Source organism: Paenibacillus eucommiae (assembly GCF_017874215.1).
Classification (GTDB): domain Bacteria; phylum Bacillota; class Bacilli; order Paenibacillales; family NBRC-103111; genus Paenibacillus_AI; species Paenibacillus_AI eucommiae.
In genome coordinates, this window is record NZ_JAGGLB010000012.1 from 173,014 (window position 1) to 230,684 (window position 57,671).

Below are 57,671 nucleotides of genomic sequence, written 5' to 3' on the forward strand. Positions count from 1 at the left end.
TGAATATCAATAACGGTCTGGCTCATGATTGTGTCCTCCCAATATTAGGCCGGATAATGGCAAGCTGCATAATGGCCTTGATGTATTTCTTTCAGTTCCGGCTGTTCACTCCGGCACCGATCCGTCGCTGCAGGGCAGCGGGTATGAAAGTGGCAGCCCGCAGGCGGGTTAGCTGGTGATGGAATCTCCCCTTGTATGGCGATAAATTCCCGCTTGCGGGTAGGGTCAGGCCAAGGAATGGAATCGATAAGCGCCCTTGTATAATGATGAGCAGGATAGCTGAACAGCTCTTCGCTGTCGGCAATTTCCACCAGCCTGCCAAGGTACATAACACCGATCCGGTCCGAGATATGACGGACGATGTGCAGGCCATGGGCAATAAACAGATAGGTTAATCCCAAATTCCGCTGCAGATCCTGCATCAAATTCACGATCTGGGCCTGGACAGAAACGTCCAGGGCGGATACCGCTTCGTCAGCTACCACAAACGAAGGACGAAGCGCAATCGCTCTGGCGATACCGATTCTTTGGCGCTGACCGCCGGAGAATTCATGCGGATACCGATCCGCCCATGCGGGATTCAGCCCTACGACTTCCAAGAGCTGCTCAACCCTTGTTTTTTTCTCCTTAATACTAAGCGATTCATGCACCCACAACGGTTCGCCAATAATATCGCCAACCTTCCAACGCGGGTTCATAGAACCATAAGGATCTTGGAATATCATCTGCAGATTCTTCCGTGTTTGGCGCAATCCACCTTCGTTCAAATCCGTCAGATTTTGCCCCTGAAATACAATTTTACCCGATGTTGCCTTCTCCAGCTGAAGAATAACCCGGCCCAAGGTTGACTTGCCGCTGCCGGATTCTCCGACCAAACCAAAGGTTTCTCCTTTGCGAATTTGGAAGGATACATCATGAACAGCACGCACAGAGCCTGAGCTGCGGCCGAACAAACCTTTTTTGAACGGATAAAATTTGCTTATACCTTCGATTTCAAATAGATGAGCATCCCGCGAATGATTTCCTGCATCTTGACCGTGACCAAGACCAAGACCAAGATCAAGATCAAGACCTGCTTCACCCGCGGTGTAGACATCCACTTTCCGGTTATCTTCGGCAGCCGCAGCAGCCAAGCTCCGCTTGCTGGATTCCGTTGCTACCAAATCTCCCGCATACCAGCAAGCGGCTTGACGCCCATTAACCGTAAGCAGCGGCGGACTTTCCTTGACGCATTTGTCTGTCGCATACGGACACCGGGGATGAAACCGGCATCCCGTGGGAAGCTCAGCAAGATTCGGAATGGTCCCTTCGATCGAATACAGCTTCGTGCTGCGGTCACTTTCCATAGTAGTAATCGACTTTAATAAGCCTTGCGTGTAGGGATGATGCGGCTGTTCAAACAGTTGATAAACCGTAGCCTCTTCTACAATCTGACCAGCATACATCACGATAATCCGGTCCGCCATTTCGGCAGCAATGCCCATATCGTGAGTGATCAACAAAATCGACATATTGAACTCTGCTTTAAGCTCCTGCAGGAGTTGAAGGATCTGCGCCTGAATCGTCATATCGAGCGCTGTTGTTGGCTCGTCGGCAATCAGCAGCTCCGGTCCACAGGCCAACGCCATCGCAATCATCGCCCGCTGCAGCATGCCTCCCGACAATTCCCCCGGGTACTGCTTCATACGAAGCTCAGGCTCGGGAATACCGACCCGGTTAAGCAAATGCACAGCCCGATCCCACGCCTGCTTGCTGCTGCCCTGCTTATGTTGAATGATGGTCTCCGTAATTTGGCTGCCAATTGTAAATACCGGATCGAAAGCCGCCATCGGCTCCTGAAACACCATAGCCATTTTTGTACCACGCAAATTTTTCAAGCTGTTTTGAGACAAGGGAACCAGGTCGACACCGTCCAGCACGATGCTTCCATTCGTAATCCTGCCATTCTCATAGTCGATTAGCCGCATAACCGACTTGGATGTGATCGTCTTCCCGCTTCCCGATTCTCCAACAAGGCAGACCGTTTCCCCAGGCCGAATATAAAGAGAAACGTCCGAAATAGCTGTAAGCAGACCTTTCTTTGTGGCAAATTGAACGGTTAGATTGTGAATATCGAGCAGTGTTTTCAAGCTTCCACCTCCTTCTCTCAGCGATCCCATAACGAGTATGAGCCAGCAGCTAAGACCTACTCTTCTTCGGATCAAGATAGTCCCGGAATTTATCTCCCATTAGATTAACCGAGAGCACGAATAAAGTGATTGCAAGTCCAGGGAAAGTAGACATCCACCACGCAACGGTCAAATAGCCCCTCCCCTGCGACAGCAGCGTTCCCCAATCGGGTATTTCCTTGATGACGCCTAATCCCAGAAAACTGAGCCCGGATCCGACCAGAATCGAAGTTCCGAGTCCAATTGTGGCCATCACGAGCAGCGGCGACCAAGAGTTCGGCAGCACATGCCTGAAAAAAATCTGGAGGCTCGGCGTGCCAATCGATCTGGCAGCGGTAATAAACGGACGGCCTTTGATGCTTAATATTTGACCTCTCAGAACCCGTGCATAGCCTGGAATAGCGGATAAAGATACAGCTAGCACAATGTTAGTCAAGCTCGGCCCAAGCGCTGCGGCAACGGCCAAAGCCAGCAAAATACCGGGAATGGTCATCAGAATATCGATAAAACGCATGAATACCGCATCGACTACACCTCCGGCATAACCGGCAAAGGCCCCAATCGAACCCCCGACAATAGCTCCAACGATCACTGACGCAAAACCAATAAACAGGGAGTCACGACTGCCATAGACGACCACACTGAACACATCTCTGCCAAAATAATCCGTACCGAACAAGTGAGCAGCGCTAGGCGGCTGAAGAAGATCGGCCGGCACCATATCGGTCGGAGAATAAGGGGCGATCCACTGTGGAAAGATGGCACAAGCCATAATGAAGACCACAACGAGAGCGGCTGCATAGACGAAAACCTCTGCAGCGGCAAACCGTCCGGGTATGGCTGATATGGAGATACGCGGCGTCTTTCCCCGCCACAAGGGCTTCACGACAACAGCTTGCTTCATGTTCATCCTCCTTATATGCGGCTATTGGGCCCGCCTTACCCGTGGATCAATACTGGAATAAGACACATCCACAAGCCAATTGATACATACATAAACGATAGCGGAGAAAAATACGACTCCCTGCACAACGGGCAGATCCTTGGCCATTAAAGCGTCCGAGATCACCCTGCCAATGCCTTGTCTGGAAAAGACGGTTTCAATGACGACCGTTCCGGCCATCATCTCTCCCATCAGCACGCCAATCATCGTTAAAGCCGGGATTAATGCATTGCGCAGCGCATGCCGGTACATCACCAGCTTCTCGGATATCCCCTTAGCACGCAAGGTGACGATAAACTGCTCGTTGATTACCTCAAGCATGCTGTTGCGAACCATCCGGACGATAAAGCCAGCACCGACAATACCCAGAGTCAGGGCCGGAAGCACAAGCGTTTGCCAGCCATCCGAGCCCATTGCCGGAAACCAGCCCAGATAAATCGAGAAAATAAGAATCAGTAGGATGCCCGACCAGAAGGTAGGCATCGAGATGCCGAATAACCCAACGATTCTTGCTGCAATATCAATCGCCTTGTTGCGGTGAATCGCCGATAGCACACCAAGCAATACACCAATCGTTGCAGAAATAACAGAACTGGCTAGCGTCAACGCCAGCGTTGCCGGAAAGTGCTGCAGAATTTTGGGAAGCACCGGCTCACTGTTAATTAATGACTTCCCGAAATCCCCCTGCAGCATCTGAGTGACATAGGACGCGAACTGAATATGAAACGGCCGGTCCACGCCTAACTGATGGCGTAATTCTGCAATCATTTCCGGGGTAGCAGATGCAGGATCCAGTATGGTCATAGCCGGATCTCCCGGAAGCAAATAAACGATACAGAATACAAGCACTAAAGATCCTAGTATGACAAGCAAGGAAGTAAAAAATCTTACTACCATCATCCTGAGCATAAGCTACCTCCTTAAAGTTTTCCTCGAGGAAAACTTACTTCACAAGCGATACATCGTTAAATAATGGGTATCCAAGCGAATCGAATTTTAATCCTTCAACGGTTTTCGATGCTGCAACTGTGTATGGAAAAATATAAATAGGGATAATGACTGCTTCATTAATGATCCATTGCTGGGCCTCCTTGTAGATTTCCTCCCGTTTTTGCGGATCCTGTTCAACCGTTCCTTGCTCCAGCAGCTTATCCAGTTCAGGACTGGAAAGCCCAGGCAAGCTTGTGTATCCAGTACCGCCAGCAGTAGCAGGCGTATGATAAATAGCTCTTAAAGCATCCGGATCGGAATTCACCTGGCTGTTGCCATGGAGATCATAGTTTCCATTTTTATATACGACAGTTAATAAATCCTTCGTGATTTCAACGTTCACAGCCACGCCAATTTGCTTTAATTGCTGTTGGACGATAACGGCAATATCGTTTCTTTTCTCCCTGTTAGGCGAAGCGTCCACATAATGAAGGGTCAACTGTTTGCCATCCTTCTCACGGACTCCATCAGCACCTCGAACCCAGCCCAACTCATCCAGCAGTTGATTGGCTTTATCCACATCGGGCTGCCAGCTGTTCTCAAGCGACTTGTCATAACCGAGTATACCTGGGCTTAGAGGCGACCAAGCTCGCTCATACGTGCCAAGATACAATGTTTTTACAATCGCATCCACATCAATCGCATATTTCAGAGCTTGCCTTGCCTTCAATTCATTCCAAGGTGCTTTATTCTGATTGAAAAAGAGTGTGTAGGGCAATCCGACTGTATTTACTTTAAACAGTTGAAGCTTAGGATCGTTTTGCAGCGCTAAAATGTTCTGCGGAGGCACCGTTTCAGCTGCCAGTATTTGCCCGCTTTGTACACTTCCAATTCGGGTTGCTTCTTCAGGAACGATTTTGAAAGTAACCTTGTCCAGATAGGCCTGCCCTTTATTGGCAACAAGCTCTGGAGCCCAGTTGTAGTTCGGGTTTCTTTCCACTGTTATATCCGCATTCTCCTGCCAGCTCACAAATTTATAAGGGCCTGTTCCTACTGGATTCTTGCCGAGCTGGTCCCCATATTGCTTAGCTGCTGTAGGCGACACGATACCTAATAAAGCTTGACTTACGTTGCCTAAAAAGGAGCTTGATGGCGTTTCAAGATCCAACTTTACCGTGTATTCATCAATAACCTCTGAAGATTGGTAGGGCCTGACAAGCGCTCTGGCATTGCCAGCTTTCGTCTCCGGATTAATAATACGGTCAAAATTGTATTTCACTGCCTCTGCGTTAAAGGGGGTTCCATCATGAAACTTCACATCTTTGCGCAGCTTGAACGTGTAGCTAAGTCCGTCAGGAGAGATTTCCCACTCTGTTGCCAGCCAAGGCTTAATCGAGCCATCAGGCAGCTGGACAACCAGACTGTCATGAAGCGTCCGAATCACCCGTACTGCAACAGCCCAACCGCTTCTGTGCGGATCCAGAAAATCCGGCGAAGTCGCAAGCGCATAGGTCAATTCACCGCCCTTAACCGGACCCTTCGATGGCGCCGCAGTTGGTGCCGACGATTCTTTAGCTGGGCTCGAGCCTGCTGCGCCTGTCACATTCTTTCCTGTGTTGCCGCCGCAGCCTGTCAGAACCAACATTAAGACTGCGGTAAGTGCCGTGTATTTCTTCCAAGCTATTTTGGCCATTGCAAAAATTCCCCCTCTTATATGTGATTGTGAACATCTAATTAAATAGCTTGCTTCGTCGCCTGAGCAGTAACCTGACCCGTAGTCAGATCAGGCTCCTGCCCTTTAACGTGAACCTGATCAGCAGCATGATCTGTAGCATGATCTGTAGCATGATCTGCAACATGGTCTGCAGCATGATCTGCTGCCTGCTCTGTATACTGCTCTGTATACTGCTCTGAGGCATGCTCCGTAAACGACTCCGTTCCCGTAGCAGCTGCTTTGCGCTGCTCACTATAGCGATTAGCCGGTACTGCTATTCCCAGATTACCGCGAAGAGTGTCCGCCTCATATTCACTGCGGAATATGCCGCGCTCTCTCAGAATCGGAACGACATGATCGATGAAATCATGCAGGCCGCTAGGTACGCCGGCAGCGATGATAAAACCATCTGCAGCCTCTGCCTCAAACCATTCCTGAAGCAAATTCGCCACCTTCTCTGGAGTCCCGATGAAGGGCGTGCGGGGCGTTGCCACTCTAAGTGCAACCTGACGAAGCGTCCTGTTGTGTTCTTTTGCATCCTGCTTGATTTTATTTGTCGTGCTCTGGAAGCTCTCCTGGCCCAGATCGCCAAGCTCAGGAAACGGCTCATCAAGCGGGTACTGCGAGAAATCGTGATGTTCGAAAAACCGGCCCAAGTAATCAAGTGCATTTTTGATACTTACCAAAGCTGCCACTTCTTCATATTTGCGCTCCGCCTCTTCCTCTGTGCTGCCAATAATCGTACCGATACCAGGAAAAATCAGCACATCCTCGGGTGAGCGTCCGTATGCAGCCGTCCTGCTTTTCACATCGTAGTAAAACCGCCTGGCTTCATCTAACGTCTCGTGACCGGTGAACACGGCATCTGCTCCCTTGGCCGCCAAATTTTTGCCATCCTCTGACGAGCCTGCCTGAAAGATAACCGGCTGTCCCTGCCTGGATCTGCCAATGTTAAGCGGCCCCTTGACTGAAAAAAACTCGCCTTTATGATCTAAGGTGTGAAGCTTATCAGGGTCAAAGAATACGCCGGTTTCCTTATCCCGGATAAAAGCATCATCTTCCCAGGAATCCCACAAGCCTTGAGCAACCTGCAAATATTCATCAGCCATGCGATAGCGCTTGTCATGATTCGGATGCTCCTCCAATGTTTTACCGTAGTTTAATGCAGAGCCTTCCAATGGAGAAGTAACAATATTCCAGCCGGCACGACCGCCGGTAATATGATCAATAGAGGCGAACTGCCTGGAGACGGTAAACGGCTGGCTATAAGAGGTGGAAAGCGTGCCTACCACGCCGATTCGCGAAGTAACTGCTCCGAGTGCGGACAAGATCGTAATTGGCTCAAACCGGTTAAGAAAATGAGGAATTGATTTCTCATTAATATATAAACCATCGGCTACGAAGACAAAATCCAATTTGCCCGATTCTGCCTTCTGGGCCAGCTCCGTGTAGTGTGCGAAATTGACGCTGGCATCAGTTACAGCATCCGGATGTCTCCATGCCGCCATATTGCCCCCTACTCCATGAAGGATTGCCCCCAGCTTCAAACTTCTTTGTTTTGCCATTTGAAATCCACCTCTCCCTAACTAATAAATTAAATTATTCCTATATGTTTAGTATGAATTAAAGGATTGAAAAAATCTTATCATCGATGGCTCCTGCCGTCAACCACTATGATAATAGGTTTTTTCTATTCTGAAATAGAATAAATCTATAAGAGCCTGCTTGCATTTCTTCCTTCTGAATCAGCCAGGTTTGCTTCTTTCACCAGCTCCACATGCAGCTTAGCGCCGTGAACCAGCACCTTTTCATCCACATTGAACCGGGGATGATGAATGGAATGAACGCTTCCCTCCTCCTGGCTGCCAGATCCGATGAAGACCAGCGCACCCGGCTTCTGATCGAGGTACCAGCCGAAATCCTCCCCAGCCAGACTTGGAGTATCCAGCACTATCGTGCTTGCCTTCCCCAGCAAGCGGCCTCCTGCCCGAAGCACATGCTCAACGGCTGTCTTCTCGTTAATCAAAGCCATTCCTTCCCGCAGCTGCAGGGCGAAAGCCCCTCCATAGGCATCCGCAATCGCTTGCCCATGGCGATGGATTCCGGCCGTAATCGCTGCGACCGTTTCCTTACTGAAGGCACGGTACGTCCCGGCAAGCTCACTTCGGTCAGCGATGACATTAACCGCCGATCCGGCGTGAACCGTACCAAAGGCTAATACAGCTGGCTCGACAGGGTTCACCTCGCTGGCCATCATTACCTTCGCTTCTGTAATGAACTGCGCCGCCATCAGGATCGCATCCACCGCTTGATGCGGAGTGCTGTGATGGCCTGCTTTTCCCTGAAACTCCACCTTGAAATGGCTGGACGCTGCCATCGCATACTTCGGGTGAACACCCAAAGTACCTACCGGAAGCTCCGGCTTCACATGCTGGGCAAAGCAAATATCAACCCCCTCCAAAATTCCGGCTTCAATCATATCACGCCCGCCTGAAAGCAATCTGCCATCAATCGGGCTTGGCAAGGCACCCTCCTCGGCCGGTTGAAAAACAAATTTCACAATTCCGGTAAGCTCGTCCCTGAAGGTGCTTAAAGCTTTAGCTGCACCAAGCAGCATGGCTGTATGCACATCATGGCCGCAGGCATGCATCTTGCCTGGATACTCTGATCGGTAGTCAACCTCATTCAGCTCAAAAATCGGCAGTGCATCCATATCGGCTCGTAACAAGACGGTCCTTCCAGGACGCCCTCCCCGCAAAGTGGCTGTAACACCCATACCGAAGTGCTTGCCTACATGCCGTTCAACCTCCAATCCCCACGAATCCAACAGCTCAGCGACTTTAGCAGCGGTTCTGCCTACATCGTAAAGAACCTCCGGATATTTGTGGAAATCCCTGCGCAGCTCAACCAATTCTTGCTCCAACGATTCGATATAGCTCAGAATAGGTCCCGTATTCATAATGATGCCGATGCTGCAGCTGTGCACTTTGTTTGAATCACGATGATGACTCCTTTTTACATCAAATTATATAATTCCCATTGGTTTTGTCGGCTTAACCGTAAATCTACTTTATCATTTCTACAGCTATTCGGCTAATAGAGATATTCTATTTGTATATACAAAAGTCCGATAGCAGCACTTAACAGTAAGATCCTAAAGATCCTTTCGAAGAGCTTGACGTTAAAAACGTATCCGACTATCATAGCGGTATACGATAGGCAGTAATTGAAAGGCGTGAGGGGGAAGCATCACAGTGCATATAAGAAAATACGGTACAAATGAGCATACGCTGGATCGGCAGCTGGAATCGGGAGGTATACACCCCTTCTATGAAATCTTGTATATTCTTGACGGAGAGGTGGAGCTGCAATGGATGGGACAAACACTCCAATCATCATCTCCCTGCTTGTTCCTGCTCACGCCAAACACCCCTCATCACCTGAACAAAGTATCCGCAAACTACAGGTATTGGTATATAGAGATCGATATTCCCGATCCGGCAAGCTTTCCTGCTCTGGAGGAAGCCAGCCTGTGGAACCACTCTCAAAACAGCATGAATTGGCAAGCCGAATTACCAGTAATGATTCAACGCACACTTCATTCGATTGAATGTACGCTCGAATCACTTAATGGCTTAAATAAAAAAATTGCCAAAGAGCTTATCGCCCTGGACATGACCAAACTATTCCTCCTTATTAAAAGCTTCGCAGCTGACCATTGCACCCATTCACCAGGCGTACTGCCCGCTGCCTATGATGCACTTGGTGCCAAGGAAGCTCTCGTTCATTCCACCATGCGATGGCTCGAGTCCAATTATATGAGCATGATCACTCTGCAGCAGCTTGCGGATTACGTGCATTTAAATCCATCATATTTGGATCGTATTTTCAAGGAAATTAATGGAACAACGCCCTTCCAATACTTAAAGGAGCTGCGCTTGCATGCAGCAAAGAATTACCTGGAAACGACTACCATGACCGTACAGGCCATTTCGGAAGCGGTAGGCCTGCAAAGCATTTACTACTTCAGCAAGCTGTTTAAAGAAAATTTTGGAAAAAGCCCTACACAGTGGAGAAAAGAGCATACGTGAAGCGAAGGGATGGGATGGGATGAATGTTCGCAGGCAGCCAGATTCCGCCGTACTTATCCAGTACTTTCTTTGCTTTCCATTCCTCGTTTCAGGCCTCTTGCTTCGCATAACGATTTGCAGGAACCGGCAGGCCCAGATTGCCCCGCAGTGTATCACTTTCATATTCGGTGCGGAACAGGCCACGTTCCTGTAAAATAGGAATTACATAGTCCACAAAATCTTCAAGGCTGTTAGGCAGAACCGACGTTATCATAAATCCATCTGCTGCACCCGCTTCAAACCATTGCTGAATGATATCGGCAACCTTTGCCGGTGTGCCAATGAATGGACCTTTAGGTGTTGCGCTTTGCAAAGCTACCTGTCTTAACGTCAAATTCTGTTCCTTCGCTACCCTTTTGATTGTATCCGTTCCACTTTGGAAGCTATTTTTGCCCAAATCACCGAGTTCCGGAAAAGGTTCGTCCAGAGGATACTGCGAGAAATCGTGATGCTCGAAAAAACGTCCTAAGTAAAGGAGCGCATTTTCAATTGTCACCAGGCTGGCAATCTCCTGATATTTACGTTCTGCTGCTTCTTCTGTTTCCCCAACAATCGGAGAGATTTGCGGGAAAATCAAGACCTCATCGGGCGCTCTGCCCAAGCTGGCCGCCTTGCTTTTAATTTCTTGATAATACTTCACCGATTCATCAAGCGTTGCATGGACTGTGAATACAGCGTCTGCTTCCTTAGCCGCATAATTTTTACCAACCTCTGAGGAACCTGCCTGAAAAATGACGGGTTGACCCTGCTTGGAGCGGGAAATATTAAGGGGTCCTTTAACAGAGAAAAACTCACCCTTATGGTTCAGCGTATGCAGCTTATCCGGGTCGAAGAATACGCCGGTTTCTCTATCCCTTACAAAGGCATCATCCTCCCAGGAATCCCATAAGCCTCTTGTGACCTCAAGATATTCCGTGGCAATCCTGTAGCGTAAATCATGGTCGGGGTGCTGCTCTTTGCTATAATTGGAAGCCGTCCCTTCAAGCGGTGAGGTTACGATGTTCCAGCCTGCACGGCCCCCGCTAATCTTGTCTATGGAGGCAAACTGGCGTGCTACTGTGAAAGGTTCACTGTAAGAAGTGGACAATGTACCGACAAGGCCAATGTGGGTGCTGACCGCTGCCAAAGCACTCAGAAGGGCAATAGGTTCGAACCGGTTCAAAAAATGCGGGATCGTTTTTTCATTAATAAATAAACCATCTGCGATAAAGATCAGATCCAGCTTGCCTTCTTCCGCCTTCTTCACCCATTTCTTATACAGCTCGAAATTAACACTTGCGTCCACCACAGCATCGGGATGCCGCCAAGCGGACATGTTCCCTCCGACACCATGCAGCAGCGCACCGAATTTTATTTGTTTATCGCTAGCCATGTTTAATTCCTCCCGGCAATGTAATCATCCTGATTGTTTAAAATAGCTGTTTCACTTAATCTCAGCCAATAGCTTTTCACTAATGTATTGCCATTTTGCAAATCCTTGTCATACGCTCGTTCAAAGCCAAGCCGTTCATACAGCCTTACAGCGGATTCCATCATGTCCGACGTATGCAGATGAAGAGTTGCAGCCCCCCATGCGATGGTGCGTCTAACACTTTCTTTGATCAGCTCGGTCGCAACTCCTTTGCCTCTGGCCTTGGGCGAAACCGCAAGCAAGCGGATTATAGGCGAATCGATACCTGGCTGGCCATATGCAATATCTGATGAGCGAAAAATCAGCACACTGCCTACAATTTCGTCTTTAATAATGGCAATAATTCTTGCTTCCGGACCTTCCCCATATACGGCAGTGCCAATTGATTCCTTATATTTATCCCACAGTTCCGCAGGCAGTACAGCTTCATACTGTTGGTAGGCTTCGAGTATCAATTGATGAACAACATCTTGATCCAAAGCTTGAGCATCCCGAATAAGAATGTCGAACGTGTCGGACGTATTCCCCATAAAGCATCCTCTCCCTTTCCTTCTACTAGGAATCACACATACCTAAATCTTCAGCAATCGCTTGAAATTTAAACCAAATTATGAAATCGTGATAGCGAAAACATACGGATGTCCTGCTCCGTACTCCCTTTTATAATTAAGTCGGAAAGCATCTCTCCTACAACACTGGAAAATTTAAAGCCATGTCCAGAAAAGCCACCCGCTAACAAAACCTGCGGATACTCAGGATGACGGTCAATAATGAAATTATCATCGGGCGAGAACTCATACTTGCATACGGTTCCCTGTACCAGCCTGCCAGCTGCTTGCGGCATGTAAGCCTCCAGGAGATTGCGCAGATCTCCCTCATCCTCCTTATAGTGGCCAAAAGGTGCCACAGCATCTCCTGGCTTCCATTCGACACCCGTGTCATGCCTCCCGATTTTCAAGCCCGCTCCCCCAATGCTGGGAAATCCATAGTAACCTCCCTCTGGACCGCCCAAGGTGAAACCGGGAAAGCGGCCGGCATCGAAAAGCTGGGCTTGGGCTTCAAACCAACCCACCACTTTACGGATAGAACGTATAGGCAGACGGATGAAAGGCTCCAACGTTTTGAACCAGGCGCCTGCGCTTAATATGACTTGATTGGCGTAATAAACCCCACTGCGTGTGTGGACGGCTACGCCCTCAGTTTCAACCTTAATATGTTCCACTGGCGTGTGTGCCAATAATTCTGCACCAGCCTCCAGTGCTTTTCTGCGATAAGCGGCAACGCATTTCTCACTGTATAAATAACCTGCCTCCGGCTCGAACAAACCTGCGAAGGAATCAGGAAGCTTGAGTCCCGGCCAGCGTTGGCGAATTTCTTCCGCACTGAGCATTTCTACTGGACGCTTATAAGTTACGTGATCATTCTGCCCATCACTAAATGGATACGTCTCAAGATGCATCATATTCAAAACACCAGATTGAACTAACAGCTCCGTATCTGTCTCTTGTTCCAGCTCATTCCACAGCTCATGTGCCCGGATTGCCATGGAAATATAGGCAGCACCTCCACGATAAGCATGGCGGATAAGGCGCGGCTCACCGTGATGGCTTCCTTCTTGATGAGGAGGATCGAAAGCATCGATCATCAAAGTCCTGACACCCTGTTTAGCCAAATGATAGCCTGCACTCATCCCCATGGAACCGGCACCCGCAATGATAACATCATACGACTTATGAATCATGAACCCTCCTATTCCTTACTGGACGCTTGAGGCAAATGCAAATGGTTTAATGCTTGCTCTGCCAGCGAGGCAAAAAACTGCGCACTCACAAGCAAAGCCTGTTCGTCCAGATCAAACGCAGGATGATGCCACTCCTGACTGCCTGCAGTTCCCATGAACACAAACAATCCGGGTACTTTGCGCTGATAAAAGGCGAAATCCTCACCCGCAGGAGAAGGAACAGGCGTTATCGCATTTAATCCAAGCTGATGCGCAGTTTGCTGCGCCAACTCAGCTAATTCAGCATCATTGTGTACAGGCGGCGGCCCTTGGATCCAGCGAACTTGGGCCTTCGTACCGTAAGCAGCAGCTACCCCTTCAACGACCTGGCGAAACCGTTCCAGCACACGGATCCGCACCCCTTCATCAAAGGTACGAATTGTGCCGTCCAGAATCGCTTTATCAGGAATAATATTCCATGCGGTTCCACTGTGAATTTTAGTAACACTTATGACAGCACTTTCCTGGGAGCCCACATTGCGGCTAACGACGGACTGAAGTGCAGTCACGATATGGGCTGCAGCAACGATGGGATCAATTCCTGCTTCCGGAACAGCGGCATGTGTTCCTAGACCTTCCACCTCAACGACGAAACCATCTGCCGCCGCCATTAAAGGTCCCGCTTTAATACCCACAGTCCCGACTGCTAAATCAGGCTTATTGTGCATGCCGAATATCGCCCGGACTCCTTCCAGAGCACCACTGTTCAATATCAGCTCGGCCCCGCTCGCCTTTTCTTCTGCCGGCTGGAAGATGAAACGCACGGTGCCTTTCAGCTCTTTTTCTTTTTGTTTGAGTAAATAAGCGGCTCCAATGATCGAAGCTGTATGGAAATCATGGCCACAGGCGTGCATTTTCCCAGGATTTTGAGAAGCATACGGCAATCCCGTTTCTTCCTGGATAGGCAGCGCATCGATATCTGCTCTTATGGCAATCACCGGGCCTTCCTGACTGCCCCCTACTTCCGCAATCAGCCCCGTTCGCAAAGCATAGCCGGCTTTATGAATTCCCGCCTCTGCAAGCCATGCCTCAATGGAGGCCGTCGTCTCAAACTCTTCATGTGACAATTCCGGATTGCGGTGCAGCTGACGCCGGATCTCGATCAGCTTTTGTTCCAATGACTGCAGTGACAGCAGCTCCAGTGTATTGCTTCCCATTTCAGTTCACCTCTTGTTTTCAGCCGACACCTCGGCGAATGCTTCATGAAGGAGCTCGAAGGAGCGCAGCCGCTTGGCAAAATCCTTCACTGTTGTTGTGACTATAAATTCGTCTATCGCATATTTTTGCTGATAGTCCAGAAGTTTCTGACGCACAGTTGCCTTCGATCCTTTGGCGATTTCCGGTTCCTGAACTTCAATGGTATAAGCTTCATTAGACTGTCGTCCATATTCCTCTGCTTGCTCCACACTGCCCAAAGTTAATATTTTTCCGCTTTGCAGATGAATTTTGACGAGCTTGGTCGTCCCCGCCAATTCCTTGGCCTCCTCATCGGTATCCGCCACAATAACGGCCAGCGCCAAAATCAGCTGGGGCGAGCCACCTTTATCCCGGTTAAATTGGTTCCTGTAAGCGTCAAAAGCATTCGCAGCCACATCGGGATCGCTATTGATGAACTGGGAGAATACATAAGGCAGTCCCAGTTGGGCAGCTATTTCAGCACTTCCAACACTGGTGCCGAGGATGTAAATATCAGCGGGCTGCTCGGCTACGGGACTAGCCCGCAAACCTGCCAGCGGATGATCCTCTTCCAGATTGTTATGCACAAACTTTTCAAGCTCGATAATTTTGTCTGTTAATGAAGTTTCATCACGATTCCCCTTCTGCAGCGCTTGGGTAGAGCGTGGCAGACCGCCAGGGGCTCTTCCGACACCCAGATCAATTCTTCCCGGCGCCAGAGACGCCAACAGGTTGAAGTTCTCCGCAACTTTATAAGGACTGTAATGCTGCAGCATGATCCCCCCAGAGCCAACGCGAATCTTCGCAGTTTTGGCCAGCAAATGAGCGATTAATACTTCCGGGGACGATCCGCCAATAAATTCAGAGTCATGATGCTCCGATACCCAGAAACGATGAAATCCCAGCTCCTCAGCCCTCTGCGCAACTTCAATTGTGTGGCGGAGCGCATCTGCTGCGGTATGACCCTCGGGAATAATTGTTTGATCCAGTATGCTTAACTTGACTGCCATTGTCGTTCCCTCCCTATATCGTGTAGCTTAATTCCGGAGTAATCCTGCTCAAAAATTGCTTCGTGCGTTCCTCCTTAGGCGCATAAAAAATCTCGCTTGGCTTTCCTTCTTCAACGATAACGCCACCCTCCATGAATACCACATGATTGGCTACATCACGGGCAAAGCCCATCTCATGCGTGACGACGATCATCGTAATGCCCTCCCTGGCAATTTTGCGAATAACAGAAAGCACCTCGCCTACTAATTCCGGGTCCAGGGAAGAAGTCGGCTCATCAAACAAAATCACCTCGGGATTTAAAGCCAATGCCCGGGCAATGCCAACACGCTGCTGCTGCCCGCCGGAAAGCCGGCTTGGGTAGGCATCCAGCTTGCTGCCGAGACCAACCTTCTCCAGCATTTGCACGCTAATTTCCTTTGCTTTCTCTTTGGACAGCTTCTGGACGATGATTAGACCCTCCATTACATTTTCCAGAGCTGTTTTATGTTTGAACAGATTGTAATGCTGGAACACCATCGCTGTCTTCCGGCGTAAAATATGGATGTCAAGCTTGCTTGGGCGTTTGCAGTTCACGGTGTGATCGCCGATCGTAATTTCGCCGCCATTTGGCTTTTCCAGGAAATTGATGCAGCGCAGCAGTGTTGTTTTGCCAGAGCCGCTCGGACCTAAAATAACGACGACCTCTCCTTTTTCGACGGATAAGTCAATGCTTTGCAGCACCTCATTTTTGCCAAACGCTTTGGAAAGCCGATTCACCTTAATCATGCTACACCACCTCTGTTATACGTATTGAGTCTTTTCTCCAGAAGCGCAGCAGCTTTCTCGATCACAAGTGTTACTCCCCAAAAGATTAGGGCCGCAGCGATAAAGGCCTCAAGAAACTTCCAATTTGTAGATGCTACAATTAGCGCCTTAGCATTAATCTCCACTACGGAAACCGTGTAAGCCAGCGTAGAACCGTGAAGCATACCAATCAACCCATTGGACAGGTTTGGCAAACTAACTGCAAAAGCCTGAGGAAACACAATTCGCCGCAGTGCCTGCCAGGTTGTCATCCCTACCGAATAAGCCGCTTCGATCTGTCCCCGGTTGATGGAAAGTATGGCCGCCCGAATGACCTCCGACAAGTAAGAGCCTGCTGTCAGGGAAAATGCGATCAACACGAAGCCGAGCATGGGGATAGCAGCGGAATGAAAGGACCATCCGAACGCAGCCGCCAAGCTGTCAATCAGCATCGGGAGCCCGAAATAAACAAGCAGCAAATGCATCAGCATCGGAGTTCCCCGAAAAAACATCACATAAAAAGCGGCGATAGGATGAAGCACAGGAACCCTATAAATTCGGATTAGCGCTACCACCGTACCGATCAGAAGACCGCAGAAAACCGAAACTACTGTTATGAACAGTGTAACCGGAAGTGAGGACAGAAGCTGCAGCATCGCTGTAAAAATAAACGCAGGATCAAGCTTCAATGCAATCAGCCTCCTTTTCCGAATCTCGGGACAATCGTTCTCAGTATCGCGCTGCGCTGGCGGCTCCGCCGTTCATGAGCAACAGCTGGAGTGTCATGACGCAGCAGCCGATGCTCCACATAGAGGAATATTCTTTCCAATGTAGTGCTAATAACAAAATAGATGAGCGACAAGGAAATATACGTTTCAATAAAATGTTGGGTCGCAGAGCCCAGCGTCTGTGATTTCCCTGTCATTTCCATAGCCCCCAGCGAAAAAGCAAGCGAGGTATCCTTCAAATTGGCGATAACCAGATTGGCAAAGATCGGTATTGAAATAGCCAAAGCCTGAGGAAGTACGATCCGCGTGAAGGCTTGATAGCCGTTCATACCAATCGAATAAGCAGCCTCTACTTGCCCTCTGTCAACCGCATTGACCGCTGCACGGATGCCCTCGGATATGAACGCTCCACTATGCAAGGAGTAGGCCACAATTACAAATACCAGAACATCCGCTTTGGAAACATCGATTTGCACCAGCTTGAGTATTTCCGGCAGACCATAGTAGATCAGGAACAATTGAATCAATATGGGAGTTCCCCGAAAAAAGGACACATACACCTGCGAGCATCTTTTTAAAAAGGGGACATTATACAGACGGGGCAGGGCAACAAGAAACCCGATAATCAGCCCCAATACGATGGAGCTTGCCACAATAAACAGTGTGATGTGCAGGTACGACAGCAGCTTTGGTATAAATTCAATCACGTAGTGGATATCGAATTTTCTGCCCATTTATGTCCCCCTTTCGTCCTACTGTCTGGCTGGTAATGACTATTTCGCCTTTACTTCATCCAGGCTTTTCGTAAAGTCTTCCCCCAGCCATTGCACACTTAACTTAGACAGCGTGCCATTTTGCTTCAAAGCAGTAATCCCCTCATCCAGTTTGTCAGCCAGCACCTGATTATTTTTGCTGAGAACAAACAGCACATCCGATTGAATCAAGGGCTCTCCAACTGTCTTCAGCGCGGGTTTCCCATCAGCACCTGGATAGAAATTGAGGGCGAAATCGGTAGATAGCGTTGCATCGACTCGTCCTGTTTGGATTTGGCTGACAAGATCATTCGCCGCTCCGCTGGAATATACAATTTTGATCGCGTTATTATGCTCTTTGTTATATTGCTCTAAGAAATAGGCCTGATTGCTGGTTGCGCCGGTTAACACTTTTTTGTCCTTCAAATCATCCACCGATTTTATCGTATCATTGGCTTTATCAACGGCTACTTTCGTCAAAAATATGCTGTAAGGCACTTTATTAAATAAAAATTTCTCTTCCCGCTCCGGATTTTTCTCCATCTGGTGTGCAATAAAATCAATTTTGTTCGTCTCCAGGCTAAGCAGCAAATTGGCAAATTCCATCGTCTGCAGTTCAAACTCGTATTCAGGAAGCAGCTTGTCGAGCTCTCTCACGAGCTCCACATCAAATCCCGTCAGCTTGCCATTCTCATCGATAAAGCAAACATTCGGAAACAAGGTCCCTGTCCCCACGATAATTTTCTTCACTTCCTCCTTGCCTGGCTTGTTGCTTTGTTCCTTCCCATTATTAGAATTATTAGAACCACAACCTGCCACCACCAAAATTACCACTAATACTGCTGCGAACAAAACCAATTTCTTCATCCAGCTTCCTCCATCTCCATATTACAAACCACGTGCCGTAAATACATAATTCCTATGTGTATAATCGGAATTTACATAAAATTACTTTACCACGCTCATCGCAGTTCTGCTAATAGAGATTTTCTATTTACTTATTTAAAATTCCAATGCTGAGGCTCTTACTTTTACTCTTACTCATAATTACGGTTCGGCTTACAGAGTAAGCTTTTCTCTTTCATATAATTGCTGAAATTGTTCCAAAAGTGCACTATGTTCACCATGAAGGGTAATGATATTCGTTTGCAGAGCTGTACCGGTAATTTCAGGGATGTCGATTTCGAACAATTTATTTGTCTGGACCTCATGACGGACAGAGAGTCCGGGTAAAAAACCGATGCCAGCTTTTCTCAAAATCAATTTCCTTGCGGTTTCCGAATTGTCGACCTGGAACTGAATGTTAGGAGGCTGCTCCAGCTTCTCAAATACACGATGAATCTTCATCCAGTCCAGCGCCCCGCACTCGAAGAAAACAAGCGGCTGGTGTGCGATTGCTTCTATAGATACAGAAGGATCGCCGATGAAGGGATGCCCTTCATACACATATAAACGAATCGGGTCTACATAAAACTTGACCGATTCAATATTCGGATGAGAAATATTACGGACAAAGCCAACATCGATTTCTTTATTCAGCAGCTTGCAAACTATATCATCTGTAACACCAGTAGACAGCTTAAAGTTGATATCCGGATATAAAGCTTTTAAACCGGGTAATATTTCAGGAATCATATAGTTCGACACGGAAACTGTACAGCCAATACGCAGTTCATTGGGAAGCGCCTTGTTGGGGTGCATCTGTTGCTTGCTCTTCTGATAAATCTGCAGCATCTGTTGGGCATAGGGCAAATATCGTCTTCCTTGTTCCGTCAAATGAAGCTGCTTGCCCATCCGGTCAAACAGCTTGCAATCGAGCTCCCGTTCCAGAGATTGAATTCTCGCCGTCACCGACGGCTGAGACAGAAACAATACATCTGCCGCCTTATTGAAGCTGCCGTAATGAATAACGTAGACAAATGCTTCAATGTTCTCAATATTCATCTGGGGTCACACCTCGCTATGTTGTGTTTCTTCTTACTATACTTGGAAAAAATCATTTATACAATATACCCATGTGTTTAATCGGAATTATTGGGTGCGAGAGCCCATCCTATCATCACTACTACAGGCTGATGTCCCCAGGATTCGACAGGTTTGTTCGCTTACTTTCATAAATAGACAAAAACAGGCAGCGGACTGCCCCAAATACTGCAAGCCACCGCTAACCTGTTTCAATAGACTGTTTTATATAGACTTTATCATACAAACTTTTTCATAAAACTCTAAACGTTTAACAATAACTTCCTCAAGTAAGAAGTGATTTCGGGTGATTTGCCATGCTTGATCAGGGCCTCGATTTCATGATCGGGTATGCGCTCTATCAGCTTATCAAAGCTTTCCATGGCATTTACACCTTCGCGGACGGCAGCCAGGCTGTCTTCTCTGTATGGATATTGATCGATCGACTTCCAGCCTTGATAGCCGGTTCTTTTCAGCCAATAGAAAAACTCCAGTGTTTCAATCAGGTGAACACTGCCGACGATCATATCGTCATCCCAATGCCGGTAATTGTCGTTCATGTGTACATGGAACAGCTTATCTCCATATTTCTTCAGCAGTGCGACCGTTTCCGCTGGAGTCTCATACGCATTTAATGAATGGCCAAAGTCGATTGTAACTCCACAATTAGCCTCTGCAACCTCTTGGATAATCAATAGCGTGTTGGCCGCTGTGCTTAGATAGCTGTGTGTGCGCGGTTCTTTGATTTTGTACTCCAGACTGATTTTCACATCGGAGCGATAGCGGCAAGACTCTTGGATCCCTTCGGCAAACCAGTCTCTTTCCTGGATATAATCAGCTTGAAACAAGTAATCATAACCATCCTGACCAGGCCATAAGCTGAGCAGGTTTCCGCCCAATTCAACAGCAGCATCAACCATTTCCTTGGTGTGTTGTATGGCTTCCGCCCTGATCGATTTATCTTTAGAGGAAAAGCTGCCGTTCTTCCATTTGGCCTGGCCAAAATGGTCCGGGATGATGGATACAAGCTGCAGCTGGTATTCATCCAGATATTTCTTTATTTCCTGTACATTATGTTCAGTCACATGCCAAGAGCCAATCAATTCCACTCCCTTTACCTGGGGAATCTGCGAAACCCTCCGAAACAGCTCCGGAATTGCAACAGGCTCATCATACCCCGTAGGAAGAAAACGGTCCGCGCAAGACCCTACATTCGACAAAATTACTGAATAATTACTCATAATAGCCTCCATTTCTCTTTAGCCCGTATTTGTAAACCTAGTCGTTAATATTCTTGATTCATCTTTTGATCTATATCACTTTCTCCATTATAAGCTTCAACTCTCTATATAGCGGGCGGAGCTGAATGAAATTCGTTTGTGTCCGTTCAATTTTAAGCTCCGAGCTTCCTTCGATACGAACAGCATAGGAGTGGCCGTTAAAGGTGTAATGTATGCTCGCTTCTGCAGGTTGAAAATCCGGCTGGTTAGGCGCGTCTCCCCAGGCCATACAGAGTCCCCAGTTATCCAGCTCGCTGCGAATGGAAACGGATGTATCCGTGCAATGGAGCGCAATGCTTTCTCCCCCCTCTACATCCAGTACGATCAAAAGCTCCCCCGGCACGGTATCATCGGTTCGCATCGAAAGGACGATAATTGGCACCACATTGCCAACTGGATCGAAGACTACCGGAACTATACCTGTTTGGGTATGAAGATCATTCCAGCGGGCACCGTCCACGACCGGCAGCGTATCATAGCAGCAGTCTTCTGTTTCACATACGTCGCGCAAGTAGCGCTCTTCGTAGGTTTCGTCGAATACATGGATATCACGGATACGGAAATGTTCTTTTTCCCGGAACAGGTTGATCCGATAATTTCGATTGTAGTACCAGACCGATTGACGGTCTTCATCTTTCCAGTCATCGAGTGCACATATGGCCGACGCTGGAGTTAGCGGGTACTGCTCCTTGAACCATTGTCCTGTTTCAGCGAGGGTTTCTACAACCAAGGCTCCTTCCGCCTGCTTCTTTGCTAGCAGCTCAATTTGATCGGTCAGCCCGTCTTTAATCCGCTCCCAGCCGAAGGAATTCTCCTGACCAACCTGCGCATAGCCGAACGATACCTGGCTGGGCCGGAAGTTCGTATCGAAAAACCATCGCACCCACTCAGGATTTCCACCTCCGCCTCCTCCTTCTGCCCCGGCATAGACGGGCTCCAAAGTAACAACGCTTTGTCCATATCCGTGATCCGCTGCATCATATTGGTAAATGGGATCGCTTCCAAGCATGCGGAACACTGGCACGTTAATTTGATTGGCCTCGGTTTGAGCGGGCATAAAACCGTTGAAACGGCTTGGATAATACGCTTGATTGTAATAACCGCCCCACAGTGTATAACCGTCCGTCCCCCACTGGTCCTTGCAGTTGCAGGAAGCGATAATGCCATAACGATCTGCCAGATAGGCGAGCAAATGCGCATCGATAAACCAGGAGCCAACGGACTTCGGGTAACTGCCAAACTCAGCATGGAACGCCTCCATGAATACGTCGGCAAGGCGCTCTCTTTCTATAGGCGTATAGCCTATAGAGAACCCGACATGAGAGTGCCAATCCCAAGCATACCTGCCCCTCCAAGGGATACCTGCCTTCTCGGCCATCGGCTGTACAACCTCGAACCAGGCGCCTAGCTCTTGCAAGCTGTCTGCCTCGCGCTTCAGAAGCCCCGTATATTCAGGATCAATCAGCGCATCGTACTGGATTAACCAAGTTGCACGCAGCCCGTGCTTCCTCACTAATGCTAGCTCTGCACGCAGCGCTTCCAACAAATCCATCGGCAGCCTGGGTTCAACACCACGGATAAAATTAATGATGTTTACGCGGTTCGGATTTCCAAGATGTAAATCTCCCACTGTCAGCCCTCCTCTTCCTGCTCCTACTCCTACTCCTACTCCTACTCCTACTCCATCCTATTCCTAATCCTACTCCAAGTCCTATTCCATAGTCTGTGCTTTCCTTTATTTTAACACCCTTTCACTAAAGCAGTCTTTACACTATATTAAGCTCATCTGGCAGCCAAAGCCCCGCCATTTGCAGGCTCTATCAAGCTTGCTTGATTTCTCTTTATATAATTTTGACTTTGTTCATCTATTTAGGTTCCCGCTGTGATTGCTATCGCTCGCTCTCTGTTGAGTGACTATTTTACTCTTATTCTGGTATAATGATAGCAAACGCTTTCATATAATGCTTCTACCCGTTAGTTTTATGACCGGGCAATCCCTAAGGAAAGGAACCTGATCATCTTGCCAATGAAACGTCAAAACGCCTATGACAGACTTTCCTTCAAAAAAAAGCTGATGCTCTTCTCCCTGCTGTTCAGTCTGATTCCTGTGCTGTTATTAGGTTCTGCCGCCTCCATGCTCGCCTCTCACAGCATTCAGTCCGAAGTGAATGGCAAGCATGATATTGCGCTGCGGCAAATTGCCGATCAAGTCGATTCTGTATTGAAGCGAATGGAATACTTGTCGATCCAGATTGCCGGTGATGTGACGATTGAGAAATCGGTTCGACTCGGCATTACAATGGATCAGTTGGATGCCCTCGAAGCCACCTTGGAAATGGTAGAGACAATCAGTAAATACCGCAGCTACTCGGATGTGCTTTTCCAGGTATATCTGGTTTATCAGCGTTACGATCTTGTCTATTCCAATCGGCTCGGTTTATTGAAAACCAATGAGTTTCCGTACAATGGGGTGCTGAATGCCAAAGCCCCGCAAGCAACGGGTGCACGTATTGTATCTTCCAACACTTACCCTGGCCAAGATGATCTGCTGATCGTACGTCCAATCGGACCATCCGGCAGTGACGGAACGTTAGTGATGGAAGTAGATATGTCCAGCCTTTATGCTTTGTTAACGGCCATTAATTTGGGCAATAACAGTAGAGTACTTGCGGTAAACACGGAGGGACGAATTGTTCTAAGTCAAAATGAAGATGAAATCGGCACGCCCTTACCAGGTACATTGTCGAATAAACTGCGGACAGCAGCATCGCCTTTCACCGATACGCTGACGATGGAGGATGAGTCGTATCATCTGTCTTCACTCCGGTCAGCCTTTAACGACTGGTCCTACTTAATCTTGACGCCAAGCTCCAGCTTGACGGTGAAGTCCCAGCAAATACGCAATTTGACCTGGTTAATCGCAGGCAGCATAGCCTTCATCTGGGCCTTGATTGCCCTGTTCGCCTCCCATCGGCTGTATGTCCCGATCCAGACACTGCTCAAGCGGCTGCCCATGCTCCAGAAGCCAACAGCAAACAGCCTGGCTGAGCTGGATCAGTTTATGCAGCATATGATGGAGACCAACGAAAGACTTACGGATGAGCTGAAGCAGAAGCAGCCTATGCTCAAGGAGCACCTCCTGCTGCAACTGCTTAGAGGCGATATTACCGAAGCGGACTTTGCTCTTCAGAGCAAGCGCTATGACATTCATTTGCCAGGCCCTATATTCATCGTATGCGTCTTTGAGATCGATCAGCTCCTTCATTTCAAGAAAAGCTACCCGGACAAAGACCGTTCCCTTATGATGTACTCTCTGTCCAAGCTAATATGTGAGATGGGTGAATCTCTTGCCCCTTGCATAACTGCAAATCCGAAGCCTGGGCAGGTGGCCATGATTTTGTCTGCTCCCTATTCTTCCGAGGAGTTTCCAAAGCAAGCCGAGACTGCATGCCATACCATCCGGCTTCAGATCAAGGAGTTCTTCAGCTTCAGTGTTACAGCTTCCATCAGTAACCCCTACTGTAACTACAGCAATATTCAGGCAGCTTATGAAGAAGCTCTTGATTTGCTGCAATATCGCTTGCTGCTCGGCAGCGATATTATGATAGCTCCGGACGCAGGGGAGAAATTGATAGTCGTCCAGCAATCGACACGTGAAATGGTCAAGCGGCAAAAAAAGATTGTCAAGCTGATCGCTGAGGGAATGACCGATGAGGCGATTGACGAGTTCAACTGCATGCTGCAAGAGCTGCCGCTCGCAGCACCTGCGGCCAAATCTGTGATCGGCATCTTTACGAACCTGCTTGCCGAAATCGATCACTGCATGGAACAGTTCGGCTGGGATTTGTCCGAGCTGCTAAGCATGTCAGCCTACAGCCGGATCCATGACGCTAAGTCGCTAGATGAAGTTAAAGCCTGGTTCCTTGATGAGTTCTTTCCTGCATTCCGGACACGATATGAGAAGCTGAACGTTTCTCAACAGACCAAGATCGTGCAGCAGGTTATCGCCTATATCCATGAACATGCCGAACAGGAATGCTCCCTTCAGGAGGCCTCCAGATTATGCCAGTTATCCACTTCACAGCTCAGCAGGATTTTCAAGGAGGAGATGAACCATAATTTTATCGATTATGTGATGGATCACCGGATGTCCAAGGCCAAGGAGTGGCTCGCTCATTCCAATATGCCGATTAAAGATATCGCCGAACGTCTGCAATATACCAACACCCAAAACTTCTCAAGAGCCTTCAAGCAATGTACAGGCAAATCACCAGGGCAATTCAGGGAATTGGCACGCTCAACAGATCATAAAGCAGCGGCTTCAACAATGTCTGATGCCCTGTAGGTTAATGATCGTTTATTTAGTTCAATCCTGAGAAAACCTGGCCATTGGCCAGGTTTTGCTGTTGTTTCAGGACATGTATCCCTATTTGCAATGAGTGATCATTATTTGCAGAACGCCTGATAAAAATGGATTGTATACGATTCTGAGCTTTACAGCCTATGATGGCTCTACAACCTAATCCAAAAGGAGGGCCGTAAATGGCATCGCTTACAAAACTAGTTTCTGAACCTTCCACGGCTCCGCAAGCAAAGCTGCCCAAAAGAAATTCATTAGGACGCAAGCTTTGGAACAGTCGTTACATGTATGCATTCGTGCTGCCTGGAACCTTATTTTTTCTCATTTATAAGTATATCCCTTTATTTGGTTCGATCATTGCTTTTCAGGAATACAGTCCGTTTCAGGGGTTTCTGCACAGTGACTGGGTTGGCTTGGCTCACTTTAAACGCATCTTCGACAATCCAGAGGTAATTCAAGTGCTAGTGAATACACTGACGCTCTCTTTTTTGCAGATTGCCTTCGCCTTTCCGATTCCTATACTGCTAGCGCTGATGTTAAATGAGGTGCGTATTGAATGGGTCAAACGAATGCTTCAGTCGTTCATCTACCTGCCTCACTTTTTATCCTGGGTCGTCGTTATCGGGCTCGTTACCATTTTCTTAAGAAGTGATGGCTTGGTGAATCATATGACCGCACAATGGTTCGGCTGGGACTCGGTACAATTTCTGCAAATTCCCTGGCTATTTAAGCCGCTCATTGTTCTGGAGGTTATTTGGAAGGAAGCCGGTTGGGGAACCATCGTGTTTCTAGCTGCAATAGCGGGCGTCAATCCAGAGCTGTACGAGGCTTCCATCGTAGACGGGGCTGGCCGTTGGCGCCGGATTTGGCATATTACGCTGCCCGCCATTCGTACCACAATCATTATTTTGCTAATTCTAAGACTCGGCACTGTGCTGGACAATGGATTCGAACAAATCTTCCTTATGCTGAACCCTTATGTAGAGGAAGTCGGCAACGTACTTGACACGTTTGTTTATTACAAAGGTATTCTGCAATCCGATTTCAGCTTCGCTACAGCCGTTGGTTTGTTCAAATCAGTCGTAGGACTTATATTGGTCGTCTCTGCGAACCGCTTAGCCAAACGTTTTGGAGAAGATGGCATCTATTAATATCACATGTTGAAGGAGGACCTCTCACTATGCTTCACCGGACTTGGCTGGATCGACTCTCAGATGGCATCATCATCCTTATACTCTGCTTGGTAGCTGCGGCTATGATTGTTCCATTTGTATATATCTTTTCCGTCTCCTTTACTTCTATGGAAGAGTACTTACGGCGGACCTTTATCCTGTGGCCGGAGCGCTGGGTAACGAGCGCCTATCAATATATTTTATCCAATGACCGTTTTGTGAAATCAATAGGCGTCACCGTTTATATTACAGCTCTGGGCACCTTACTGAATCTGGCGTTTACTACGACGATGGCTTATGGACTTTCACGCCAATTTTACGGACGCAAGCTGATTTTGTTTATGGTTCTCTTTACATTTTTGTTCAGTGCAGGTATTATCCCAACTTATTTAATCGTGAAAGCTACAGGGCTGATTAATACGGTGTGGGCGCTTATTCTTCCCGTTCTGATCAGTCCATGGAACCTGATTGTGTTCTCCCAATTTTTCAAGGGCATACCCGAGGAGCTGAATGAAGCCGCACTTATGGATGGAGCCAATCCCTTCACCGTATTTAAAAGCATCATTCTCCCCCTGTCCAAGCCGGCACTAGCCACCTTTGGTTTATTTTACGCTGTGTCTCATTGGAACTCTTATTTCACAGGCATTCTCTACATCAGCAATCCGAAGCTGTGGCCCATTCAAGTGCTGCTAAGACAAATCGTCGTTGTCAATGATACCAGCGCACTAACGATGACCGAGCAAATTTTGTCCGATCCTCCACCGGCGGAAACGATCCAGATGGCTGCGATTCTGCTCGCAACGGTCCCGATCTTGATTCTATATCCATTTCTGCAAAAGCATTTTGCCAAGGGGGTGATGATTGGATCTGTAAAAGGATGAAGCTCATAAAGCTTATGGACACAGGGGGACCCGCTTAAAACAGGCTCGAAATGCTAATTCAAACAAATTGGAGGATAAACGAATGAAACTATCATGGATGACAAAGGCCGCTTTAGTCCTAGCACTTCCAACCGTTATGGCCGCTTGTGCGAAGGATAGCTCCTCACCAGGTGCGAGCACACAGCCTAACCCAAGTGATACGGGTACTGCCGCACAAACAGACAAAACCTACGATATCGGATTTATGAACTTTGCTTATACGATATTTCCGGAGCCTAACAGTAAAGGCGTGGACGCGATTAAACAAAAATTTAACGCCAACATCAAATCCCAGTTTATTTTGCAATCCGACTATAAGGAAAAATTAAATGTCATTATGGCTTCGGGCGATATGCCTGACGTTGTAGCTATCATGAATCTTGATTCTAACTACTACAAATGGGCGAAGCAGGGCGCCTTCCTGCCGCTAGATGATTACTTATCGCAATATGAAACCTTTAACAATGTGCCAAAAAGCATCTATGATCAATTCCGGGTAAATGGAAACATATACAGTATTCCTATGTATGCCCCTACCTACACCTTCTCCGGAACGATTCGCAAGGACTGGCTCGACAAGCTGAACCTGAAAATGCCTACGAATTACAAAGAGCTGTTGGAGGTAGCCATTGCCTTTACCAAAAATGATCCGGACGGCAACAATAAAAATGATACGTACGGCTTTGCACTCGGCGAAAATATTTCTCCCACGCATGCAATGGGCGCTTATTGGTCCCCTGCCTGGTACCATAAAGACGCGGATGGAAACTTCATTCCCGGAATGATCGGCAAAGGACGGATGGAAGTTATTGAAACGTTGGCAAGTGCTTACAAAGAAGGCGCAGTAACGAAGGATTTCGCAGTGCTGAACTGGGCGGCTACGAACAAGGAATTTTACTCTGGAAAAGCTGGAATCTTTATAGGCACTCCAAGTGGAATGGTAGAGGAATACTACACAGGCTTATTAAAAGTAAATCCTCAAGCTGAGGTTGTACCGATTCCATTTTTCGTCGCCCCTGACGGTTCACAGGGCAATATCAATGCACGCGGCTTCTTCGGACTTACCACTTTATCCGCCAAGCTGAAAAGCGATCCGGACAAGGTCAAGAAAATTCTCGAAATTCTCGATTATGGCCGCCAGTTTATACCGCTTGAAGAGCGCACCCCGGCAAACGAGCAGTTCGACTGGATTATGGGCGGTGAAGGCATGGGTTATGAAATGGTCAATGGCTTGGCTGCACCAAAAGCTGGCGAAGAATCCAATACACCGATTCAATACATGCTGCAGCGTCATGAGTTCTGGAAGCCTTGGGCTCCTAATAATGAAGCTAACCAATTTTCGAAGGCGGCCTACACTTCACCTGAAATGCAGAAGTTTATCGCTTCCATTGAAAACATGGAAAAGGAATACAACAAAACACCTTATAACGACCCATCCTACACCGTTTATTCCGAAACACAAGCGTTGAAAGGTGCAGAGCTCGATAAATATTTGTTGGGCGAGCAGACCAAAATGATCTCCGGCCAACGACCCATTGCCGATTGGGACAAAATGATCCAAGAATGGAAGGATCGTGGCGGCGCACAAATCATCAAAGAAGTGAATGATGGCTTGAAGGAAGCTGCTGCTGCGAAGTAATTGCATTAGATTGTAGATACAGCAGAATTGTGGAAAAGTAATTTTAGGAGAAGTATTTGAGAGCATTTAAAGGAGAAGAATTGATTATGTCATTCACATCCACTATCCCGTCTGGTAATGATGAAAGCAGCTTCGTATTGTCACGCATTCGTGAGATACTAGCTTCATTCGTTCCCGTCGCGGCCAACTGGTTATCAGAGGATGGTTCGTTCTGCGATCCTTATGAAACTCAATACAGTGAAAATTACGCACCTGCAAATGCCGCAGTTTTGTTCGCGGCTGTATACCGCACAACGGGGGATGCTGCCATCCTCCGGCTGTTCCGGGCCGCCCTTGACCGCTCTGTTATACTGCTGCAGGACCGCCAAGTGACGCCGTTTTGCCGTGTATTCCTTATTCACTACAGCCTGATGGCCATTTCGTTATTAGAAGGGAATGCGCGTGCAGAAGCAGCCGAAGCCTACGGTCCATTTATGGCCGCTTACGAGGATGATTGCCTGATCATCAACACCAATTGCGCCGCCCTGCAATGGGGAACAGAAATGCTTCTGGAGCTGCTCGATTATCGCCCGGCTGATGCCGCACATTTGGAGCGGCGCATTGCTTTTATCCAAAAAGCGCAGCTTGAATCCGGCTTTATCAATGATGAAATCAGTGAGCATCAAGCTCATGATGGCATGCCCATCGCTTATCACGCCTTCACTTTGTTTATTATGACGAGCGTCATCAGTTTGCTGCCTGTAGAGGATGGTGCAGAGAACGAGGAAGGGAATGAACGCGGGAAAAGTACATGTGATGCTGCGAGGGATAATGCACAGGAAGAAGCAAAGAATGCCTCAGAGAATGAGCTGCACGCTCATTCCCAATCGGGTGCGCAACAGTTAATATCCAAGGGATTGGAATGGCTGAAGCACACCATCACTTCGGACGGTTCCTTCGCTATGGTGGAACGAAGCAGTCACCAAACCTTTACATGGGGAGCCCTGACAGCTTTGTATGCTTATTCCGGCTGGAAGGAAGATGGCATGCTGGAACGAATCCTATCGTACTGGCTTCCTTTCCGCCATCAGGATGGCAGCCTCGGTTGCACGCCGAATACGCTGCCTCATTCGCTGCGAATTGGCTACGAAACATATACACACCTGAATATGTACAATCTGCTTGGATTAACTGGGTTAGCTGCAGCTGGACAACTTTTGGAACGTGGCTTGAGCCTTAACTTGAACTTGCATCCATCAGAGCAGCAGCATTCATTAGATGGCAGCTGCTCCGATGAGGACAGCGGCTATGCATTCTTCCGGCGCGGTGAGGACTTCTTCGCCTGTACACTGCGAATGCACCATCGCGAGTACGCCCCCGCTATGCAGGGCTTTCACTATCGCTTGGGCGGACGCGCATTGCCGCTTGCTGAACCACGCCTCACTGGATATCAGCAGAGCAAAACCAGCCAAGTCCAAGAAGGCGTATGGGAAGGCTATCTGCTTAATAGGGAGCCTGGTGATCTTGGAGAGACTGATAGATCAACTGGTTCATGCGATTCCATTGGCTCAGCAAAACCAACTGAAGAATCCGGACTAGCCGAACCTGTGTATCCCAACTCAAAGGTAAATGCTGAGCTTACAACATTGGCAAACGGCTTTCAGCTTACTAATGAGATTGAGGCGCTGCGCTGCGTCAAAAAAATCCAGCTTCTCGAGGACGGCATCGCCTTGGACTATCAGCTCGCCTTGAAGCGAACGTTTCACACTTGTGAGCATGTAATCTCACTGCTGGTCCACGACGGCAAGCATGTATTACGTATTCGCCAGGAAAGCACTCAGCGTTTGACGATGAGCTTTGGAAGCGAATGCTACACGCTCGAGTGCGCTCAAGCTGCTAGCATGGAACTGCGGCTCGAACGATCGCTGCTATCTGTCAGCGGCGTTTCCGCACAGCTGCGCATCTCGCTTCCACTTGCCGCAACTGCTCCTAGCAGCCGCACGCCAGCACAGTCTGCAGAAACAGCAGCAGCGACCACTGAGACTGCTGAGACTGCTGGGAACACTGAGAACGCTAAGAACGCTGAGATTATGGAGACAGTAAACTGGCGCACGACGCTACGTAAAATACCAGGATAAGAGTCTTCTGTTACATCTACAAACAGGTTATAAGCCAAAATATTCGATAAGAATGATTGGTGACCCACGGACTGATGTGAAAAGCCCCAAAACTTCACAAAGAAACTCCGAACGACTCACTTTTTTATTAACTTATTAAGATAGCATAAGTTTTTGAGAGAGATCAACCTGCCCAACACGAATTTGGTGATGCGTTACTATCATTTAACGATGTTTTTCATCGTTAAATGATAGTAATTCCAGGTGAATCAGCACTTTAATGATGATTTTCATCGTTAAAGTTCATTTGGAAGGCCCTCTTGGCCTGAAAAAGAGGTTTTAATGATGTTTTTCATCGCTAAACCAATATTTCCAGGCCATCCAGCCTATTTAGTGATGAAAAACATCGTTATCTCAGCCTCTGTTCCTCCCACGTTAGGAATCACCTTCAGCCAAAGAAGAAACCCTTGATCTCAGTCAATTAGTTGTGGAATCCCTTAGCTGAGTTTCTCCCTATGCACCAATTTTATAATCACGCACCTCAAAAGACGCCGTAAACCGTTCTCCTTATTATTTTAACTCATAGCGAGATAAAGGCGTCATAAGTCCAAAAAAGAATATAAACAACATCACAAGCGCAAGCCATCCATATACAAGCTGCACCCCGATCGCTTCTGCCGCAATGCCTCCGAGCAGTGATCCAAAAGGAAGCCCTCCCCACGCGATCATTCTGCCACTGGCATGCACCCTGCTCTGCAGGTGGTCGGGGGCAAGCTGTTGGCGCAGCGTAATGCCATTGACAATGACCAATATGTAACATAGATTCCAGAGAATATAGCTGGCATAAACAACATACAAGGGTCCCCCCATAGCAACACCAAGCAGCGAAACAGCATTCATGACCAGCCCGGCAAGTGTAATTCTGCCTGGTCTAAACCGTTTGCGCAGCAAGGGCAAACTCAAACTAGCTACGAGAGCCCCGATCGAGCCGCATGTGAACAGCACTCCCATTTGGGGTGCCGAATCCGCAAACCCAAGCACCTGAGCGCCAAAAACGACGATCAGACCACTGACGGCTCCCCCAATAAAACTATTACCGAAGCCTAGCAAAGTAAGACTGCGAATAAGCGGCTCCGACCAGATAAAACTCAAACCTTCCTTGATATCTAAGCCGATTGTACGAAGCAGTAATTGCTTTCTTTTTGATGCTTGTGTTGTTAGTTTTGCTTGTGATGCTTGTGATGTTTTTGTTGTTTTTGATGTTTGTGTTGTTTGTGTTGTTTGAGATTTTTGCGATGTTTGTATTGTTTGCAATTTTTGTGATGCTTGCATTGTTTGCGATGTCTGCGTTCCATGCAATCCTTGCGATCTCTGCAATCCCTCAAAGGAACGCTCTACTTCGCTGTCAGCCTGAAAAGAGCCAGCAATAGAAATAATGAGCAGTGCGGCTGCCAAATAACAAACGGCATCAATGCCAAGTGCCCACTCAGGACCGAAGTGGTAAATAATAAAACCAGCTGCCACCGGACTGCCAATCCGCACGATCGTATCTGTTGAAGTCAGCAAGCTGTTTGCTGCTACAAGCCTGCTGCGGCCGACCAGCTGAAGCAGAGCGCCGTGACTCGCAGCATCAAACCATACAAAAGCGGTCGAAGCAAGAAGACCCACGCCCAGCAGATGAACCGTCGAAACCTGCCCCATTACCAGCATTGCAAGAGGAACGCTGCCGAGCAGCAAGAAGCAGAACATATTGCAAGTAACCATAATGGCTTTCCTGTTCCCCCTGTCTGCCATCGCACCAGCAAATAAGCCAAACAGTAAATAAGGCAGCCCGGTAAAAACGGCAACCAGCGAAGTGTAGATCGGAGACTGGCTTTGCTCGTATACGAAAAGCGGTAACGCTACAACCGTCATCCCCGAGCCAAAGTAAGAGCATACATTAAATAAGTAGTATTTTAGAAAGGAAGGATCCTTCCATAAGGGCATATCAGTTGAATTCAAGCTTCACACCCCCGCTATCTCTTGATTAAGGTTTTACGCAGCAGGTACAGAAAGAAAGGAGCACCCATCAGCGTAGTTACGGCTCCAACCGGTAAGCTTGTCAGGTGATTTTCCATACCAGGAATGGGCACATACAGCGTTACACTTTGACCGACCCAGTCGGCCGCAACCAATAAAACAGAAGCCAGCAATGCGCTTACGGGAAATAAATAAAGCGGATTTCTCCCTACGAGAAGGGCGGCAATATGAGGTCCGATTAAACCTATAAATCCAATGGCTCCAACTACGGAGACTGAAGCAGCCGTCAGTACAGCAGCAATAATAAGTAGAATGAGCCGGGTTCTATGGACGGAAAGCCCCACCCCTGTAGCTATCTCATCACCAAGCTGCAGCAAACCTGCCTTACGTGCATAGGCCATAGCTAGTGGGATTCCGACAAGCGCCCAAGGCCATAGAGCATTCCACTGTATCCACACCCGGCCGTTCAACGAACCAAAGGTCCACAGAAATACTGCTGCGAGTCCCTGCTGATTTTTAAGCAAAATCAAGGAGGTCGCCGATTGCAAAACCGCTGTCATGATGACTCCGACAAGCACAAGCTTGGCACTCCCCCCACCGCGGCTTCCGGTAATACCGTAAACAGCAACAACGGCTGAAATACCGCCAATAAGAGCAATAAATGGCAGCAAGGCCGGATTGGCAGCAGCTTTTGGGGCATATGTCATCCATAGCACTGCGAATAAAATACATCCAGCCGAAGCGCCGATCAAGCCCGGCTCTACAAGCGGGTTGCGCATAATCACTTGTAAAATGGCTCCTGCCATTCCGAGCATAAGACCAGCAGCTATCGCAACAAGCACACGGGGCAGCCTTAAATTCCAGACAATATGACGGTGTACAGGGTCCATTTCCTTGTGGAGCAGCGCTTTGACAACTTCCTCAGGCGACAGCATGACTTTACCTAGCGCAATATGCAGAATGAGCAGACCAGCAATGCCCAGAAGCAGCCCGATAAGGATACCCGCTATTGCGCGCTTACTTTTGAACATGCAGGCCACCTCCCCGACGCTTAAGAAAAAGGATCATCAAACAAATGCCGCCAAGCAAAGTCGTCCAGACGCCAACAGGAATTTCCTGAGGATAAAGCAGCAGTCGGGCAACCATATCAGCCGCAGCAAGCAGCACACCCCCGCATAAAGCAGACAAAGGAAGTACAAGGCGAGCATCGAGCGCTCCTAAAATAAGTCTGACCAAATGAGGTGACAGCAGGGCAATATACCCGATTGGTCCACACTGGGCTACTGTAATAGCGACAAGCGCTGTACATACGATAAGTATAAAAAGGCGCGTACGCGCTACCTTCACTCCTAGACCTGAGGCGGCTTCATCGCCAAGCTGCAGCAGATTGATTGAACGTGCAAAAGTAAAAGCCACTGGTAGAGCTATTAGCGCCCATGGTACAATGCGAAAGACATGCTCCCAAGTCCGATTGGCTAATGAGCCGAGTAAATAAGTATAAAGTAAGTTCACATCATTGCTCGTGCCCATGGCGATCAGAATAATCAGCAGCCCGTTCAAAATAGCAGACATCGACATTCCGATAAGCAACATAGCCGCAGCTCCGTGACTGCCTCTGGCAGCAAGCACAACAAAAAGTCCTCCCACTAGACCTCCAATCAACGCGACTAAGGGATGAAGGTGAAAAGATAGTGGTATATGCAGCACCGTAATAACAGCCATTCCAAGCGAAGCACCCGCCGATACACCAAGCAGCTCAGGTCCCGCCAGCTTGTTGTTCATCGCTCCCTGCATTAAAGTGCCTGCCGTACCCAGCAAAGCGCCAACCAGCAAACCGAGTACGATTCGGGGGATACGAATTTCCCAGATGACAATCCGCTTAAGCTCTTCACCTCCACTCGTAAAAAGAACATGGATCAGCTCCTTCCATGACATTGCCGGCGAGCCCGTTTTCATACCTATCATAGCTACTAATGCTAAAATGATTACCAAAACAAAAATCGGAAGAAGTATCGATCTTCTCCCGATTCGTGGCGAATGAGGCTGATTCAGCATAAGCTTCTGCCTCCTAGAACTTATCCGGATATGTAAGCTTCATAGACTCATCGAGCATAACGCCAAGCGATCTTGTGCCTCTGCCATCTCCCCATATTGGAGACCGCACTTCATAGACCTGCTTGTTTTGAACCGCCTTCAGCTTACTCCACAGCGGCGATGCGGCAAGCTGCTCGGAAAGCGGCTTCGTACCTGGACTATAGGAGTAGCTTTCAACGAACAGAACGTCCGGATTCTCTTCAAGCACCTTCTCCAGTGAATACTGAATGCCTCCATCACCATAGGGATCAGTGGATGGATCTGTAACCTTCCAAGGATAAAGGGTTACTTCTTTCAACAATGTGCCTCCAAGCCCCGTATCCGCCACGATGGCAAAGTTAACGTCCGAACCGAACATAATAAGCGCCTTTTTGTCCTTAGGGGATTTTTCCTTCGCCTGAGCCAGCTTATCCAGGAATTTATGCTTGGCTGCCTCCGCTTCTGCCGATCTGCCGGTCAGCTTGCCTATCGTCTCCAGCACTTCAACCGATTCTGTGTAGCTTTTCGGATTAGCCAAATAAATCGGAGCTGCTCCCTTCAATCCGTCACGCAGCCCGTCATGAGCTGATTTCAAGCCAATGACAAGATCCGGCTTAACCGATACAATATCCTCCAGACTTGGTTCGAAAAAGCTGCCCCCAATCGAAGCGAATGCCTCTCCCTTGCTTCCATAAAACTCCTGCTGCGTGGCTATCGTTCTAACGCCGCTTTCTCCAATAGCAACTGGCTCAAGCCCAAGCTCAGCCAGGATGTCTACACATAACGAAACGACACAAGCTACTTTTTCCACTTTTTTTGTAAACTCAAGCTTGGCTCCAGTAGCATCACTAACGGTTATAGGCTCAAATTCCTTGGCCTCAGGCTTTAGTTGCGATTCAGTTGATCCAGTTGATCCATCTGCTGCCGGACTGCTGCTCGCATTCATGCTGCTGCCCGGACTTGAACTATTATCCGCAGTCTTTTCCACTGTCTTCCCGCAAGCCGACATTACCAGCAATGCTGCCAAAAGCAGCATGATCCATGTCATACGTTTCCCATTCATGTTATACAGCTCCCACTCTTTGTTAAATAGTAATAATTACGTATTGTGTAGCAAAAAAATTCTTCCAGAGCTAAAAGCTCGAGATCATATACATCACTATAAAAAATTGTTTACCTCCCCAAATGTATTGAGCAACACCACGCCGCTAATTGTAATATTTATCATTAGTGCTGTCAATACATTTATTTAACATACGTTATCTGCAGTGTATATTTACACTTGAATTGGGTGGTTACTAGTCATATACTTGTATAGGGCTTACGTCACCTATTTTATGGAAGCAAGTATGGGTTATGCGTCATCTTTACCAGAAGTTCTACTCGTAGGAGGTCCTCACGCTTGAATCGTACTCATTCCGTAATCCCTTATTTGGGCTTGGTTATTGCTGTGTTGGCTATGTCCACTAGTCCTGTTCTGGTCATGCTGACTACGGCACCGACATCTGTTATCGCCGCATACCGCATGCTTATATCCTTTATCCTCTTGCTGCCTATGCTGTTTTTTGGGAAAGAGGTTTGGCGTGAAGTAACGAAGCTGGATAAAAAACAATGGTCGTTATGTATTTGTTCCGGCTTTTTTCTAGCTGCTCATTACGGGTTGTTATTTCAATCTGTACGATTGACTTCCATTGCCAGCGTATCTGCTCTAAGTGCCTTCCAGCCTTTGTTCGCCATTATCGGCGGGTATTTATTGTATAGGGAAAAATTAAAAGGCAAAGCCATCGCTGGAGGCTGTATAGCCATTCTGGGGAGCTGTATTATTGGCTGGGGTGATTTTCAGGCCGGAGGCACAGCAATCTTGGGGGATATTCTCGTTTTGCTCGCTACCATAGGAATTACTGCTTATTTTCTCTGTGGTCAACACGTCCGTAAAGAAGTCTCATTAACCGTGTATACCTCTATCGTATATTTTTCATGCAGCATGTTCCTGTTTGGCTATTCACTTATGATGAATTTCTCTCTGACCAGCTTTCCCGCAACCAATTGGCTGTGGATAGTCGGCTTGGTGCTGGTGCCTACGTTGCTCGGCCAAACGATTATGAACTGGTTACTCAAGTGGATCAACACTTCGACGATTTCCATGAGCATGCTGGGAGGACCCATTGCTACCTGCTTAGTAGCTTTTCTTGTGTTTGGTACCGCCCTGAACCTTCGACAAATTGTTGGTGCCAGCATTATTCTGCCCGGCATTCTCTTGTTCCTGTGGAGCTCAAAGCCGAGTTCAGATTCGAGCTCAGAGCCAAACACAGAGCCGCAAAAAATTCCACCCAATCAACAAAAAAGTATCGACTCTCACGCGACGTAATCATGTCATAAGACCTGGTAGATTCCATTGAACTTCTTTTCCTTTTTTGCTGACGAAGACTTTTAAAAATTCTAATACATTTCCTTTTAGAGTGTCCATCTCGGATGCTCTTTTTCTGATACCAAGCACAATACAATAGAAAGATCCAAGATCAAGTGGGAGTTCAAAAGCAGGCCGGTCCCCCGAATTAGTATAGATGATATCCAAGTGGATTGCCGAGCTATCGCTTTACATGACTACTCCTCCCTTACCTGATGTAATTATTTAGTGCTTTATTTAAATCAGTTAGCACTTGTTCCTGATTTCCATTTATGATTGCATCAACTACACAACTTTCAAGATGATCTTTGAGCAGTAGCTTAGCAGCACTGTCCAAGGCCTTTTGAACAGCAGCGATTTGCAGAAGAATTTCGGAACAATCACGTCCTGCTGCAGTCATTTCCTTAGTAGCTCTTAAGTGACCCTCAATGCGGGCTAACCGATTTACGATTTGCTTACGATGCTTATGCTCATGTGTGTGGTCATGATTATGTTCATGATTATGTTCATGACCGTGTTCATTCCCTTGATCTTTAGTCATGGAGAACATCCTTTCTTTTCTTAAAATCGAATTCATTCACTTTTCTATAATATCCCCCAGGGGGGGATTTTGCAATCGCGAAATAACCACTCTCACAATAATTACAGAGGGTGGTTATTTATTTCCATCATGTTATCTTCAAGTGATGTATTTACCTAAAGTCACTGCATATCGGTACATTGGCAACATAATTTCATGAGCCCATAATTTACATTTCGGATAAACGATTGACCATATCCCCCCATGGGGGATATAATGACAATTATATCAATTCATCGTGATAACCACTTAAGGAGCATATCATGTCAAGCTATAAAGCCTATTTGGTATTTGTAAAACCTTATTGGAAATTAATTTTGATTACTCTTTTGATTGGTATGGTCAAATTTGGGATTCCCATGACACTACCGATTATTATGAAGTATGTGGTTGACGATTTGCTACTTAGCTCGCTTCCAATAGTCGAAAAGACTGAAAAGCTGATATACGTTATGCTTGGTGCATTTGCATTATTCGTATTTATTAGAGCACCGATTGAATATGCCAGACAATATTTTGCTCAATTGATAACTAGCCGAATTCTTTATGATCTACGCAATCATCTGTATGGTCATATCCAAAAGCTTTCATTAAAGTATTATCAAAATCATAAAACCGGAGAAATAATTTCCCGCATGATTAATGACGCTGATCAAACGAAAAGCCTAGTTGAAACAGGAATGATGAATGTTTGGCTTGATTTATTTACACTTTCCATTGCCATTGGATTTATGTTTAATATGGATTATAAATTGACATTGATTTCAATTGCAATCTTCCCTTTTTATGCTTTGGCTGTCAAAAAGATGTATAAGAAGTTGCATTCTTTCTCTAAATCTAGATCTCAAGCCTTAGGGGACATGCAAGGATATATGTTTGAACGAGTGAATGGAATCTCTGTCATTAAGAGTTTCACGCTAGAGGAAGTGGAGAAACGTAATTTTGACAAAAAAAATAATCATTTTCTTCAAAAAGCGATTGCTTTAACAAAATGGAATGCGTTGACGAATGGTATTATAAATACCTTAACGGATATTGCCCCTCTATTGGTTTTATTTTATGGAGGATATCAAGTTATTAACGGTAATCTTACACTAGGTACTTTTGTAGCATTTTTTGCCTACTTGGACCGGATGTATACGCCACTACGTCGTTTAGTCAATTCTTCCACTGAGCTTACTCAAGCGAGTGCTTCTTTAGAGCGAGTTGTTGAATTTATGAACGAACCCTATGACATTTCAGACTCACCTCAAGCAATGCCAGTTGATAATGTAAGAGGCAAGATTGTTTTTGATCAAGTATTTTTCCGCTATCAATCCACAACAGATTGGGTGTTGAATAAAATTCAATTGAGCATCCAACCAGGAGAAACCATTGCATTCGTTGGAATGAGCGGCGGAGGTAAATCCTCATTAATCAGTTTACTTCCACGATTCTATGATATACAACAAGGTCGTATACTGCTGGATAATATCGATATTAAAGATATAACAATACAAAGCTTGCGAAGTCAGATCGGAATGGTTCTGCAAGATAATATTTTATTTAGTGGAAGTGTCCGCGACAATATTCTGTTCGGTAGACCTAAGGCCACAGAAGATGAAATCATTCAAGCAGCACAAGCTGCCAATGCACATGAGTTTATTTTGAGCTTACCTAATGGATACGAGACTGAAATCGGTGAACGAGGGGTCAAACTTTCTGGAGGACAAAAACAAAGAATTGCTATTGCGAGAGTGTTTCTTAAAGACCCAAGGATATTAGTGCTAGATGAAGCAACCTCTGCGCTAGATTTAGAGTCTGAGCATTTGATCCAAGAATCCCTGGAAAAATTGGCTAAGGATCGAACAACTTTAATTGTCGCGCATCGATTATCGACGATTACTCATGCTGATCAAATTGTGCTCATTGAAAATGGTGAAATCAAAGAAAAAGGAACGCATGACGAATTAATGTTGCACGACGGAGCATATGCTCGTCTATTTAATGTGCAGAATTTGAAGGAAGTCGTAATAAATACAAACTAGCGAGAAACTAAGGAAAGTCCGTCCGATAACCATTCTATACCAACTGGAATGAAATCAGCATAGTCGTGGATGGCTTGTAATGTTTTTATTGCTTCACTTGTTCCAAGCTTTTGTTCCGTGTCATCCGTACACTCCAGTTTAAGAGATCGTCTGATATTATAGGCTAACCAATCTAACTTTCCTTGAAAGCCATAGTTCAGCACATCAAGCAAGTTATCGCAAATTACTCCTCCATGATTCCTATATGCACTTATTATCGTGCAGAAAGCATCCTTGCTTAAATTGCCCGTTGGAAAGCCTGACCAGTTCAATGCCACATCAATCAGTTCATACGTTGGGTTGGTCGCTCCTGCTGATTCCCAGTCTATGATGATTGGAACCTGATTTTCGTCCCATAACACATTTTTTTGGTCTAGATCCCCGTGGCTGATAACCTTATTGTTGCTCAACAATCTTGCTGATGAATGAGCTAATTTTTCCCAATGATATACCTTATTTAAGCTATCTAAAAGCAAGTACGACCATTCCAAGCTTTCATGTTTTCCTTTGTGGGCATAATCACTCCAATCCACTTCTGCTGAATAAAAGTTTTCATTCTGATTATCTACAATAAGTTGAGAAAAATCAGTATTGTGTATGTTCGCAAGGACTTCCCCCATCATTTTGCAACAGTCCATATCAATGACCCCTGCAGGTAATATCCTCCCTTGAACCCATGGAAACAGCAAATAATATTGACCATCAACTTCATGTATACAGCTTCCCTTTGATGCTATAGCCGGAAGTGCGTTTATTTTATTTTGGTAAGCCATGTTTGCGACCTTCTCTGAAAAAATAAAGTTGTCCATGGCAGTTGTACGCTGCATAATTTGCGGGTTTAAAGCTTTCACTGCGTAAGCACCTTTGTCTGTTTTCAGTTGATACATTCTATGAAGGAAACCGCCAAACACTTGGTCTGGTTCAGTTGTTAATTGTCCTAGATTGAATTCTGCGCATAACTTGCCGAAATTTAATTTATAATTCAAGTTTTCCATAGTTCGTCATTGGCTCCTATTTTCTGCCCGCGACCATTTCTAATGATAACCAGCGGCCTTGATCTTGTATGATGAAATCTTTTTCGCCATCGTGTCATGCACCATTCGTGTGTTATGCAAGGACTTCATCGATAGCCCGTCGAGATATTGCGGCGAGTATGGGGTTCGTATCTAAGTAGTAGGCGAAGGCGATTAGCCCGAATGACAGTGCCCAGCCGCGGCCTCGAGCCCATGTGGCGTCATCCACCGTTAGTGCTGAGCGGAATAAATTACGGCTTTCGGCGGATAAGAGCGTCCACGCGACCATCAAATCACATGCCGGATCACCTATACCAAGAGTGCCGAAGTCTATGACAGCACTTAGTTGTCCCTGATTAACCAGCAGGTTCCCCGGATGAAGGTCTCCGTGGAGCCATACGGCTGTGCCCTGCCACACTGGGGCTTGCAGGGTTGCTTCCCAGGCAGCCGTTAGCATCTCGGTATCGAACAAGCTGCTCAGGGCTGCAATTGCGTTCCGGACGGGAGCGTCCCGCATTGCCAGTGGCTCGCCCCGGCCAGAGTTATGCGGGCCTGGGGACGGCCCACCAGCGGGATCGATCCGCTGCATGGAGGCTATGAATTGAGCCAGTGCGGTCGCGGCTTGGCGAAGATCGTCGATTCGCCCGATGGTTGCGTTCTCGCCTTCGAGCCACCGGTACACGGACCAGCGCCAAGGGTAGCCCTCGGCGGGCATTCCCATCGCTAGTGGGGTCGGGATGGAAAGAGGTAACAGTGGTGCAAGTCTCGGCAGCCACTGCTGCTCCTTCTCGACCTGTTCAATGGCCCATTCAACGCGCGGTAATCGAACGGCCATATCCTCTCCGAGCCGATAGATCGCGTTGTCCGTCCCGGCTGATTCTACCGGCTGGATAAGTTGGTCTGCCCATTGCGGAAATTGCGCAGTGATCAGCCTTTTCACTAGAGTTACATCGATCTCTATCTCATTCGTTTGGTTCATTTGAGAATACACTCCCTCAAATTAGCGTTTATCCAACTTCGTTGCTAGTCACAACAGTCTTATTTTTTAATGATATCATAGTAAGGTTTTCAACTCGTAGTAATGGATAGCTATAACTAAACTCTCCTTCCCGTATGCTCATTCTTAACATCTGCATCCTGAAGTTTATAATCATACAATTGGGATATAATAGAAAAAATTAGGTAGCCTAGGTTGGAAGAAGGTCAGAGACATGAAATTCAGCAGAAAAAAAGCTCACGCTAATGTCTTGCCTGTACATGATGACGCTGAAAGCCCGCAGCTGGTTCAAATCGAATTTCTAAAAGCCAGCCTGCAGGAAAATATTCAGCATATTAAAGAAGTTCTCGGAAACAGCGGCGATATCGTGATCAGGGAAATTCGGATCGGCTCAGAGAGACAGCTTCAAGCGGCCCTTTTTTATACTGAAGGGCTTGTCGATACCAAATCTGTTCATGAGTATATCATGGAAACGCTCATGTCGGGCATTGAATTTACGGGTCCAAATCTATTACAGGACATGAAGGACTGCATCTTAACGGTAGGAGACATTCAGGAAGTATCGGAGTTTGTCACACTTTTTACTTCCCTCCTGTCTGGCGATGTCATCCTTTTATTGGATGGATATACACAAGGTTTTATGATAGGCATGAGCGGTTGGGAAAGCCGCAGTGTGAGCGAGCCCGCTACCGAATCGGTCGTTCGCGGACCGAGGGAAAGCTTTACGGAAAACTTGCAAACGAATACGGCATTAATCCGGAGAAAGATCAAAGATCCCAATCTATGGCTAGAACGCAAACAAATCGGTAGAGTGACGAAAACGAAAGTAGCCGTCATGTATATTCACGGCATCGTCAACGACAAAATTGTCGAAGAAGTGCACAAGCGTCTTGATCGCATCGATATGGACGGCATTCTTGAAAGCGGCTATGTGGAGGAATTGATCCAGGACGAAACATACACGCCGTTTCCGACCATTTACAATTCGGAACGTCCGGATGTGATCGCGGCCGAGCTCCTTGAAGGGAAAATTGCCATTTTGGTGGATGGGACGCCGTTTGTACTCATCGTCCCTGCGTTGTTCATTTCTTTCTTTCATTCCATGGAAGATTACTTTCAACGTGCCGACATTAGCAGTTTCATCCGCATCCTTCGTTTCTTCGGCTTCTTAATCGCGCTCCTCGGTCCGTCGATATATATCGCCATCACTACGTTTCATCAGGAAATGCTGCCGACACAGCTCTTGATCGGCTTGGCGGCTCAACGTGAAGGCGTGCCCTTCCCCGCTTTTATTGAAGCTTTCATGATGGAGGTAGCCTTCGAAATATTGCGGGAGGCCGGTTTGCGGATGCCGAGGACGATCGGGCAAGCGGTATCGATCGTCGGAACGCTCGTCATCGGGCAAGCAGCGGTTGAAGCAGGCATCGTTTCCGCTGCTATGGTCATCGTCGTCTCGATTACTGCGATTTCCGGTTTTGTTTTTCCTGCCTCCAACATGTCCATGGCGACTCGCATGCTTCGATTCCCCTTAATGGGTCTTGCCGCTTCTTTCGGCTTATTCGGGATTATCATCGGGGTCATAGGGCTTGTTCTGCACTTGTGCAGCTTGCGTTCGTTCGGTGTCCCTTACATGAGCCCGTTTGCTCCAATTGTTGTCGACGATCTGAAGGATACAGTCTTCCGGTTTCCTCATTGGGCAATGTCCTCCCGTCCCAAGTTGATCAGTCAGAAAAACCTCAGACGCGCGCGAAATACGTCTCCGAAGCCGGATAACCGGACATGAGAGCCGTTCTATGGCATCCAGACGACAGCTTGATTAAAGGGGGATGTTCATGGTACGAAAGCTGTTCATCTTATTTCTATCCGCTGTCCTGCTCGTAACCGTTACGGGATGCTGGAACCGCAGGGAATTAAACACTCTCGCGATCACCGTCGGACTTGGCATTGACAAAGCAGGGGACAAATATAAAGTATCCGCACAAGTCGTCAATCCGGGAGAGGCGGCTTCCCAAAAAGGAGTCGGCATTCGTTCACCAGTCAGCTTATATCAGGCTACCGGATCTTCCATTTTTGAAGCGGTTCGTAAAATGACAAAAGAAAGTCCTCGTAAGATTTACTCGTCCCATGTACGAGTCGTTATTATTGGCGAATCGCTGGCCAGAGAGGGTATTGGGGACGTTCTCGATTACATGTCGCGGGATCACGAGTTTCGCACCGATTTTTACATCGTGCTGGCGAGAGAGGGCGAAGCGGCAAACCTTCTGTCGATCATGACTTCACTGGAAAATATCCCGTCAATCGGGATGTTCGATTCCCTAGAAACTTCGCAGAAAGCCTGGGCTCCCACGGTAAAAGTCACGTTGGACAAGCTGATTTCCGACCTGACCAGCGAAGGCATTCATCCTGTATTGACCGGTATCAAAGGGGATATCGAAAAGGGCAAAAACAACAATGCCGTAGAAAAAAGCCGTTTTGAGTCTGTCGGGTTAGCGGTATTTAATGGCGATAAACTGGTCGGCTGGTTAGGTGAAACCGAAAGCAAGGCTTATAACTATATAACCGATAATGTACAGAGCACGGTCGGGTATGCACCATGCCCGGATGGAGGCGGAGTTTCACTAGAGGTCATTCGTTCAAAAACGAATCTAAAAGGAAAGCTAGTCAACGGCAGCCCCGCGATCGATGTGAACATTCGAACGGAAGCCAACGTTGGAGAAGTCGCATGCCGCATCGATCTGACCAAAACAAAATCGATCGAGGAGCTCGAAACAATATCCGAGCAAATAATAACGGATTTTATCGAAGCGGCAATCAAAAGGGTGCAAAAACAATACAAAGTGGATATTTTTGGATTTGGGGAAGTCTTCCGGCGTACGGAACCGAAAATCTGGAAAAAATTCGCTAAAAAATGGGATAAACAGTTCGCCAATCTCCCAGTAAACGTGAATATCGATTTCAAGATCCGGCGTCTTGGCACCGTGAACAATTCCTATCTGGAAGAAATGAAAAAATAAAGGAGCTGTCCGGATGTGGAAAATTAGCGGGATACTTGCAGTAACCGCCGTAATCGCCCTGCTTGAGGTTCCTACACTTTGGAAAAAAAAATTAGTGAGGGAACTGTGGGTATTTGCCATTCTGCTGCTGGTGGGTGCAGGACTCAGCTTTGCGCTTGTTATGCATGCGCCCATTCCAAACCCACTCGATTTGCTCACATGGATTTACAAGCCAATCAGCGATGCCGCAATGAAACTTTTGAGCTAAGGGAGTCTCGCAACAGATGTTGGAAACCGGTAGAATTAGCATTCGACAATTTACAATACTGGTCGCTCTTATAACCGTTGGCGACTCGATCCTCATTTTGCCGGCCATCCCCGCATCGGAGGCGAAGCAGGATGCATGGCTGTCCGGCATCGTCGGCTTGATCGTCGGACTGCTTGTCGTTTATTTGATCGGAACGGTTGGCCGGCTGTATCCTCGTTTAAACCTGATCGAATACAATACCAAAATATTGGGATCGTGGATCGGAACAGCCGTCTCTCTCTTCTTTTTGCTTTATTTCTTCTATAACGCTGCGGCACTTGTTAGAGTAATCGGCGATTTTATGGTTACACAGATCATGCCGGAAACTCCCATCGACGCTATCCATATATTGTTTCTGGGTGTTATCGTCATGGGCCTGCGGCTTGGACTTGAAACCGTCGCTAGAGCCGGGGAAATCTTTCTCCCCTGGTTTGTACTGCTTTTCCTTGGGCTAGTCATGTTTCTTACTCCTCTGGTGGATGCCAAACAATTGCAGCCGATCCTGACTGAAGGAATAAAGCCGATTTTACGGGGGTCCCTTTTCTCCGCCACTAACCCCTATATAGAGCTGGTCGCGTTTTTGATGATTTTCCCATACGTCAATAAGACTGAAAAGCTTCGCAAATATTTTGTTTCGGGGGCATTGCTTGGAGGAATCGTTCTCGTCGTCATGATCGCTTTATCCATCCTTGTGCTTGGCGTTGATTTTACGTCTAGAAATATGTATCCCAGCTATGCGCTCGCCAAACAAATCAGCATCGGCCGGTTTATAGAAAGGCTAGAAGCGATAATGGCCATCATGTGGATCTTAACATTATTCATAAAAACCTCGGTCTATGTATATATTCTCCAACTCGGTCTTGCACAAGTACTCAAACTGAAAGATTTTCGGGCACTCGTCCTGCCATTGGCTTATATTATTGCCGCTTCCGCCACTGTGCTTTCCCCGAATATTACGTATTTTAATCGACAAACAACGACATATTGGCCTTATTTCGATATGACATTTGGCGTAGGTTTGCCCTTGTTGCTTCTAGGGGTGCATGCTCTTCGCCGAAGAGGAGGGACATGAGATGCTTGAAAAAGGAAAAATAAGTGTTCGTCAATTTACGATACTCGTTACGTTATACTTGGTCGGCAGCGCCATTCTGATCATTCCCTCGATTCTTGCCTCCAAGGCCAAACAGGATGCTTGGATTGCGGCTATTGCCGCAGTATGTCTCAGCTTGCTTATTATTCCTCTTTACATCGCGCTTGGAAAGCGATTTCCGAACATGACATTTGCCGAATATAGCGAAGTGATTTTGGGCCGGTGGCTGGGGAAAGTGGCTATTGCGCTGTTTCTCATTTATGTTTTTGTCAGCGCGGCATTAACGCTTCGTAACATCGGGGATTTTATGACGACCCAAATCATGCAGGATACTCCGATTCAAGCCGTTCACATCCTCTTTATGATCGTTGTCGTGATGGGAGTCAAGCTCGGGCTGGAGCCTTTGGCACGCGCAGCAGAGCTATTCTTCCCTTTTATCGTCCTGCTCATTATTATCTTGGTTCTGCTAATAGCGCCTCAGATGAAAATGGTCAACTTGCAGCCCGTCTTGGATGAAGGGTTCTTTCCTGTGCTGAAAGCTACGATCGCCTTTTCCACCTTTCCGTTTTTAGGATCTGTCACTTTTCTTATGATTTTTCCTGCGGTAAACCGGATCGAGAAAGCTGGAAAAGCATTATTTATAGGTGTGCTTCTCGCTGGAGTCATATTAACAGTCATTGCAGTAGTGGGTATCTCTGTGATCGGAGCCGACCATGCGGCCCGGAGTAGCTTTCCAAGCTACGAAATAGCAAGAAGAATCAACATAGGCGACTTCCTGGAACGTATCGAAGCGATTATGGCCATTATCTGGTTTCTTACTATCTTTTTTAGACTAAGCATCATGCATTATGTTCTGTCTTTGGGCATAGCACAAACGTTACGTTTAAGCCAATATCAGGTTTTGGCAATCCCTTTGGGCGTTTTCATCATCCCATTCTCCATATTCTTAGTGCCAAACACTACCTATTTGTCTACGTTTAATAAGATCACTTTGCCAGTATTCATATTTACCATCGCCCTGCTTCTGCCTCTTCTGCTGCTCATTGTTGCCGTCTTTCGAAAAAAAAGAGGACCGAAGATTGAAACGGATAATCGAGTAAGCGGAGGCGGCTAGCCCCTGACTTCTCACACCGTGGTAAATCCGAGTTTTATAATCAAACAAATGACGACGATTTAATATTTTTTATTTTTATCATGATCAATAAGAAAGCAAGTAGTGCAAACATAATTCCGCTCCAGATGAGCTGATGTAGGCCCAAGTGAGAAATAAACCAGCCACCGACAGAAGCTCCTACAGTAATTCCAAGATTAGAAAATGAGACAAACAAGCTGTTGCCGAATTCAGGAGCTTCTTTCGCTTCAGAAGTTAACAAGGTTTGACTGACAATAAGACCTCCGGAATGTACGGCTCCCCAAATCAATACGATTACAACCATCGGGATCAAATAAGAACCCAGATAATAAGCAAATAAGTAAATTACCGCGTATAGCAGAGGAAACATCATGACAGTCTTGGTAATGCTTCTATGCAAAAAGTCCCCAAATAAAAAATTCCCAAAAATCATGATCACACCAAAGACCATCAACATGATACTTATCCATAACCCGTTCATATGTGTTACTTGTCCAAGATATTCAGCAAAGTAGCTGTATACAGAAAACATAGCTGCAAAGATGAAAATAACAGTCAAGATATTTAACCATAATTGAGGTTTGCGTAATATACCAAGCTGCTTGCCATAAGACATTTTTTCTTTAACAGGCATGGAAGGGAGCCAAGCTAGTATCCCTATAAAAGCAATCATGCTTACAACAGCCCCAAACAGGAACGCAGCTTCTAACGATATCTTTTCCGCGAGATAAGAAGTCAATGGCACGCCAAAAGCAAACCCGATCGTTATTCCGGCAAACACCTTTGTGACAGCTTTGCTTCTTTTTTCTGGAGGGACAAGTTTGGCTGCGGTCACAAGGGCCACCGAAAAAAAGACAGGATGAAAAATAGCAGGGAGAATACGGAAAGCCAGCATCACATCGAACTTGGTTGTATAGGCATAAACCATATTTGAAATGGCAAAAATAAGCACAGCGGTTAATAGAATAACTTTACGATTAATACCGGAAGCGAGTAATGTCAGGAAGGGCCCTGAAATGGCAACAACTAAAGAAAATATACTTACAAGCCATCCGGCCTGTGAAGTTGATATATTAAATTTTTGAGTTACCTGAGGAAGAACACCTATAATACCCATTTCCGTTGTAATAATTCCGAATACGCCCAAAGCAAGAATAAAGATAAGTAAAGGGTTAACCTTTTTCATTTTAAATATAAGCCTCCAATCAAATATACATATACAGAAATCTAGATATGAAAAACAAAAAAAAGACCTCCTTTTCATCTTACAGTGTCTTTTGGATATACTCGGAAAATTCCTGTATGGTTTTTTCGTTCCGACGATAGTACGTCCACTTCCCAATCCGCTCAGATTCCAGCAAACCAGCTTTTTGCATAGTCGACAAATAGCTTGAGATAACGGACTGTGTAAGTCCCGCTTTAGTCTGAATATCTCCCACACATACACCAATCCGAAAATTGAGACCTTGTTGTAAATAAGACTGTTCATCAAAGAATTCATCCGGATTTTTTAACCATAACATAATTTGACAACGCGTCTCGTTAGACAAAGCTTTATAAATCAATGAAGGTTCCATATAGATCATTATATCTACTTTTTTAGATTTGTAAATATGAGAGGTGATTTTACCTCCAATTCTTTCTCTTTAATGGGCTGCAATGTTCAATCTGTAAAAAAAAGATCCTTTGAGAACGTACCAAGTACCCCCAAAGGATCGCAGATCGAATATAACACCTTTTAACCTATGACTTCCTGAATAAATCTTTCTAAGGAAGTAATATCTGTTATGCTCTTGTTACATTCATGGCTGGCAATGCACATATAGTTACCGACAGCTTTATAATAATCCGGAGAAGAATTAGCGGGTCTTGATTTGGATACAGCGGAGAATAATGCAGTCTCCCCATGCTTATTACATAAAAAACATGTGCTTTTCTTATTTGTAGGGATATATTTGCCTTCGATACCGACGACTTTACCCTGCAAATTATAAACAATGAACATTTTGTTCGTAGCTATATCAAGCCAACTAAGGTAGGTTATATGAGAGTAATCTATCTTTGATAAATCAGGTATCTTAAGTTTTTTATTTTTGGGGAATAATTGTTTAAGCTGTTTTTCTGTTACTTGTGGAAATTCCACCAAATAGGGTTCTAATCCACTTAGATAGCTTTGAAAATCTTCATCTGTCTTTAATGCAGAAGCTTTTACTAATAGTTGCTTTTGAGTATCCGCAGCATTCTGAAATAATTCTAAGACTTTCGATTCAGTGCTATACCTCACTGCCTCCACTACTTTTGAGTCGGACACTGTCTTGCAAGCAAGCTGCAGTATTCCTGTCTGCTTTTTAATAAAGTTATATTGATGGTTTCTAATAAATGTTTCGATCATAATATGCTCAGCCCCTTATTTTAGATAAAAATTGGAAATAAGGTGCAAAGCCAAGTATTAGAAACGATATAAGCTCTTTTGGGCGATATGATCTTAACTAGATGTTCACCCCATGCAAAGTATCGCCTCTGTAACTAGGCTCTGCATGAGGATGCTGAAGTACCTGACAATCGAATCTTATTTGCCATTTCTAAACACCCCCTAACGGCTTACATATAAAATTATAAATATAATTAAACATTCTTGCAACTCAGCTTCATTAATACTCAACTTCATTTATATTTTTTGAAAATTTTGGGTGCCCTTTTAATTCCTTCTGTCCCTATGATACTGCCAACAGATGCTGCTAACACACTTGAACAAATAATTTTAACTACATAATAAATGCCTGTTCCAACTATTATATCTAGGATTACAAATTTTTTTATTGTAGATCCTTTTATAAAGTACACGACCATTTGGCTGTTTTTATCCATTTTCAACGCATCACACCTAATCTTTTTTATAAAGAGGGTATGAAAAGGTAACTTGTTCGTATTCTTCTTTCTTCTGTGAGCAGTTCGGCCAGTTTATCCATTGGAATCAATTGCCCTCGAAATTTCCTCCAATGGCAAGCCTATTCCAAAAAACGGCAGTCCTAACCCAAGAAGGTTAACTGCCGTTTTGGTATTTAACTATTTTCGCTCACCGAAGTTGCTCATGGAGCCGCGCCTATTTGACCTGTAGTGCGCAGAGCAGCTATACTTTTGCTTAGCTAAAGATAATTCTTAGCGTTTAACGTGGGCATCAGGAGCCTTGTCCGATACGAGATTCAATACGATATTGTGCTCAAGAAACGCCTTTAGCCCGCAGAGAACAATCGTAAATCCTTCCGTTGAATCTAGGGCTTGCTTTACGGTGTCATCCCCATCTCCCTCAAACCCCGAGTTTATAATGGAGACGAAAGTTTCGTTCTCCGCCCGAGAAGTAAAAATCCACTCGACCAAAGTGTTGTCACCAAACTCGATGAGGATTCGCTTGTCTTCCTCGATCTCTTTTACGTTAACTTCTGTAGAAGCACCGTACATCTCCCAATCCCACTGGACCCGTTTTCCCGTTTCCAATCTTCCGCTGCTTTTGGTGAACCAGAATTTCGAAGTAATCTCAGGGTCGATAAAAGCCTCAAACACATCTTTAACCGGTTTTCTAATAAGCATTTCTGTCTTTACAACAGGTATATGATTCAGGGTTGCCACTATGATTTCTCCTTTCATCGTGCAAAGTTCAAGTTGAAATCGAAGTTATTCCGTAATTTCCATGTCCCACTCTGGATTCCAGACTACTTCCCACAAATGTCCATCAGGGTCTTGGAAGTGACCCGAGTATCCGCCCCAAAAGGTATCATGCGCCGGGTCAGTTATAACAGCACCGGCCTTCTTTGCCTGTTCCATTACCTTGTCGACCTCTTCCTTACTACCTACATTGTGACCAATTGTAAACTCTGTTGGACTTGATGCGGTCTGAACAACTTTTGCCTCATGGGCGATATCTTTGCGCTTCCAAATTGCCAGCCGCAGGCCTGCTTGTAAGTCGAAAAAGGCAACGGCGCCATGCTCAAATTCTTTACCAATTATACCTTGTGTTGGCAGTCCAAGACCGCCGCGGTAGAATTCCAAAGATCTTTCCAGATCATCTACACCCAGTGTAATCACCGTAATTCGTGGTTTCATTTAAATACCTCCTTATTGTTCCATTTTCACATGAAATCATCATAAGAATCAGTATTACATTTTTCAGGAATTACTCTCCCGGGTCTCGCCATTGTGGATCGACCTCATGCTGGTATTCTCCATTCCAAACATCAAATTTATTTCCATCCGGGTCGTAAAACTTAAAGTTGCTTCCGCATAAACCTCTGTTTTCAACTTCCTCAACTTCTACCCCACTACCTTTTAATCTCTCATGAAAGCCATTGAATTGTTCTATATTAATAGTTTGGAAAGTGATAACGAACATTTCATAATCATCTTTAGAAATAAAATTTAATTTAGGCTTCACATGGCCTTTAGTCTCAACCAGGAACAAAGTAGGCCCAGAATCTAATTTAAAACAATGTCCTCCCCATTCTAACCCCAGAACGTTTTCGTACCACCTTTTGGATTTCAAAAAATCCGTAACCGGGACATAAACTGTTGCTATACTTCCCAAACCAACTTTGGCATTTGCCTTTTGCTCTAACATATCTTAACTCCCTCTCATTTTCTAGTAAAATATTTAGAAGGTGTGTAGAATGAACAAATGTATGAAAGCAGCCCTGTTGTTCTATCCAGTGTACGGTTCATGTACAACTAACATATTCCCGCTTGGGTCGAAGAATTCAAAATCCATTCCTTCTTCCAATTTGCTTTATCCCCCGAAAGTGATACAATATCCATTCACATCTTTAATGGTAAACTCGTTCCAGTGCTCATTCCAGTGCAGCGTATCTATATCTCTGACGAAGTTAACTCCTTTTGCTTGAAATTCCTTCAACAAAGAACGGACCTCATTCGTATAACAATAAGCATCAAAATACAATCCACCTTCTAATGAAGAATACGGCTTTACATCAGCAGGATTTGAAACCGGATGCAATATGAAAGTGGTTGTTCCCCGATTCATATGAATATGCCCACCGATATTCTCCTGCTTAAAACCAAGCATCTGCTCGTAATAATCGATTGATTTTTGCAGATCGGCTACAATCAGCACCATGGTTGGGCCAGATATTTTTTCTACGTTCTCTTGAACATTTGTCATCTTATTGTACCTCCTACTTTGGGGATGGGTTCTTTATGTAAACGATACCAAATATCTTATAGTTTAATTACTGCCACCGAAGACGATTACATAACCATCTAAATCTCTAACTGCAAATTCTTTCCACTTATGATTTCCCACATCTTCAATTTGTGGCTCATAAGCTATAACGGCTCCTTTAGATACAAACTCCTCGTATAATTGCTGGACTCCATCAAAATTGGAATATGCATAGGTGTCCCAAGTTGCTGGAGGCCCGGGCCAGTCATAAGGGAAGTTTTGTTTTGTTGGTTTAGCGTTAGGACGAATATCGTCAAGACTTTCTGCTTGTTGAAGTATGAAACCTACTCCTTCTCGTTCGACGTGACCCCAATCATCAACTGAAAACCCTAATATATCCCTATAATATTGATGGGCTTCGGCTAAATTTGATACTAATCTCACCTGAAGGGCATTTTTGATTCGGGGTTGTTGTTGCTTGGACGAAATCCCAACATTTTTTAGCAGCTCATCAATCGCGATCCCATTTATCGTCAATCCAGTTATATCACAATCAGTAATCGAAATATTAGATAAGTCACACTTAGTAATGATACTATTTTTTAATTTACAATTTTCAAAAACCACCGGTTTATATGTTTGCTCAGCATTGTAATTCGAATCCATACTCTCAATGGGCCAATCAATATTGCGAAACTGAGCACCTGTGAATTGAACATTTTCAATAATGATATCGCTCAGATTACCGTTTGTTATTTTCGCTCCGGTCATATTAACGTCATCCAACTTTAAGTCTCGTAAGTCTGCGTTGTTTATTTGGGTTCCAGCTAAACTTACATCATCAAAATAAAGCCGCTGTGCATTCACTTCTTGAAATTTCGAGCCAGAAATATCCGTTCTTTGCAAATTCACTGCCCCTGTAGTCCATTCAGACATGCTCTATTCCTCCCGTATATATCGATTGGTAATACTATCCAAATCCATAATAGCGCACATACGTTCGTTTGTAAAGCTTAAAGATTTCAGTAGTCTGCTGCTTGATATGGGCATTCAGAAACGATTACTCTTGGCTCAATCTCGCAGTAAATCCGTCCAGTAGCACCCGTAATCCAAAGTTAAATTCTTGCTCCCAATCAGGACTTGTTAGGTATGGAGCAAGGCGAGCCATATGAGGAAAAGCAGCCGCTGGCAGGGCTTGATATATTTCGTTTACATTCTTCCCAAGCTCTTCAAATGTCTGCTCTCTTTCTTGAGAGATCTTTTGAAGCCGTACCTCTTCAGATACAGATCCAAGTATATAACTTTTAATCATCGAAGCCATCCAAGGAATTTCAATATCCTTAAATCCTGCTTTGCCCAGAACATCGAATAAGGCTTCAATTTGCTGAAGACGATTATAACCAGTTGAGATTGTGCTGCTATTAAAAATTTCAACAGAATCCCGATAAGAGCACAAGACTACTCTAAAATTAGTCGCCCAGACCACAAGTGCTTCTCTCCAGGAAATATCTCCGTTATGCCAGATAATATCCGAACTAATTTTATCTGCGAGTAAGCTGAGCAGCTCCTCTTTATCTTTTACATGCCAATATAAAGCCCCCACCTGTACCCCTAAGGATTCTGCTAATTTCCTCATAGTCAACTGCTTAAGCCCAACTTCTTCAAGAAGTTCAAGCGCCGCTAAAACAATTCTTTTTTGATCAAGATGCGGTTCAGTATCTGTTTTTGGACGTCTAGCCATCTATAACACTTCCCCTTATTTTCTGTTGACAATTATACCACAATGAATTAATCTAACGTTGATCACATGAATTGAACATTGTTCAATTACATTCAAACAAACTACCAAAATGATGGGAGATAAATAAATGAAACTAAATCACTTAAATCTTTGTGTCGATGACTTATCTGAAGCACAGCATTTCTTTCAAAATTTCTTTGGCTTCGAAACGTTAGATAAAAAAGCAGATTCTATTGCTAGCATGAGTGATGGACATGGCTTCAGTCTCGTACTAAGCAACCCACGCGCATTTGGAGGAGGAACTCCAGTATATCCCGATGGATTTCATGTTGGATTTTTTGTAGATACTACAGATCAGGTAGATAACATGTACTATCGTCTCAAAGAAGCAGGTATGGATATGAACGAGGAGCCGCGGACGATTAGAGGTGGTTACACCCTTTATTTCAAGGCACTTAACGGAATATTGTTCGAAGTTACTTGTCATCAAAAGGCCCAATGAATGTTCTTTCACAGAGCCTTTAGGAAAAGTAGCATATAAGAGACTTGCAGCTAATGGGCGTAGGTCTTTTTTTGTGCTATTTGAATCTGTTTGCAGAAGTAATTTTGCGTAAATAAAGTAAAGCATTGCAAAAGGGGATAATTTCCAATTATAATTAAAATTGAAAGGTGGTTAGCCAAAATGGACGAATTCGCATACAAAAACTTTTATGATACAGTTGGAAAAATGAACGGTTGGGACTTTAGCAAAGTAAAGTGTCACACAGAAGGAACTGCATGGAACTTTTATGATGAAGTCGTTCAAAGCTGTAAACGGTCGGATTTGTTGCTCGATATTGGTACAGGTGGCGGCGAAGCCCTATTGAATATAACTGAGGCCGCATTGCTTCTAGTCGGAATTGATATTTCAAGCGGAATGATCGAAACCGCAAACAGAAATTTAACAACATCCCAGAAAATGAATGTACGTTTTTTACAAATGGCCGCTGAAAATCTTGATTTCCCGGCGAATTTCTTCAACGTTGTCTCTTGCCGTCAATCTAACTTTAGTGCAAATCAAGTAGCGAAGGTGTTAGTGCCGCAAGGCGTCTTTCTCACTCAGCAGGTTAGCGAAGATGATAAATTAAATATCAAACAAGCATTCAAAAGAGGGCAAAACTTCGGTATAACGGATGGCACGCTAAAAAATAAATATATCAAGGAATTGACTGAAGCCGGATTTAGTGATATCCATTCATTCGATTTTGTAACGACGGAATTTTACGAAACCTATGAGGATCTCATTTTTTTGCTGAAGCACACGCCGATTATTCCTAAATTTGGACAATATGAACATGATTTCGACCTGCTGCACACATTTATTGCGGAAAATCAAACGGAAAAAGGCATCAGGACAAATGCTAAACGCTTTGTGATCATCGCCAAAAAATAAAAATAGCTATCTCGACATCGAAAATAAAGACAAATCCTCATCCGTTCTTCCATTCATTATCCACTCACTCATAACAGTTCCGATTGCGCTTGCGAATTTGAAGCCATGGCCAGAGAAACCTGTCGCTATGTAAACATGAGGATGCTCCTTGTGACGGTCAATAATAAAGTGCTCATCTGGCGTCCGTTCATACTGGCATACCCGCCCCCGAAGCAGAGAGCCCGCGGCTCCCGGCATATATTGCTCGAGGAATGAGCGCAAATCGCCTTCATCCTCAGGCTCCATTCCAAATGGCAGAAGCGGCTTGCCAAGCTCAGCAGCGGTTCCGCCATCATGTCTGCCAATCTTCAGCCCCGAACCATCTATGCTCGGAAAGCCATAATATTCTCCATGCGGCGTATGACAATTAAAAGCAGGAAATGCAGCAGCGCCAAATAAACGTTCATCCGCGGCAAACCAGGCGATCGTCTTGCGTATGCGCTGTACTGGCAAGCTTGGGAGAAGGCCAGCCGAGCAGGCACCTGCCGTAAGCAGCAAGCGCTCTGCCTTATAGCTGCCTGCGGCAGTATGCATCACAACTCCCTTGTCCTGGATGTCGAGATGAGTAATCCTCGAGCCCGTTACAAGCTGTGCGCCTGATCTTTCAGCCAACTCCCGGTAGGCAAGGACGCATTCTTCGCTGGATAGCACACCAGCCCGATGCTCCAACAATCCAGCATAATGATCTGGAATATGGATTCCCGGCCATTTGCTGCGAATATCGCTGGCGCTCATCAGGGTAACTGGAAGCCCATACTGCTTGGCTAATGTATGTTTTCCAGTTAAAGTTGCAGCATTGTCGGGGTACAGATTCACCACCCCGGTCTGGCGGAACAACGATCGTCCGGTTTCTTCTTCCAGCTCCCTCCACCCTTGCTCAGCTTTCAACGCAAGCTGGACATATATCGATTCACCGCTGTAGGCATGTCTGAATATGCGGGTATCACCATGATGGCTTCCTTCTCCATGCGGAGGATCGAACTCATCGATAAGCAGTACGGACATGCCTCCTGCAGCCAACCTATACCCTGCACTGAGTCCCATCGTTCCAGCTCCTGCAATGATCACATCATAAATGCGACTGCTCATTCTCATTCCTCCTGTTTGTTTCTTCTTCATACTAGAATAATACGGTCCTAATACTTCGTCTAGTCTCGCTATCTGGACCATTTGGGCCATCAAGACCATTTGGGCAGCGAATAGGACTATTCCCTCTACTTAGCGATGAAAAACATCACTAACTGATCAAATCCCCAGCTTCGTGGCGCTTTAACGATGTTTTTCATCACTATCTGGACCATTTGGCGGCGAACATGGTTATTCCCTCACTTTAACGATGAAAAACATCACTAACTAATCAAATCCCCAGCTTCGTGACGCTTTAACGATGTTTTTCATCGCTATCTGGACCATTTGGCGGCGAACATGGTTATTCCCTCACTTTAACGATGAAAAACATCACTATCTAATCAAATCCCCAGCTTCGTGACGCTTTAACGATGTTTTTCATCGCTAAAAGCACTAGATAACGAGATCATATTGGCCGTGGACTACTTTAAGAGCAATGCCTACCTTTCATGGGTATATAGGTGTCTTTAAAGTAATTTTTTTCATTTTTGTGTTGCTTAGTTCCGCTATTTTATGGGTTACTTAGTTT

The 57,671-nt window shown here is 46.0% G+C and carries 52 protein-coding genes (1 of these 52 running past the window's edge); 15 read left to right on the forward strand and 37 right to left on the reverse strand.

What is annotated here, in order from left to right:
- The 7 genes from J2Z66_RS18360 to J2Z66_RS18390 all read right to left on the reverse strand — a co-directional run.
- On the reverse strand, nucleotides 1–26 hold the 5' portion of the coding sequence (locus J2Z66_RS18360; RefSeq protein ID WP_209972942.1) for a DinB family protein. Its footprint begins 448 nt before the window's first position; 26 of the gene's 474 nt are visible here — the first part of the coding sequence; its start codon is at nucleotides 24–26; the stop codon falls past the left edge of the window.
- A gap of 18 nt (nucleotides 27–44) precedes the next feature.
- A complete protein-coding gene (locus J2Z66_RS18365) occupies nucleotides 45–2,129 on the reverse strand; it encodes an ABC transporter ATP-binding protein (RefSeq protein WP_245375651.1) in 2,085 nt (694 codons plus the stop codon).
- A gap of 49 nt (nucleotides 2,130–2,178) precedes the next feature.
- Nucleotides 2,179–3,072 carry an ABC transporter permease gene (locus tag J2Z66_RS18370; RefSeq protein ID WP_209972947.1) on the reverse strand — a complete coding sequence of 298 codons (894 nt, stop codon included), beginning with the start codon at nucleotides 3,070–3,072 and terminating at the stop codon, nucleotides 2,179–2,181.
- 21 nt (nucleotides 3,073–3,093) lie between these two features.
- On the reverse strand, nucleotides 3,094–4,020 hold the full coding sequence (locus tag J2Z66_RS18375; protein ID WP_209972949.1) for an ABC transporter permease: 927 nt from the start codon (nucleotides 4,018–4,020) through the stop codon (nucleotides 3,094–3,096).
- Nucleotides 4,021–4,054: 34 nt separating this feature from the next.
- Complete coding sequence (locus tag J2Z66_RS18380; protein ID WP_209972951.1) at nucleotides 4,055–5,734, reverse strand: ABC transporter substrate-binding protein; 1,680 nt, start codon at nucleotides 5,732–5,734, stop codon at nucleotides 4,055–4,057.
- 41 nt (nucleotides 5,735–5,775) lie between these two features.
- Entirely contained in the window at nucleotides 5,776–7,320 is a 1,545-nt protein-coding gene (locus J2Z66_RS18385; RefSeq protein WP_209972953.1) for an LLM class flavin-dependent oxidoreductase, read from the reverse strand.
- Nucleotides 7,321–7,466: 146 nt separating this feature from the next.
- On the reverse strand, nucleotides 7,467–8,714 hold the full coding sequence (locus J2Z66_RS18390) for a M20 metallopeptidase family protein (protein ID WP_209972955.1): 1,248 nt from the start codon (nucleotides 8,712–8,714) through the stop codon (nucleotides 7,467–7,469).
- 295 nt (nucleotides 8,715–9,009) lie between these two features.
- On the opposite strand from J2Z66_RS18390, the gene J2Z66_RS18395 reads away from it, so the two are divergent.
- A complete protein-coding gene (locus tag J2Z66_RS18395; protein ID WP_209972958.1) occupies nucleotides 9,010–9,846 on the forward strand; it encodes an AraC family transcriptional regulator in 837 nt (278 codons plus the stop codon).
- 88 nt (nucleotides 9,847–9,934) lie between these two features.
- On the opposite strand, the gene J2Z66_RS18400 is transcribed toward J2Z66_RS18395, so the two are convergent.
- The 12 genes from J2Z66_RS18400 to J2Z66_RS18455 all read right to left on the reverse strand — a co-directional run bounded on the left by J2Z66_RS18400 (nucleotide 9,935) and on the right by J2Z66_RS18455 (nucleotide 22,398).
- A complete protein-coding gene (locus J2Z66_RS18400; protein ID WP_209972960.1) occupies nucleotides 9,935–11,257 on the reverse strand; it encodes an LLM class flavin-dependent oxidoreductase in 1,323 nt (440 codons plus the stop codon).
- A 2-nt stretch (nucleotides 11,258–11,259) separates the two neighbouring features.
- Nucleotides 11,260–11,826, reverse strand: a complete 567-nt coding sequence (locus J2Z66_RS18405; protein WP_209972962.1) for a GNAT family N-acetyltransferase — start codon at nucleotides 11,824–11,826, stop codon at nucleotides 11,260–11,262.
- 68 nt (nucleotides 11,827–11,894) lie between these two features.
- A complete protein-coding gene (gene solA, locus J2Z66_RS18410) occupies nucleotides 11,895–13,037 on the reverse strand; it encodes an N-methyl-L-tryptophan oxidase (protein WP_209972964.1) in 1,143 nt (380 codons plus the stop codon).
- 8 nt (nucleotides 13,038–13,045) lie between these two features.
- Nucleotides 13,046–14,233, reverse strand: coding sequence for an amidohydrolase (locus J2Z66_RS18415; protein WP_281068855.1), 1,188 nt, complete (start codon nucleotides 14,231–14,233; stop codon nucleotides 13,046–13,048).
- Nucleotides 14,234–14,239: 6 nt separating this feature from the next.
- Nucleotides 14,240–15,262, reverse strand: a complete 1,023-nt coding sequence (locus J2Z66_RS18420; protein ID WP_209972966.1) for an LLM class flavin-dependent oxidoreductase — start codon at nucleotides 15,260–15,262, stop codon at nucleotides 14,240–14,242.
- 13 nt (nucleotides 15,263–15,275) lie between these two features.
- Nucleotides 15,276–16,028, reverse strand: a complete 753-nt coding sequence (locus J2Z66_RS18425; RefSeq protein ID WP_209972968.1) for an amino acid ABC transporter ATP-binding protein — start codon at nucleotides 16,026–16,028, stop codon at nucleotides 15,276–15,278.
- Nucleotides 16,025–16,735, reverse strand: coding sequence for an amino acid ABC transporter permease (locus J2Z66_RS18430; protein ID WP_209972972.1), 711 nt, complete (start codon nucleotides 16,733–16,735; stop codon nucleotides 16,025–16,027). Before J2Z66_RS18430 ends, J2Z66_RS18425 begins: the two co-directional genes overlap by 4 nt.
- 5 nt (nucleotides 16,736–16,740) lie before the next feature.
- Nucleotides 16,741–17,508, reverse strand: a complete 768-nt coding sequence (locus J2Z66_RS18435) for an amino acid ABC transporter permease (RefSeq protein ID WP_209972974.1) — start codon at nucleotides 17,506–17,508, stop codon at nucleotides 16,741–16,743.
- A 39-nt stretch (nucleotides 17,509–17,547) separates the two neighbouring features.
- Nucleotides 17,548–18,393, reverse strand: coding sequence for a transporter substrate-binding domain-containing protein (locus J2Z66_RS18440; protein WP_209972975.1), 846 nt, complete (start codon nucleotides 18,391–18,393; stop codon nucleotides 17,548–17,550).
- Nucleotides 18,394–18,585: 192 nt separating this feature from the next.
- Entirely contained in the window at nucleotides 18,586–19,470 is an 885-nt protein-coding gene (locus tag J2Z66_RS18445; protein ID WP_209972977.1) for a LysR family transcriptional regulator, read from the reverse strand.
- 281 nt (nucleotides 19,471–19,751) lie between these two features.
- Entirely contained in the window at nucleotides 19,752–20,729 is a 978-nt protein-coding gene (locus J2Z66_RS18450) for a sugar phosphate isomerase/epimerase family protein (RefSeq protein ID WP_209972979.1), read from the reverse strand.
- A gap of 70 nt (nucleotides 20,730–20,799) precedes the next feature.
- A complete protein-coding gene (locus J2Z66_RS18455; protein WP_312894644.1) occupies nucleotides 20,800–22,398 on the reverse strand; it encodes a hypothetical protein in 1,599 nt (532 codons plus the stop codon).
- Nucleotides 22,399–22,794: 396 nt separating this feature from the next.
- On the opposite strand from J2Z66_RS18455, the gene J2Z66_RS18460 reads away from it, so the two are divergent.
- The 5 genes from J2Z66_RS18460 to J2Z66_RS18480 all read left to right on the forward strand — a co-directional run bounded on the left by J2Z66_RS18460 (nucleotide 22,795) and on the right by J2Z66_RS18480 (nucleotide 30,976).
- A complete protein-coding gene (locus J2Z66_RS18460; protein ID WP_245375660.1) occupies nucleotides 22,795–25,113 on the forward strand; it encodes a helix-turn-helix domain-containing protein in 2,319 nt (772 codons plus the stop codon).
- Between the two features lie 197 nt (nucleotides 25,114–25,310).
- Complete coding sequence (locus tag J2Z66_RS18465) at nucleotides 25,311–26,279, forward strand: ABC transporter permease (RefSeq protein WP_209972982.1); 969 nt, start codon at nucleotides 25,311–25,313, stop codon at nucleotides 26,277–26,279.
- Between the two features lie 29 nt (nucleotides 26,280–26,308).
- Entirely contained in the window at nucleotides 26,309–27,181 is an 873-nt protein-coding gene (locus J2Z66_RS18470) for a carbohydrate ABC transporter permease (protein ID WP_209972984.1), read from the forward strand.
- 82 nt (nucleotides 27,182–27,263) lie between these two features.
- Nucleotides 27,264–28,859, forward strand: coding sequence for an extracellular solute-binding protein (locus J2Z66_RS18475; protein ID WP_209972986.1), 1,596 nt, complete (start codon nucleotides 27,264–27,266; stop codon nucleotides 28,857–28,859).
- A gap of 56 nt (nucleotides 28,860–28,915) precedes the next feature.
- Nucleotides 28,916–30,976 (forward strand): hypothetical protein, encoded by a 2,061-nt coding sequence (locus J2Z66_RS18480; RefSeq protein ID WP_209972988.1) that lies wholly within the window; start codon nucleotides 28,916–28,918, stop codon nucleotides 30,974–30,976.
- Nucleotides 30,977–31,525: 549 nt separating this feature from the next.
- Here J2Z66_RS18480 and J2Z66_RS18485 read toward each other — a convergent pair.
- The 4 genes from J2Z66_RS18485 to J2Z66_RS18500 are packed head-to-tail and all read right to left on the reverse strand — an operon-like array spanning nucleotide 31,526 to nucleotide 36,110.
- Complete coding sequence (locus tag J2Z66_RS18485) at nucleotides 31,526–32,956, reverse strand: MFS transporter (RefSeq protein ID WP_209972990.1); 1,431 nt, start codon at nucleotides 32,954–32,956, stop codon at nucleotides 31,526–31,528.
- Nucleotides 32,957–32,970: 14 nt separating this feature from the next.
- Nucleotides 32,971–34,005: a FecCD family ABC transporter permease gene (locus J2Z66_RS18490; protein ID WP_209972992.1), complete on the reverse strand. Its 1,035-nt coding sequence runs from the start codon at nucleotides 34,003–34,005 to the stop codon at nucleotides 32,971–32,973.
- Complete coding sequence (locus tag J2Z66_RS18495) at nucleotides 33,992–35,029, reverse strand: FecCD family ABC transporter permease (protein ID WP_209972994.1); 1,038 nt, start codon at nucleotides 35,027–35,029, stop codon at nucleotides 33,992–33,994. The genes J2Z66_RS18490 and J2Z66_RS18495 overlap by 14 nt, the downstream gene beginning before the upstream one ends.
- Before the next feature lie 13 nt (nucleotides 35,030–35,042).
- On the reverse strand, nucleotides 35,043–36,110 hold the full coding sequence (locus J2Z66_RS18500; protein WP_209972997.1) for an ABC transporter substrate-binding protein: 1,068 nt from the start codon (nucleotides 36,108–36,110) through the stop codon (nucleotides 35,043–35,045).
- A 339-nt stretch (nucleotides 36,111–36,449) separates the two neighbouring features.
- Here J2Z66_RS18500 and J2Z66_RS18505 point away from each other — a divergent pair, with 339 nt between their 5' ends.
- The gene (locus J2Z66_RS18505) at nucleotides 36,450–37,415 is read left to right on the forward strand and encodes a DMT family transporter (RefSeq protein WP_209972999.1); all 966 of its coding nucleotides are present in this window, start codon (nucleotides 36,450–36,452) and stop codon (nucleotides 37,413–37,415) included.
- Between the two features lie 247 nt (nucleotides 37,416–37,662).
- Here the strand turns inward: J2Z66_RS18505 and J2Z66_RS18510 are convergent, their stop codons facing one another.
- A complete protein-coding gene (locus J2Z66_RS18510; protein WP_209973001.1) occupies nucleotides 37,663–37,995 on the reverse strand; it encodes a metal-sensing transcriptional repressor in 333 nt (110 codons plus the stop codon).
- 302 nt (nucleotides 37,996–38,297) lie between these two features.
- Between J2Z66_RS18510 and J2Z66_RS18515 the strand changes: the two genes are divergently transcribed.
- Nucleotides 38,298–40,061 (forward strand): ABC transporter ATP-binding protein, encoded by a 1,764-nt coding sequence (locus J2Z66_RS18515; RefSeq protein WP_209973003.1) that lies wholly within the window; start codon nucleotides 38,298–38,300, stop codon nucleotides 40,059–40,061.
- Here J2Z66_RS18515 and J2Z66_RS18520 read toward each other — a convergent pair.
- Both J2Z66_RS18520 and J2Z66_RS18525 read right to left on the reverse strand, forming a co-directional pair.
- Entirely contained in the window at nucleotides 40,058–41,095 is a 1,038-nt protein-coding gene (locus J2Z66_RS18520; protein WP_209973005.1) for an aminoglycoside phosphotransferase family protein, read from the reverse strand. The genes J2Z66_RS18515 and J2Z66_RS18520 overlap by 4 nt on opposite strands.
- A 112-nt stretch (nucleotides 41,096–41,207) precedes the next feature.
- Complete coding sequence (locus J2Z66_RS18525; protein ID WP_209973008.1) at nucleotides 41,208–42,092, reverse strand: aminoglycoside phosphotransferase family protein; 885 nt, start codon at nucleotides 42,090–42,092, stop codon at nucleotides 41,208–41,210.
- A gap of 232 nt (nucleotides 42,093–42,324) precedes the next feature.
- On the opposite strand from J2Z66_RS18525, the gene J2Z66_RS18530 reads away from it, so the two are divergent.
- From J2Z66_RS18530 to J2Z66_RS18550, 5 genes are read left to right on the forward strand one after another with little or no spacing between them, the layout of a single operon-like run.
- Complete coding sequence (locus J2Z66_RS18530; protein WP_209973010.1) at nucleotides 42,325–43,893, forward strand: spore germination protein; 1,569 nt, start codon at nucleotides 42,325–42,327, stop codon at nucleotides 43,891–43,893.
- A 49-nt stretch (nucleotides 43,894–43,942) separates the two neighbouring features.
- Nucleotides 43,943–45,124: a Ger(x)C family spore germination protein gene (locus J2Z66_RS18535; RefSeq protein ID WP_209973012.1), complete on the forward strand. Its 1,182-nt coding sequence runs from the start codon at nucleotides 43,943–43,945 to the stop codon at nucleotides 45,122–45,124.
- A 13-nt stretch (nucleotides 45,125–45,137) separates the two neighbouring features.
- Nucleotides 45,138–45,371 carry a hypothetical protein gene (locus tag J2Z66_RS18540; protein ID WP_209973020.1) on the forward strand — a complete coding sequence of 78 codons (234 nt, stop codon included), beginning with the start codon at nucleotides 45,138–45,140 and terminating at the stop codon, nucleotides 45,369–45,371.
- A gap of 16 nt (nucleotides 45,372–45,387) precedes the next feature.
- Nucleotides 45,388–46,482: a GerAB/ArcD/ProY family transporter gene (locus J2Z66_RS18545; protein WP_209973022.1), complete on the forward strand. Its 1,095-nt coding sequence runs from the start codon at nucleotides 45,388–45,390 to the stop codon at nucleotides 46,480–46,482.
- Between the two features lies 1 nt (nucleotide 46,483).
- Nucleotides 46,484–47,614: a GerAB/ArcD/ProY family transporter gene (locus J2Z66_RS18550; protein WP_209973023.1), complete on the forward strand. Its 1,131-nt coding sequence runs from the start codon at nucleotides 46,484–46,486 to the stop codon at nucleotides 47,612–47,614.
- Nucleotides 47,615–47,654: 40 nt separating this feature from the next.
- On the opposite strand, the gene J2Z66_RS18555 is transcribed toward J2Z66_RS18550, so the two are convergent.
- From J2Z66_RS18555 to J2Z66_RS18600, 10 genes are all read right to left on the reverse strand, one after another.
- Entirely contained in the window at nucleotides 47,655–48,818 is a 1,164-nt protein-coding gene (locus tag J2Z66_RS18555) for an MFS transporter (RefSeq protein WP_209973025.1), read from the reverse strand.
- Between the two features lie 79 nt (nucleotides 48,819–48,897).
- Nucleotides 48,898–49,209 (reverse strand): ArsR/SmtB family transcription factor, encoded by a 312-nt coding sequence (locus tag J2Z66_RS18560; protein WP_209973134.1) that lies wholly within the window; start codon nucleotides 49,207–49,209, stop codon nucleotides 48,898–48,900.
- A 161-nt stretch (nucleotides 49,210–49,370) separates the two neighbouring features.
- On the reverse strand, nucleotides 49,371–50,024 hold the full coding sequence (locus J2Z66_RS18565; RefSeq protein ID WP_209973028.1) for a FusB/FusC family EF-G-binding protein: 654 nt from the start codon (nucleotides 50,022–50,024) through the stop codon (nucleotides 49,371–49,373).
- A gap of 272 nt (nucleotides 50,025–50,296) precedes the next feature.
- Entirely contained in the window at nucleotides 50,297–50,500 is a 204-nt protein-coding gene (locus tag J2Z66_RS18570; RefSeq protein ID WP_376774435.1) for a hypothetical protein, read from the reverse strand.
- Nucleotides 50,501–50,791: 291 nt separating this feature from the next.
- A complete protein-coding gene (locus J2Z66_RS18575) occupies nucleotides 50,792–51,277 on the reverse strand; it encodes an SRPBCC family protein (RefSeq protein WP_209973031.1) in 486 nt (161 codons plus the stop codon).
- Nucleotides 51,278–51,304: 27 nt separating this feature from the next.
- Nucleotides 51,305–51,733, reverse strand: a complete 429-nt coding sequence (locus J2Z66_RS18580) for a VOC family protein (RefSeq protein WP_209973040.1) — start codon at nucleotides 51,731–51,733, stop codon at nucleotides 51,305–51,307.
- 70 nt (nucleotides 51,734–51,803) lie between these two features.
- Nucleotides 51,804–52,244, reverse strand: coding sequence for a VOC family protein (locus tag J2Z66_RS18585; protein WP_209973042.1), 441 nt, complete (start codon nucleotides 52,242–52,244; stop codon nucleotides 51,804–51,806).
- Between the two features lie 165 nt (nucleotides 52,245–52,409).
- Complete coding sequence (locus J2Z66_RS18590; RefSeq protein WP_209973044.1) at nucleotides 52,410–52,802, reverse strand: VOC family protein; 393 nt, start codon at nucleotides 52,800–52,802, stop codon at nucleotides 52,410–52,412.
- Between the two features lie 63 nt (nucleotides 52,803–52,865).
- A complete protein-coding gene (locus tag J2Z66_RS18595; protein WP_209973046.1) occupies nucleotides 52,866–53,738 on the reverse strand; it encodes a pentapeptide repeat-containing protein in 873 nt (290 codons plus the stop codon).
- 124 nt (nucleotides 53,739–53,862) lie between these two features.
- Nucleotides 53,863–54,543 (reverse strand): TetR/AcrR family transcriptional regulator C-terminal domain-containing protein, encoded by a 681-nt coding sequence (locus tag J2Z66_RS18600; protein ID WP_209973049.1) that lies wholly within the window; start codon nucleotides 54,541–54,543, stop codon nucleotides 53,863–53,865.
- 127 nt (nucleotides 54,544–54,670) lie between these two features.
- Between J2Z66_RS18600 and J2Z66_RS18605 the strand changes: the two genes are divergently transcribed.
- Together J2Z66_RS18605 and J2Z66_RS18610 are read left to right on the forward strand one after the other, a co-directional pair.
- The gene (locus J2Z66_RS18605; RefSeq protein ID WP_209973050.1) at nucleotides 54,671–55,045 is read left to right on the forward strand and encodes a VOC family protein; all 375 of its coding nucleotides are present in this window, start codon (nucleotides 54,671–54,673) and stop codon (nucleotides 55,043–55,045) included.
- A gap of 180 nt (nucleotides 55,046–55,225) precedes the next feature.
- On the forward strand, nucleotides 55,226–55,975 hold the full coding sequence (locus J2Z66_RS18610) for a class I SAM-dependent methyltransferase (protein ID WP_209973052.1): 750 nt from the start codon (nucleotides 55,226–55,228) through the stop codon (nucleotides 55,973–55,975).
- Nucleotides 55,976–55,981: 6 nt separating this feature from the next.
- Here the strand turns inward: J2Z66_RS18610 and solA (J2Z66_RS18615) are convergent, their stop codons facing one another.
- Nucleotides 55,982–57,103, reverse strand: a complete 1,122-nt coding sequence (gene solA, locus J2Z66_RS18615) for an N-methyl-L-tryptophan oxidase (protein WP_209973054.1) — start codon at nucleotides 57,101–57,103, stop codon at nucleotides 55,982–55,984.
- Nucleotides 57,104–57,671: the final 568 nt, after the last annotated feature.

Bases quoted from the DNA above. Each gene is read 5' to 3' on its own strand.
- J2Z66_RS18525 (WP_209973008.1), bottom strand. From the start codon at position 42,092: ATGAACCAAACGAATGAGATAGAGATCGATGTAACTCTAGTGAAAAGG.
- J2Z66_RS18405 (WP_209972962.1), bottom strand. From the start codon at position 11,826: ATGGGGAATACGTCCGACACGTTCGACATTCTTATTCGGGATGCTCAA.
- J2Z66_RS18565 (WP_209973028.1), bottom strand. From the start codon at position 50,024: ATGATCGAAACATTTATTAGAAACCATCAATATAACTTTATTAAAAAG.
- J2Z66_RS18475 (WP_209972986.1), top strand. From the start codon at position 27,264: ATGAAACTATCATGGATGACAAAGGCCGCTTTAGTCCTAGCACTTCCA.
- J2Z66_RS18605 (WP_209973050.1), top strand. From the start codon at position 54,671: ATGAAACTAAATCACTTAAATCTTTGTGTCGATGACTTATCTGAAGCA.
- J2Z66_RS18420 (WP_209972966.1), bottom strand. From the start codon at position 15,262: ATGGCAGTCAAGTTAAGCATACTGGATCAAACAATTATTCCCGAGGGT.
- J2Z66_RS18570 (WP_376774435.1), bottom strand. From the start codon at position 50,500: ATGGATAAAAACAGCCAAATGGTCGTGTACTTTATAAAAGGATCTACA.
- J2Z66_RS18600 (WP_209973049.1), bottom strand. From the start codon at position 54,543: ATGGCTAGACGTCCAAAAACAGATACTGAACCGCATCTTGATCAAAAA.
- J2Z66_RS18450 (WP_209972979.1), bottom strand. From the start codon at position 20,729: ATGAGTAATTATTCAGTAATTTTGTCGAATGTAGGGTCTTGCGCGGAC.
- J2Z66_RS18460 (WP_245375660.1), top strand. From the start codon at position 22,795: ATGAAACGTCAAAACGCCTATGACAGACTTTCCTTCAAAAAAAAGCTG.
- J2Z66_RS18440 (WP_209972975.1), bottom strand. From the start codon at position 18,393: ATGAAGAAATTGGTTTTGTTCGCAGCAGTATTAGTGGTAATTTTGGTG.
- J2Z66_RS18415 (WP_281068855.1), bottom strand. From the start codon at position 14,233: ATGGGAAGCAATACACTGGAGCTGCTGTCACTGCAGTCATTGGAACAA.
- J2Z66_RS18390 (WP_209972955.1), bottom strand. From the start codon at position 8,714: ATGAATACGGGACCTATTCTGAGCTATATCGAATCGTTGGAGCAAGAA.
- J2Z66_RS18545 (WP_209973022.1), top strand. From the start codon at position 45,388: ATGTTGGAAACCGGTAGAATTAGCATTCGACAATTTACAATACTGGTC.
- J2Z66_RS18535 (WP_209973012.1), top strand. From the start codon at position 43,943: ATGGTACGAAAGCTGTTCATCTTATTTCTATCCGCTGTCCTGCTCGTA.
- J2Z66_RS18400 (WP_209972960.1), bottom strand. From the start codon at position 11,257: ATGGCTAGCGATAAACAAATAAAATTCGGTGCGCTGCTGCATGGTGTC.
- J2Z66_RS18590 (WP_209973044.1), bottom strand. From the start codon at position 52,802: ATGACAAATGTTCAAGAGAACGTAGAAAAAATATCTGGCCCAACCATG.
- J2Z66_RS18385 (WP_209972953.1), bottom strand. From the start codon at position 7,320: ATGGCAAAACAAAGAAGTTTGAAGCTGGGGGCAATCCTTCATGGAGTA.
- J2Z66_RS18520 (WP_209973005.1), bottom strand. From the start codon at position 41,095: ATGGAAAACTTGAATTATAAATTAAATTTCGGCAAGTTATGCGCAGAA.
- J2Z66_RS18540 (WP_209973020.1), top strand. From the start codon at position 45,138: ATGTGGAAAATTAGCGGGATACTTGCAGTAACCGCCGTAATCGCCCTG.
- J2Z66_RS18500 (WP_209972997.1), bottom strand. From the start codon at position 36,110: ATGAATGGGAAACGTATGACATGGATCATGCTGCTTTTGGCAGCATTG.
- J2Z66_RS18530 (WP_209973010.1), top strand. From the start codon at position 42,325: ATGAAATTCAGCAGAAAAAAAGCTCACGCTAATGTCTTGCCTGTACAT.
- J2Z66_RS18425 (WP_209972968.1), bottom strand. From the start codon at position 16,028: ATGATTAAGGTGAATCGGCTTTCCAAAGCGTTTGGCAAAAATGAGGTG.
- J2Z66_RS18445 (WP_209972977.1), bottom strand. From the start codon at position 19,470: ATGAATATTGAGAACATTGAAGCATTTGTCTACGTTATTCATTACGGC.
- J2Z66_RS18470 (WP_209972984.1), top strand. From the start codon at position 26,309: ATGCTTCACCGGACTTGGCTGGATCGACTCTCAGATGGCATCATCATC.
- J2Z66_RS18515 (WP_209973003.1), top strand. From the start codon at position 38,298: ATGTCAAGCTATAAAGCCTATTTGGTATTTGTAAAACCTTATTGGAAA.
- J2Z66_RS18550 (WP_209973023.1), top strand. From the start codon at position 46,484: ATGCTTGAAAAAGGAAAAATAAGTGTTCGTCAATTTACGATACTCGTT.
- J2Z66_RS18575 (WP_209973031.1), bottom strand. From the start codon at position 51,277: ATGAAAGGAGAAATCATAGTGGCAACCCTGAATCATATACCTGTTGTA.
- J2Z66_RS18375 (WP_209972949.1), bottom strand. From the start codon at position 4,020: ATGCTCAGGATGATGGTAGTAAGATTTTTTACTTCCTTGCTTGTCATA.
- J2Z66_RS18370 (WP_209972947.1), bottom strand. From the start codon at position 3,072: ATGAAGCAAGCTGTTGTCGTGAAGCCCTTGTGGCGGGGAAAGACGCCG.
- J2Z66_RS18380 (WP_209972951.1), bottom strand. From the start codon at position 5,734: ATGGCCAAAATAGCTTGGAAGAAATACACGGCACTTACCGCAGTCTTA.
- J2Z66_RS18495 (WP_209972994.1), bottom strand. From the start codon at position 35,029: ATGCTGAATCAGCCTCATTCGCCACGAATCGGGAGAAGATCGATACTT.
- J2Z66_RS18435 (WP_209972974.1), bottom strand. From the start codon at position 17,508: ATGGGCAGAAAATTCGATATCCACTACGTGATTGAATTTATACCAAAG.
- J2Z66_RS18595 (WP_209973046.1), bottom strand. From the start codon at position 53,738: ATGTCTGAATGGACTACAGGGGCAGTGAATTTGCAAAGAACGGATATT.
- J2Z66_RS18585 (WP_209973042.1), bottom strand. From the start codon at position 52,244: ATGTTAGAGCAAAAGGCAAATGCCAAAGTTGGTTTGGGAAGTATAGCA.
- J2Z66_RS18560 (WP_209973134.1), bottom strand. From the start codon at position 49,209: ATGGAACCTTCATTGATTTATAAAGCTTTGTCTAACGAGACGCGTTGT.
- J2Z66_RS18510 (WP_209973001.1), bottom strand. From the start codon at position 37,995: ATGACTAAAGATCAAGGGAATGAACACGGTCATGAACATAATCATGAA.
- J2Z66_RS18490 (WP_209972992.1), bottom strand. From the start codon at position 34,005: ATGTTCAAAAGTAAGCGCGCAATAGCGGGTATCCTTATCGGGCTGCTT.
- J2Z66_RS18610 (WP_209973052.1), top strand. From the start codon at position 55,226: ATGGACGAATTCGCATACAAAAACTTTTATGATACAGTTGGAAAAATG.
- solA (WP_209973054.1), bottom strand. From the start codon at position 57,103: ATGAGCAGTCGCATTTATGATGTGATCATTGCAGGAGCTGGAACGATG.
- solA (WP_209972964.1), bottom strand. From the start codon at position 13,037: ATGATTCATAAGTCGTATGATGTTATCATTGCGGGTGCCGGTTCCATG.
- J2Z66_RS18555 (WP_209973025.1), bottom strand. From the start codon at position 48,818: ATGAAAAAGGTTAACCCTTTACTTATCTTTATTCTTGCTTTGGGCGTA.
- J2Z66_RS18465 (WP_209972982.1), top strand. From the start codon at position 25,311: ATGGCATCGCTTACAAAACTAGTTTCTGAACCTTCCACGGCTCCGCAA.
- J2Z66_RS18580 (WP_209973040.1), bottom strand. From the start codon at position 51,733: ATGAAACCACGAATTACGGTGATTACACTGGGTGTAGATGATCTGGAA.